This is a genomic window from Candidatus Roseilinea sp. NK_OTU-006, from assembly GCF_012931985.1.
GTDB lineage: Bacteria > Chloroflexota > Anaerolineae > J036 > Brachytrichaceae > JAAFGM01.
Window position 1 is genome coordinate 1 of sequence record NZ_JAAFGM010000024.1, and the last position, 56,899, is coordinate 56,899.

At 63.3% G+C, this 56,899-nt stretch carries 50 protein-coding genes and 1 tRNA gene; 28 read left to right on the forward strand and 23 right to left on the reverse strand.

The annotated features are described in order from the left end of the window. The coding region (locus tag GXH28_RS11665) for a DUF11 domain-containing protein (RefSeq protein ID WP_169239206.1) at nucleotides 1–3,266 on the forward strand (3,266 nt) is incomplete at its 5' end. 315 nt (nucleotides 3,267–3,581) lie between these two features. Here the strand turns inward: GXH28_RS11665 and GXH28_RS11670 are convergent. The 6 genes from GXH28_RS11670 to GXH28_RS11695 form a co-directional block, all read right to left on the reverse strand. Continuing rightward, nucleotides 3,582–4,727 carry a S1C family serine protease gene (locus tag GXH28_RS11670; RefSeq protein WP_240550366.1) on the reverse strand — a complete coding sequence of 382 codons (1,146 nt, stop codon included), beginning with the start codon at nucleotides 4,725–4,727 and terminating at the stop codon, nucleotides 3,582–3,584. A gap of 128 nt (nucleotides 4,728–4,855) precedes the next feature. Further along, nucleotides 4,856–7,240 (reverse strand): aldehyde dehydrogenase family protein, encoded by a 2,385-nt coding sequence (locus GXH28_RS11675; protein WP_206156832.1) that lies wholly within the window; start codon nucleotides 7,238–7,240, stop codon nucleotides 4,856–4,858. Between the two features lie 52 nt (nucleotides 7,241–7,292). Beyond that, nucleotides 7,293–8,600 (reverse strand): flavin-containing monooxygenase, encoded by a 1,308-nt coding sequence (locus GXH28_RS11680; protein WP_169239209.1) that lies wholly within the window; start codon nucleotides 8,598–8,600, stop codon nucleotides 7,293–7,295. A gap of 4 nt (nucleotides 8,601–8,604) precedes the next feature. Then, entirely contained in the window at nucleotides 8,605–9,282 is a 678-nt protein-coding gene (locus GXH28_RS11685) for a LutC/YkgG family protein (RefSeq protein WP_169239210.1), read from the reverse strand. Between the two features lie 9 nt (nucleotides 9,283–9,291). After that, entirely contained in the window at nucleotides 9,292–10,722 is a 1,431-nt protein-coding gene (locus GXH28_RS11690; RefSeq protein WP_169239211.1) for a LutB/LldF family L-lactate oxidation iron-sulfur protein, read from the reverse strand. 25 nt (nucleotides 10,723–10,747) lie between these two features. Beyond that, entirely contained in the window at nucleotides 10,748–11,476 is a 729-nt protein-coding gene (locus GXH28_RS11695) for a (Fe-S)-binding protein (protein WP_169239212.1), read from the reverse strand. Nucleotides 11,477–11,552: 76 nt separating this feature from the next. On the opposite strand from GXH28_RS11695, the gene GXH28_RS11700 reads away from it, so the two are divergent. Further along, nucleotides 11,553–12,572 (forward strand): ligase-associated DNA damage response exonuclease, encoded by a 1,020-nt coding sequence (locus tag GXH28_RS11700; protein WP_169239252.1) that lies wholly within the window; start codon nucleotides 11,553–11,555, stop codon nucleotides 12,570–12,572. 37 nt (nucleotides 12,573–12,609) lie between these two features. Here the strand turns inward: GXH28_RS11700 and GXH28_RS11705 are convergent, their stop codons facing one another. Further along, on the reverse strand, nucleotides 12,610–13,971 hold the full coding sequence (locus GXH28_RS11705) for a cytochrome P450 (protein ID WP_169239213.1): 1,362 nt from the start codon (nucleotides 13,969–13,971) through the stop codon (nucleotides 12,610–12,612). A 95-nt stretch (nucleotides 13,972–14,066) separates the two neighbouring features. Here GXH28_RS11705 and GXH28_RS11710 point away from each other — a divergent pair, with 95 nt between their 5' ends. The 4 genes from GXH28_RS11710 (at nucleotide 14,067) to GXH28_RS11725 (ending at nucleotide 19,532) form a co-directional block, all read left to right on the forward strand. Further along, complete coding sequence (locus GXH28_RS11710) at nucleotides 14,067–15,758, forward strand: ATP-dependent DNA ligase (protein WP_445082654.1); 1,692 nt, start codon at nucleotides 14,067–14,069, stop codon at nucleotides 15,756–15,758. A 2-nt stretch (nucleotides 15,759–15,760) separates the two neighbouring features. Beyond that, nucleotides 15,761–18,286, forward strand: a complete 2,526-nt coding sequence (locus GXH28_RS11715; protein ID WP_169239214.1) for a ligase-associated DNA damage response DEXH box helicase — start codon at nucleotides 15,761–15,763, stop codon at nucleotides 18,284–18,286. Nucleotides 18,287–18,290: 4 nt separating this feature from the next. Beyond that, a complete protein-coding gene (gene pdeM / locus GXH28_RS11720) occupies nucleotides 18,291–18,959 on the forward strand; it encodes a ligase-associated DNA damage response endonuclease PdeM (RefSeq protein ID WP_169239215.1) in 669 nt (222 codons plus the stop codon). Nucleotides 18,960–19,052: 93 nt separating this feature from the next. Continuing rightward, a complete protein-coding gene (locus tag GXH28_RS11725; RefSeq protein ID WP_169239216.1) occupies nucleotides 19,053–19,532 on the forward strand; it encodes a thermonuclease family protein in 480 nt (159 codons plus the stop codon). Between the two features lie 41 nt (nucleotides 19,533–19,573). Here GXH28_RS11725 and GXH28_RS11730 read toward each other — a convergent pair whose 3' ends face one another. Then, on the reverse strand, nucleotides 19,574–20,548 hold the full coding sequence (locus tag GXH28_RS11730; RefSeq protein ID WP_169239217.1) for a tyrosine-type recombinase/integrase: 975 nt from the start codon (nucleotides 20,546–20,548) through the stop codon (nucleotides 19,574–19,576). Nucleotides 20,549–20,644: 96 nt separating this feature from the next. Further along, nucleotides 20,645–21,121 carry a hypothetical protein gene (locus GXH28_RS11735; protein ID WP_169239218.1) on the reverse strand — a complete coding sequence of 159 codons (477 nt, stop codon included), beginning with the start codon at nucleotides 21,119–21,121 and terminating at the stop codon, nucleotides 20,645–20,647. Nucleotides 21,122–21,140: 19 nt separating this feature from the next. On the opposite strand from GXH28_RS11735, the gene GXH28_RS11740 reads away from it, so the two are divergent. Further along, nucleotides 21,141–21,422, forward strand: a complete 282-nt coding sequence (locus GXH28_RS11740; protein ID WP_169239219.1) for an acylphosphatase — start codon at nucleotides 21,141–21,143, stop codon at nucleotides 21,420–21,422. 132 nt (nucleotides 21,423–21,554) lie between these two features. Here the strand turns inward: GXH28_RS11740 and pulA are convergent, their stop codons facing one another. Then, nucleotides 21,555–24,887, reverse strand: coding sequence for a pullulanase-type alpha-1,6-glucosidase (gene pulA / locus GXH28_RS11745; protein ID WP_169239220.1), 3,333 nt, complete (start codon nucleotides 24,885–24,887; stop codon nucleotides 21,555–21,557). A gap of 204 nt (nucleotides 24,888–25,091) precedes the next feature. On the opposite strand from pulA, the gene GXH28_RS11750 reads away from it, so the two are divergent. The 16 genes from GXH28_RS11750 to GXH28_RS11825 all read left to right on the forward strand — a co-directional run bounded on the left by GXH28_RS11750 (nucleotide 25,092) and on the right by GXH28_RS11825 (nucleotide 42,198). Then, nucleotides 25,092–26,063 carry a sugar kinase gene (locus GXH28_RS11750; RefSeq protein WP_169239221.1) on the forward strand — a complete coding sequence of 324 codons (972 nt, stop codon included), beginning with the start codon at nucleotides 25,092–25,094 and terminating at the stop codon, nucleotides 26,061–26,063. A gap of 23 nt (nucleotides 26,064–26,086) precedes the next feature. Then, nucleotides 26,087–26,725, forward strand: coding sequence for an HAD family hydrolase (locus tag GXH28_RS11755; RefSeq protein WP_169239222.1), 639 nt, complete (start codon nucleotides 26,087–26,089; stop codon nucleotides 26,723–26,725). A 63-nt stretch (nucleotides 26,726–26,788) separates the two neighbouring features. Continuing rightward, nucleotides 26,789–27,790 carry a DUF368 domain-containing protein gene (locus GXH28_RS11760; protein ID WP_169239223.1) on the forward strand — a complete coding sequence of 334 codons (1,002 nt, stop codon included), beginning with the start codon at nucleotides 26,789–26,791 and terminating at the stop codon, nucleotides 27,788–27,790. A 349-nt stretch (nucleotides 27,791–28,139) separates the two neighbouring features. Beyond that, entirely contained in the window at nucleotides 28,140–29,243 is a 1,104-nt protein-coding gene (locus GXH28_RS11765; protein WP_169239224.1) for a calcium/sodium antiporter, read from the forward strand. A gap of 27 nt (nucleotides 29,244–29,270) precedes the next feature. Beyond that, a complete protein-coding gene (locus GXH28_RS11770; protein ID WP_169239225.1) occupies nucleotides 29,271–30,374 on the forward strand; it encodes a calcium/sodium antiporter in 1,104 nt (367 codons plus the stop codon). 32 nt (nucleotides 30,375–30,406) lie between these two features. After that, nucleotides 30,407–33,427 carry a hydrogen gas-evolving membrane-bound hydrogenase subunit E gene (mbhE, locus tag GXH28_RS11775; protein WP_169239226.1) on the forward strand — a complete coding sequence of 1,007 codons (3,021 nt, stop codon included), beginning with the start codon at nucleotides 30,407–30,409 and terminating at the stop codon, nucleotides 33,425–33,427. A 34-nt stretch (nucleotides 33,428–33,461) separates the two neighbouring features. Continuing rightward, on the forward strand, nucleotides 33,462–33,794 hold the full coding sequence (locus GXH28_RS11780) for a sodium:proton antiporter (protein ID WP_169239227.1): 333 nt from the start codon (nucleotides 33,462–33,464) through the stop codon (nucleotides 33,792–33,794). A gap of 61 nt (nucleotides 33,795–33,855) precedes the next feature. Beyond that, nucleotides 33,856–35,400, forward strand: a complete 1,545-nt coding sequence (locus GXH28_RS11785) for a complex I subunit 5 family protein (protein WP_169239228.1) — start codon at nucleotides 33,856–33,858, stop codon at nucleotides 35,398–35,400. Nucleotides 35,401–35,411: 11 nt separating this feature from the next. Beyond that, complete coding sequence (locus GXH28_RS11790; RefSeq protein WP_169239229.1) at nucleotides 35,412–35,894, forward strand: Na+/H+ antiporter subunit E; 483 nt, start codon at nucleotides 35,412–35,414, stop codon at nucleotides 35,892–35,894. Between the two features lie 21 nt (nucleotides 35,895–35,915). After that, nucleotides 35,916–36,191 (forward strand): monovalent cation/H+ antiporter complex subunit F, encoded by a 276-nt coding sequence (locus GXH28_RS11795; protein ID WP_169239230.1) that lies wholly within the window; start codon nucleotides 35,916–35,918, stop codon nucleotides 36,189–36,191. A gap of 26 nt (nucleotides 36,192–36,217) precedes the next feature. Then, nucleotides 36,218–36,592, forward strand: a complete 375-nt coding sequence (gene mnhG, locus GXH28_RS11800; RefSeq protein ID WP_169239231.1) for a monovalent cation/H(+) antiporter subunit G — start codon at nucleotides 36,218–36,220, stop codon at nucleotides 36,590–36,592. A gap of 42 nt (nucleotides 36,593–36,634) precedes the next feature. Next, the gene (locus tag GXH28_RS11805) at nucleotides 36,635–37,696 is read left to right on the forward strand and encodes an SIS domain-containing protein (RefSeq protein ID WP_169239232.1); all 1,062 of its coding nucleotides are present in this window, start codon (nucleotides 36,635–36,637) and stop codon (nucleotides 37,694–37,696) included. A 30-nt stretch (nucleotides 37,697–37,726) separates the two neighbouring features. Beyond that, a complete protein-coding gene (locus GXH28_RS11810; RefSeq protein ID WP_240550367.1) occupies nucleotides 37,727–38,476 on the forward strand; it encodes a PIG-L deacetylase family protein in 750 nt (249 codons plus the stop codon). A gap of 114 nt (nucleotides 38,477–38,590) precedes the next feature. Then, nucleotides 38,591–40,339, forward strand: a complete 1,749-nt coding sequence (locus GXH28_RS11815) for an SLC13 family permease (protein WP_169239233.1) — start codon at nucleotides 38,591–38,593, stop codon at nucleotides 40,337–40,339. A gap of 59 nt (nucleotides 40,340–40,398) precedes the next feature. Then, entirely contained in the window at nucleotides 40,399–41,718 is a 1,320-nt protein-coding gene (locus GXH28_RS11820) for a TolB family protein (protein WP_169239234.1), read from the forward strand. A gap of 12 nt (nucleotides 41,719–41,730) precedes the next feature. Next, nucleotides 41,731–42,198 carry an FHA domain-containing protein gene (locus tag GXH28_RS11825; RefSeq protein WP_169239235.1) on the forward strand — a complete coding sequence of 156 codons (468 nt, stop codon included), beginning with the start codon at nucleotides 41,731–41,733 and terminating at the stop codon, nucleotides 42,196–42,198. Here GXH28_RS11825 and GXH28_RS11830 read toward each other — a convergent pair. After that, complete coding sequence (locus GXH28_RS11830; protein WP_169239236.1) at nucleotides 42,195–43,070, reverse strand: isopentenyl phosphate kinase; 876 nt, start codon at nucleotides 43,068–43,070, stop codon at nucleotides 42,195–42,197. The two genes, GXH28_RS11825 and GXH28_RS11830, sit on opposite strands and share 4 nt — an antisense overlap. A gap of 117 nt (nucleotides 43,071–43,187) precedes the next feature. On the opposite strand from GXH28_RS11830, the gene GXH28_RS11835 reads away from it, so the two are divergent. The 5 genes from GXH28_RS11835 to GXH28_RS11855 all read left to right on the forward strand — a co-directional run bounded on the left by GXH28_RS11835 (nucleotide 43,188) and on the right by GXH28_RS11855 (nucleotide 49,026). Then, nucleotides 43,188–44,024: a class I SAM-dependent methyltransferase gene (locus GXH28_RS11835; protein WP_169239237.1), complete on the forward strand. Its 837-nt coding sequence runs from the start codon at nucleotides 43,188–43,190 to the stop codon at nucleotides 44,022–44,024. Between the two features lie 248 nt (nucleotides 44,025–44,272). Then, the gene (locus GXH28_RS11840; protein WP_169239238.1) at nucleotides 44,273–45,700 is read left to right on the forward strand and encodes an ABC transporter substrate-binding protein; all 1,428 of its coding nucleotides are present in this window, start codon (nucleotides 44,273–44,275) and stop codon (nucleotides 45,698–45,700) included. A 92-nt stretch (nucleotides 45,701–45,792) separates the two neighbouring features. Further along, nucleotides 45,793–47,952: an ABC transporter permease gene (locus GXH28_RS11845; RefSeq protein ID WP_169239239.1), complete on the forward strand. Its 2,160-nt coding sequence runs from the start codon at nucleotides 45,793–45,795 to the stop codon at nucleotides 47,950–47,952. 150 nt (nucleotides 47,953–48,102) lie between these two features. Then, the gene (gene rplI, locus GXH28_RS11850; RefSeq protein ID WP_169239240.1) at nucleotides 48,103–48,642 is read left to right on the forward strand and encodes a 50S ribosomal protein L9; all 540 of its coding nucleotides are present in this window, start codon (nucleotides 48,103–48,105) and stop codon (nucleotides 48,640–48,642) included. A gap of 21 nt (nucleotides 48,643–48,663) precedes the next feature. After that, nucleotides 48,664–49,026 carry a hypothetical protein gene (locus tag GXH28_RS11855; RefSeq protein WP_169239241.1) on the forward strand — a complete coding sequence of 121 codons (363 nt, stop codon included), beginning with the start codon at nucleotides 48,664–48,666 and terminating at the stop codon, nucleotides 49,024–49,026. Between the two features lie 4 nt (nucleotides 49,027–49,030). Here the strand turns inward: GXH28_RS11855 and GXH28_RS11860 are convergent, their stop codons facing one another. The 12 genes from GXH28_RS11860 to GXH28_RS11915 all read right to left on the reverse strand — a co-directional run. Beyond that, nucleotides 49,031–49,777 (reverse strand): hypothetical protein, encoded by a 747-nt coding sequence (locus GXH28_RS11860; protein WP_169239242.1) that lies wholly within the window; start codon nucleotides 49,775–49,777, stop codon nucleotides 49,031–49,033. Between the two features lie 71 nt (nucleotides 49,778–49,848). Next, complete coding sequence (locus GXH28_RS11865) at nucleotides 49,849–50,601, reverse strand: hypothetical protein (protein ID WP_169239243.1); 753 nt, start codon at nucleotides 50,599–50,601, stop codon at nucleotides 49,849–49,851. Nucleotides 50,602–50,677: 76 nt separating this feature from the next. After that, nucleotides 50,678–51,436, reverse strand: coding sequence for a triose-phosphate isomerase (gene tpiA / locus GXH28_RS11870; RefSeq protein ID WP_169239244.1), 759 nt, complete (start codon nucleotides 51,434–51,436; stop codon nucleotides 50,678–50,680). A 28-nt stretch (nucleotides 51,437–51,464) separates the two neighbouring features. Beyond that, nucleotides 51,465–52,490 (reverse strand): lipid II:glycine glycyltransferase FemX, encoded by a 1,026-nt coding sequence (locus GXH28_RS11875; RefSeq protein WP_169239245.1) that lies wholly within the window; start codon nucleotides 52,488–52,490, stop codon nucleotides 51,465–51,467. Nucleotides 52,491–52,570: 80 nt separating this feature from the next. Beyond that, the gene (gene rplL, locus GXH28_RS11880; RefSeq protein ID WP_169239246.1) at nucleotides 52,571–52,957 is read right to left on the reverse strand and encodes a 50S ribosomal protein L7/L12; all 387 of its coding nucleotides are present in this window, start codon (nucleotides 52,955–52,957) and stop codon (nucleotides 52,571–52,573) included. Nucleotides 52,958–53,006: 49 nt separating this feature from the next. Further along, nucleotides 53,007–53,540, reverse strand: coding sequence for a 50S ribosomal protein L10 (gene rplJ, locus GXH28_RS11885; protein ID WP_169239247.1), 534 nt, complete (start codon nucleotides 53,538–53,540; stop codon nucleotides 53,007–53,009). A gap of 246 nt (nucleotides 53,541–53,786) precedes the next feature. Beyond that, on the reverse strand, nucleotides 53,787–54,500 hold the full coding sequence (rplA, locus tag GXH28_RS11890) for a 50S ribosomal protein L1 (RefSeq protein WP_169239248.1): 714 nt from the start codon (nucleotides 54,498–54,500) through the stop codon (nucleotides 53,787–53,789). A gap of 79 nt (nucleotides 54,501–54,579) precedes the next feature. Then, nucleotides 54,580–55,005 carry a 50S ribosomal protein L11 gene (gene rplK / locus GXH28_RS11895; RefSeq protein ID WP_169239249.1) on the reverse strand — a complete coding sequence of 142 codons (426 nt, stop codon included), beginning with the start codon at nucleotides 55,003–55,005 and terminating at the stop codon, nucleotides 54,580–54,582. Nucleotides 55,006–55,083: 78 nt separating this feature from the next. Then, on the reverse strand, nucleotides 55,084–56,229 hold the full coding sequence (nusG, locus tag GXH28_RS16975; protein ID WP_445082655.1) for a transcription termination/antitermination protein NusG: 1,146 nt from the start codon (nucleotides 56,227–56,229) through the stop codon (nucleotides 55,084–55,086). Nucleotides 56,230–56,246: 17 nt separating this feature from the next. Next, nucleotides 56,247–56,564, reverse strand: coding sequence for a preprotein translocase subunit SecE (gene secE, locus GXH28_RS11905; protein ID WP_169239250.1), 318 nt, complete (start codon nucleotides 56,562–56,564; stop codon nucleotides 56,247–56,249). A gap of 63 nt (nucleotides 56,565–56,627) precedes the next feature. After that, nucleotides 56,628–56,700, reverse strand: a tRNA-Trp gene (locus GXH28_RS11910). A gap of 97 nt (nucleotides 56,701–56,797) precedes the next feature. Further along, nucleotides 56,798–56,899, reverse strand: a 102-nt coding sequence (locus tag GXH28_RS11915; RefSeq protein WP_169239251.1) for an EF-Tu C-terminal domain-related protein, incomplete at its 5' end; no start/stop codon positions are given.

Genomic DNA, 56,899 nt, shown 5'->3' on the forward strand with positions numbered 1-56,899 from the left:
ACGGCTCGCTGCGCTGGGCGTACAACTTCTACTATCCGGTGGACCGGGTGATCGCCGCCAACGTGGACACCGATCCGCAACTCGAGGTGCTGGTGAGCGTGGCGGACGGCTTTTTGTATGCGCTGGAGCAGCAGAGCTTTGCCAAGCCGCAGAGCGCGTGGGACGGCCCCAGCCCGGTGGTCAACGACGACGCCGACGTGCAGGTGTCGCAGGCGTGCTACACCGGCCACTGGCGGGCGACGAACGATCCGTTCTTGGGCCAGCCGGCGGGGTATCGGGTTGCGCTGCGCGACGAGGGCGGCGCGCTGATGACCGACGGCTACCTGGACGTGGCGCACACGCCGGGGGCGACGGTGATGGGGGTGACGCTGTGCGCAAACGACCCCAACCCGCAGCGGCGGCTGGTGACGAACTTGATTCCGGGGCGGCGGTATTTCCTGGAGGTGATCAGCTACAAAGGGGCAAACGCCTCTGGGCCGACGTTCACGGATAGCATTCTGGTGGCGAACTTTGGCAGCCTGGAGGGGAGCGTGAAGGCGGTGACGCCGGAGACGACGACGCCGGGCGGGACGCTGACGTGGCAGGTGGTGGTGCGGAACAGCACGGCGGCGGCGTCGGAGGCGCAGGTGTTCGACCCGATTCCGATGAACACGACGTATGTGCCCGGTTCGGCGAGCGCGACGTATGGCAGCGTGAGCTACAACGCGGGGCAGAACCGGGTTGAGTGGAGCGGGAACCTGGCGGCGGGGCAAGTGGCGACGATCACGTTCCAGACGCAGGTGGCGAATGGGTTCAGCGGGGGGCTGATCCAGAACACAGCGCAGCTTGTGAACCTGAGCAGTGGGTTGATCATCCAGCGCAGCGCGGCGGCGTCGGTTGGGGCGTCGAACCTGAGCAGCGCGGTGAAGGAAGTGAGCAAAGGGCAGGCGCTGCTGGGAGATGTGCTGACCTACACGCTGCGGGTGACGAACACCGGGACGCTGACGGCGAGCGGGGTGCTGGTGAACGACCCGTTGCCGGCGGGGGTGAGCTATGTGGCGGGCAGCCTGAGCGCCACCGGCGGCAGCGGCAGCGCCATCTATGACAATATCTTGAAGCGAGTGATCTGGAACGGCAGCTTGGGGCCTGGGCAGGCGCTGGAGGTGCGCTTCCGGGTCCAGGTGAATGTGGCGAACGGGATAGTGGACAACTGCGCGCGCTTCACGGATGTGGTGAACGGGACGTTCGAGCGGTGCGCGCGGACGGTGGTAGGCAGCGGCGGGCCGTCGCTGTTGGGGTCGGTGAAGACGTCGGATCGGGCGGTGTACAGCACGACGGACACGATCGTGTATACCGTGACGCTGGCGAACAGCGGGACGCAGGCGGCGACGGTGCAGATGCGGGACGACATGCCGGCAGGGGTGACGGTGCAGACGGCCGGTGCGCTGCCGAACGTGGGGACGCTGAGCTACACGAGCAACCGGGTGACATGGAGCGGCAGCCTTGCACCCGGAAGCGTGCTGCAGGTGCGGATAGTGGGGAACCTGAACCGCAGCGATGGGGTGATGGTGAACCGTGCGGTGGTGACGGACGTGACGAGCGCGCGGGTGTATACGCTGACGCGCGAGGTGGTGGTGGGCACGGCGCCCTCGCTGAACCTGGAGAAGTATGCGGAGCCGGCGAGCGTGGACGTTGGGGATGAGATCACGTATGTGCTGCGGCTGGAGAACACGGGGAACAGCGTGGCGACGAGCGCGGTGCTGACGGATGCGCTGCCGAGCGGGACGAGCTACGTGGCGGGGTCGGCTGCGGCGAATGTGGGGGCGGTGAGCTACAACGGCCTGGTGCAGCGGTTGGAGTGGAGCGGGCCGGTGTACATCACAGGGCCGACGTACATCACGTGGCGGGTGAAGGTGGAAGCGGGGGCGGAGGTCGGCGCGCCGGTGGTGAACGTGGCGTCGTCGTATGACGGGGTGAGCGACTACGACACGGACGTGGCGTTGACGGCGGTGAATGTGCCGGCTGGGAAGGCGCTGATCCGGGCATATGTGTATCTGGGGCCGAGCGGGGCGACGCAGATGAGCGGGGTGCAGGTGAGCGCGGCGGGCCTGACGACGGTCACGGCGAACACGAACGCGAGCGGGTATGCCAACCTGCTGGTGGACGCGCTGGCGACTCCGACAAACTACGCGGTGTTCCAGGTCGTGCCGTCCGGCTACGTCAACCTGACGCCGAACCCGGTTGGGGTGGTGGGTGTGACGAGCGGGGGCGTGTATGAGGTGGTGTTCCGGAACGCGGCGCAGGCGCCGGCGGGGTATGGTTGGGTGCGCGGCGTGGTGTTCAATGATGCCAACGGGGATGGATTGCGCAATCTGCTCAGCGAAGTCGGTGTGGGTGGCTTCCCGGTGTCGGCGAGCGATGGGCAGAGCATGGCGACGAACGGGGATGGGAGCTACTACTTCCTGCTGCCGGCCGGCGGGCGGACGCTGACGCAGACCAACCTGGCGGGCTGGGTGTCTACCACGCCGGATGTGGTGGCGCTGACGGTGGCGTCGCAAGGGGCGCACGAGGTGAACTTTGGCGACTGGCAGTGTCTGCCCGGCTCGCCGCTGTGCGACCCGGTGCCGGATGGGTATGCGCGCATCTACGGGTATGTGTATCGGGATGCGGATGCGACCCTGAACGCGCCGGACGGCCTGAAGGGCGTGGATGACCAGGGGCTGGCGATGGTTGAGGTGTGGGGGCTGAGCGGAATAATCACGGCCACCACGGATGCCGAAGGACGCTATATCTTCGATGCGCCCGCGGGGGCAGTGAGTGTAATCCTCCCCGCGACGCCTCCCGGAACGGTGTCGCTGACGCCCAACGCAGTCGGCGTGAATGTCCCTGCCGGTGCGCGAGTGCGAGTGGACTTTGGGGTGATTAGCGACACGCTTAGCCTCTGCGGTTCTGGGACGTTCGGCATAGTGAACGGGTATGTGTACTCGGACACCCTGCAGAATGGTCAGTTCTTGATCGGGGTGGATGGGCCGACGCTGACGCAGGCGGCGGTGACGCTGGGCAGCCAGACGCAGCACACGAACTGGATGTATGCGTTCGCGTGCGTGCCGACAGGCAGCCAGACGGTGGCCTCGACCAACCCGGCCGGCTACACCAACACCACGCCGAACAGCGTGGTTGCGACGGTGAGCGACGGGCAGGCGACGACGGTGAACTTCGGCAAGGCGTTCCAGAACGTGCCGATTGCGCTGAAGTATGCCTATGTGCCGATCGTGATGAAACCGTAGCGGCGCGCCTTGTGCGCGCTCACAAAACGGGGCGGATGTCTTTCATCCGCCCTGTTTTGTGTGTGCTGCAAAACCGATCTTCGCGATGTCCCACTTCTCATGTGCAGGGCGAGGTGGAGGCTGCGCGCCGGCTGGCGGAGGCGGCGCTGGCCCAGGTGCAACGCTCTGGGCACTATCGGGCGGGGGAGATTGTAGCCTGGGCAGCGGCGACGTTCGGGTGAGGTGGTGAGGCGTGCCGGCTGGGGACCTGGCGAACTGTGCGCGGGCAGCGCGTTTGGCGACTATCATTACGATTGGCGGCGCAGCCACGTGGGCTTATGGCCGAGCGGTTAGCGTCGCTGTGAGTGTGATCGGCTGACCGTCGCGGATAAGTGAGAGCGTTACCGCCTCGCCCACGCGCTTGTTGTTCTCCAGATAGATGGTCAATTGATCGCGTGTGGTGATTGGGCGGCCGTCCACGGCAGTGAGGATATCGCCGCCGATCAGCAAGTAGCCGCCGCGCACGCGCAGTTGCTGCGTTGCGCCGCGCACGCCGGCGCGGTCGGCAGCGGCGCCGGGCTGCACCTGGGCAATGAGCAAGCCACGATTCACCGGTAACCGCAACGCGCGCGCCAGATCAGGGGTGATCTCATAAGCAGTAAGACCCAGCCAGGGATGGTCATAGCGACCTTTAGCGATCAGCTCGGGGACGATGCGCGTGACGGTGTCGGCGGGTACGGCGAAGCCAATGCCGACTGATCCGCCGCTGGGGCTGCGGATCGCCGTGTTCACGCCGATCACTTCGCCGCGCAGGTTGAGCAGCGGGCCGCCGGAGTTGCCCGGGTTGATCGCCGCGTCGGTTTGGATCACTTCACCCAGCGCCGCCTGATCTTCACGCTCGATGGTGCGGCCCAGCGCACTGATCACGCCGGTCGTCATCGTGCGATCCAGGCCGAACGGGTTGCCGATGGCGATGACATGCATGCCCACCTTCAGATTTTTGGTTGTGCCCATCGGCAGCGGCTTAATCTGCTCGGGCGAAAGGCCATCTGCGCGCAGCACGGCGAGATCCGAATATGCGTCGGCGCCGATCACGCGGGCGCCGATGCGCGTGCCGTCGGCCAGCACCACCTCGATCTCGTCGGCGCCCTCCACTACATGGTAGTTGGTGACGATGTGGCCGAGGTCGTCGAAGAAGAAGCCGGAGCCGGTGCCCTCGTTCGGCACCACGCCGCGGAAGAAGTCGAACACTTGCGTGCGGCTAGTGATGTGCACGACCGATGGGCTGGCGCGCTCGTAGAGCGCGACGAAGAGCTGCTCGGCCAGCAACTCGCTTGCGCCCAGCTCAGAGCGCGGCGGAAGGACAACCGGTGTGGCTGTAGGCGATGGCTCAGGTGTCGCTGTCACCACAATCACCCGCGGCGGGGCGACACAACCCACCAACAACATCGCCGCCGTTATGCAACCGAAGAGGCGTCGCATGACCGGATTGTTCATCACTCACCTCACCGGCGCATCAGCTTAGCCGGTGAACGTTGGCGAGGAATTAGCGCTGTGCTAATCGCGCACTTGTGGCCTTCCAACTCTCCGCTCCTCACGAATCTGCGGGCTCACGCCCCGTAGGGCGCCCAGATGTTCTTCACCTGTGTTGCCTGGCGCAGCATCTCGACCTGCTGCGCGGCGGTGAGTGTGAACCAGTCGCGCGGTTGGCCGTAGTTCACCCACGTGCGCTTCAGGTTGTTCGCCGAGGCGCGCTCGATCATCGCGCTGCCCTCCGCACTCCCGAAGTACCACATCGCGTCCACATCGGCGTGTTTGGCCAGCACCTGAGCCAACTCATCGCGCGCGCCGGTGACGATATTGACCACCCCGCCTGGCACGTCGCTGGTGTCGAGCACCTGATACAAATCGGTCGCCGACAGCGGATGTCGTTCTGAGGGGATCAGCACGATCGTGTTGCCCACGCCGATCGCTGCCGCCATCAGCGTGACCGGAGCCAGCAGCGGTGCGTCGTCTGGACAGGCGATGCCGATCACGCCAATCGGCTCGTTGAAGGCTAATGTGAGCGCGCGGAAGGGGGTGTGATGTAGTGTGCCGTCGTGCTTATCCGCCCATGCCGCGAAGGTGAATAGCCGGTTCATCGCAGCGTCCACTTCACCTTCGGCGGCGCTTATGCTGCACCCCGTTTGGTGGGTCAGCCGCGCGGCAAATTCTGCTCGGCGCGCGCTCAGGTTCTCGGCGATGTAATACAAGACCTGCGCGCGGGCATGTGCTGTGTGCTCGCCCCAGCTCGAAGCAGCTCGCGCTGCCTCCACAGCGTTGCGAATGTCCTTGCGGTTGCCCTCGCCGACTTCGCCGATCGCGCTCCCATCTGCGCCGTAGATCGTGCGGCTGTAGCCGGAATCGGGCCGCGCTTGCTTGCCGCCGATGTAGAGTTTTGGCGTGCGGTCAATCCCATTCTGATTGAGCACTGAGGCAGGCATCGAGGATATGGAACGGACCTTGGCCTTAGCAGGTCGTCCCCGCTTTCTCGGTTGTGCGTTCTCCACCCTCGGCGGTTCTTTGACTTTGACGTATTCATAGAGCCCCTCTTTACCGCCTTCGCGTCCGAACCCACTCTCGCGGTAGCCGCCGAAGCCGGACGCTGCGTCGAACAGGTTAGTGCAGTTGATCCACACCACGCCGGCTTTGATCTTGCCGGCCACGTCGAGCGCCAGGCTGATGTCTTCGCTCCACACGCTGGCGGCCAGGCCGTAGCGCGTGTTGTTGGCCAAGGCCACAGCCTCTGCGGGCGTACGGAAGGTCATCGCCACCAACACCGGCCCGAAGATCTCCACCTGAGCGATGGTCGCCGCCGGCGATACGTCGGTGAACAGGGTGGGGGGATAAAAGTAACCCTCGGTCGGGCAGGCCCAGCTTGGCTGCCACATCGTCGCGCCTTCGGCTACGCCCTGTTCGACCAGTCGGGTGATCTTTTGTAACTGCGGCGGGGCGATGATCGCCCCGAGGTCTACCGCCTTGTCTAGCGGGTCGCCGACGCGCAGCCTTTCCATCCGCGCGCGCAACTTGTCGTACATCCGCGGCGCAATCCCTTCTTGCACCAGCAAGCGCGAGCCGGCGCAGCACACCTGGCCCTGGTTAAACCAGATCGCGTCCACCACGCCTTCGACGGCGCTGTCCAGGTCGGCGTCGTCGAAGACGATGAAGGGCGATTTGCCGCCCAGCTCGAGCGAGAGCCGCTTGCCGCTGCCGGCGGTTGCGATGCGGATTTGCCTGCCCACCTCGGTGGAACCGGTGAAGGCGACCTTATCCACGTCGGCGTGGTTGACGATCATCTGGCCCACCTGGCCGTCGCCGGTGACGATGTTGACTACGCCGGGCGGCAGGTGAATGGCCTCGCAGACTTCTGCGAAGCGCAGCGCGGTGAGTGGCGTCCACTCGGCCGGTTTGAGCACCACGGTGTTGCCCATCGCCAACGCCGGAGCGATCTTCCACGCCAGCATGAGCAGCGGGAAGTTCCACGGGATGATCTGCCCGATCACGCCTAGGGGGGCGTAATCGGCCAGCTCGGTGTCCATCAACTGCGCCCAGCCGGCGTGATGGTAGAAGTGGCGCGCAACCAGGGGGATGTCAATATCGCGCGTCTCGCGGATGGGCTTGCCGTTGTCCAGCGATTCGAGGACGGCGAACAGTCGGGCATGCTTCTGGATTTGGCGCGCCATTGCGTAGAGGTAGCGCGCCCGCACATGGCCAGGGGTGCGCGACCACGACGCGAACGCTTTGCGCGCTGCGGCAACCGCTGCGTCCACTTCTGCCTGGGTCGCCTGGGTGACGCGCGCGAGCGGCTGACCGGTCGCCGGGTTCACGCTGTCGAACAGGCGCTGCGGGTCGGGCTGCGTCCATCGGCTGGCGATAAATTGGCCGAAGGTGCGCCCGTGCTTGTCCAGCCAGGCGAGCGCCGGCTGAGCGCTCTCCGGCGCCGGGCCATAGGTCATGGTCTGGAAGATCTCTGCAACTGTAGTCACTGTAGTCATTGAATGGCGCGCCTCAGGCCAGCTTCTTGATCAACTTCTTGAGATGTTCGCGGTAGCCAAAATGCTCCACCTCGACGTAGTGCCGCGTGGAGTCCTTGTATTTGATGCCGCGATTGCGCGGTTGCTCGGCGGTGGCCTTCAGTCGGCGCATGATCTCCGCCTTGGCCGGGTTGTTCTTCTGTGCGCAGATGAACTTCGCCACGGCTTGCGCTTGGTAGTCCACGAGTCCCCATTGGCCGCTGTCCGGCTGGATCAGGCCGATGACGAACAAGTTGTCGTAGTGTGGATGGAAGACGTGCCAATACAGCACCGGCTTGCCGTCCTTCCAATTCAAGTAGCGTTTCTCGATGAAGGGGAAGGTGATCTTGAAGCCGGTGGCGTAGATGATCACGTCAATCTGCTCTTCGCTGCCGTCTTGGAACATCACGCGGTCGCCGCGCAGCTCGGCCACGTCCGGCTTGACCTTGATGTCTCCCTGGCCGACGTAGTAGAGGATCAACTGGTTGACGATGGGGTGCGTCTCGAAGAACTTGTGATCGGGCTTGGGCAAGCCGTAGTCCTGTGGTAGGCCGACGAGCAGCTTGAGGATGATCGAGTATAGCCAGCGTTGCAGCGTGAGGGGCACGCGCAGCCGGAGCAGGAATTCGTTCACCTGATCCGAGGGCTTACCGAAGGTGTATTTGGGGTTGTAGTAATAGCCACGCCGTGTGGAGTGGAAGGTGACCTTGGCGTTCTGCGCGCTCTCGACGGCGATGTCGCAGCCGCTGTTGCCGGCGCCGACGACCAGCACGCGCTTATCTATGAGCACGTCGGGCGTTTTGTATTGGCACGAGTGCAGTACCAGGCCGTCGAAGCGGCCGGGATAGTCCGGCCACTTCGGATCCCAATTGTGTCCGTTGCAGATGATCACCCCACCGTAGCGCCGCGTCTCGCCGGTGCTGAGCGTCACATCCCACAGCGGGCTGGCGGCGTGCTCGTCGGTCGGGACGATGCGCTCGACGCTGGTGTTGAAGGTGATCAGGTCATAGAGGCCGAAGTGGCGGGCGTAGCTCTTGATGTACTCGTGTGCTTGCCAGTGGCTGGGGTAGTCGGGATACTCCTTCGGCATCGGGAAGTCGGTGTATTCCGTGCCGGGCTTGGAAGAGATCAGGTGGGTGGATTTGTAAACGCTGCTGCCGGGCTTGCCGTAGTACCAGTTGCCGCCCACGTCATCGAGCTTCTCGAACACGTCGCAGGGGATGCCATGTTGCTTGAGGTTCTTTGCGGCGGCCAGGCCCGATGTGCCGGCGCCGACGATGCAATACCGATGTGCGTAGTCCATCTTGTCAACGCCTCTCTGACAAATTTTCGATCAAGATGATATACAGCGCTAATGGCCCGTGCACACCGAAGACTGGGTGCATCTCGATGTCGCTGGTGCGGCTGCTGCCGGTGATCAGTGTGATGTTGCTGCTGCGGCGGAATGCGCCGAGCTGCCGAGCGCGTTGCGCAGCGATGTAGTCCTCCAGGCGCGGCACGATGCGATCTTCGGTGAGCACGGCGATGTGCATCGGCGGCAACAGCGAGGCCATGCGCGGTTTGCCGGGGCCAGACGACAACACCAATGTGCCGGTCGCGGCGATCGCCCAATCGGCGCCGGTAATGCCGACGTCGGCAGTGGCGACCTCGGCATTGTCCCCTTGGATGCGCGCGATGCCCAGAGCTTGCAACAGCGTCGCAATGCCGGACAACGGGATGTGCGCCTCATCCCACAGGATGACGCGCCGGACGTTGCGGCCGGCCAATAGATCGCGCAGCGCATCCCGCGCGGCTGCCTCATCCGGCGCGCGGTGCACGATGCCCTTGACACGCTCGCACTCGGCGATGAAGCGCGCCTTCAGGTCTTCGTCGGGCGATAGCCGGGTGACCGGTAGATAGGATGCGCGCGGCTGATTGGGAAAGGGTGGCTGTTGGGCGAGCGCTCGGCGCAGCCGGCCAAGGATGTCTTCGCGGGCGGATGACATGTGAGCATTCTATCCGCTGACGCCTGGCCTTGCTTGGCTGCGTCTGCGCTGCTTCAGCCGCTCGCGGAAAGGTTGCTTGGCAAACGCCGGGAAGTCCCGGCTGTCCGTCCAAGCCTTCAGCGGAGGCGGCAGCGACTCGATCTTGCCCTCGGCGTTGGCCAGCATCTGCGTCGCAAGGCTGGCTAGCCAGCCTCCGCTGCGATACAGCGCCGGCGATAGCATCGCCTGCCGCCACAGGCGCATGCCTGCGCGCCAGGCAAGCGTCGCATCGCCGGCCTGCACCAAGTCGCGCCGCAGCTTGAGCAGCATGTCGGGGATGTTGATCTCCACCGGGCAGGCGGCCTGACACGCGCCGCACAGGCTGCTGGCATAGGGCAGCTCGGGCGCGTGGGTGGGGCCGAGCAGTAACGGCGAGATGATCGAGCCGATCGGCCCCGGATACACCCAACCGTAGGCATGTCCGCCGATGTTCTGATACACCGGGCAGGCGTTCAGACAGGCGCCGCAGCGAATGCACGCCAGGCTCTCGGTGTATTCGCTGCCCAGGATGTGCGAGCGGCCGTTGTCCATGATGATCAGGTAGAACACCTCCGGCCCGTCCGGCTCATCCGGTCGGCGCGGGCCGCTCATCAGGTTGTTGTAGACCGACAAGCGCTGACCGGTGGCGCTGCGGGCGAGCAGTTGCACCAGGATAGCGTAGTCCTCCCAGGTGGCGATCACCTTTTCGACGCCCATCACGGCGACGTGCACCCGTGGCGCGCTGGTGGAGAGGCGGTTGTTGCCTTCGTTCTCGACCGTGGCGATTGTGCCGGTCTCGGCAATGGCGAAGTTGACGCCGCTGATGCCCATGTCGGCCTCGAGATACTTCCGGCGCATCACGCCGCGCACGAAGCGCGTCATCTCCTCCGGCCGGTCGGTCATCGGCATACCCAGCTTATCGTGCAGGAGCTGCGCGGTTGCCTCCTTGGTCTTGTGCAGCATGGGGAAGACGATGTGGCTAGGCGTCTCGCCGGCCAGTTGAATGATGTACTCGCCCAAGTCGCTCTCCGTCACTTCGATGCCGTGCGCTTCGAGTGCGTGGTTCAGTTCACTTTCTTCGGTGACCATGCTCTTGCCCTTGGTTACGCACCGGACGCCGTGCTTTTGACAGAGGTCGAGGATGACCTGGTTCAGTTCGGCGGCGTCGCGCGCCCACAGCACGTGACCGCCGTTGGCGATCACATTCCGCTCAAGCTGCTCGAGCAGGTCGGGCAGATGGTTCAGGGCGTGTTCGCGGGCCAGTCGCGCTTGGCGGCGGAGCGCGTCGGCGTCGGTGGTTTCGACCATGGCCGCGATGCGGGCGTTCACCCCGCGCGTGGTGCCGCGGTCCAGCGCCGTTTGCAGTTGAATATCGCTCAGGGCAACGGTGACGGACTGAGAGAATTGCGTTGTCCTCGACATAGCCGGTCAACGATCCGTTTTCAGTTCACACCCTGCCTGCCAGCACCTCTGCCACGTGAACCACGCGCTTGGTGGAACGGTGGCGCGACAGGCCGCCGTTCATGTGCATTGCGCAACTGGCATCGCCGGTGATGATGATGTCGCAGTCGGCGGCGCGGATGTGTGCCAGCTTATCGTTCAGCATCGCCGCGCTGATCTCGCCCATCTTTATCGCGAACAATCCGCCGAAGCCACAGCATTGGTCGTGGCCGGCCATCTCGACGAGCGAGAGGTTGCCTACGTTGGCCAGCAGCGCGCGCGGCTGCCGGGCAATCCCCAGGCCGCGATAGCCGTGGCAGGCGTCATGAATGGCTGCGCGGGTGGGCTTGGCGAGCGATGTGCCTGGGTCGGTCACACCGAGCGCGTCCACCAAGTATTGCGTCAGCTCCCACGTTTTGGCCGCAATCGCTTCGGCTTCGGCGAAGCGGGCGCACCCTTTGAAAAGCTCCGGGTAGTAATGTCGAACCATGCTGGCGCAGCTCCCGCTCGGCGTCACGATGGCGTCGTAAGCGCCGAAGACGTCCAAAAAGTGCTCGGCCACCGGCCGCGCATCGGCGTGAAAGCCCGCGTTGAACGCCGGTTGACCGCAGCAGGTTTGCGCTTCGGGAAATTCGACTGTCAGCCCTTGCCGCTCCAGGATATCCAACGTGGCTTCCCCGATCTCAGGGAACAGCATATCCACGATGCACGTCACGAACAAGGCCACCTTTGGCATGTCGGCGATGCTAGCACGATTTGGCCGCATCGTCTTGTTAGGGAGGCGGTATCATCCGCCCTGGGTTGCCTTCGCCATGTCCGACCTCCTACGGCTCACCGATGATGGCCTGTATTGCGAAGCGGGCGACTTTTGGATTGACCCGTGGCGACCCGTGCGCCGGGCGGTGATTACCCATGCCCATGCCGACCATGCCCGCCCGGGCAGCGAGGCATATCTGACCAGCAGCGAAGGCCGCCACGTGTTGCGCTTACGCCTCGGCCCCGATGCCCTCATCGAAGCGGTGCCCTACGGTCAACCTGTCTTCATGAACGGCGTTCGCGTGAGCCTGCACCCGGCCGGGCACATTTTGGGGTCGGCGCAGATTCGCGTTGAGCACAAGGGGGAGGTATGGGTGGTTACCGGCGACTACAAGACGACCCCAGATCCAACTTGCGCCCTGTTCGAGTTGGTGCGATGTCACGTCTTCGTCAGCGAATGCACCTTCGGCTTGCCGATCTACCACTGGCCTGATCCGCGAACCGTCTTTGCGCAGATTCACGCGTGGTGGCAAGCGAACGCGGCCGCCGGTCGCGCCAGCGTGATCTACGGTTACGCGCTGGGCAAGGCGCAGCGCATCTTGGCCGGCGTGGATGCATCGGTCGGCCCTTTGCTCACGCATGGCGCGGTGGAACGCGTGAACGCGGCCTACCGTGAATCGGGCGTTGCCCTGCCGGCTACCGAATACGTGGGTGGGGTGGCTGATCGGGCGCGCTATCGCGGGGCGCTCATCATCGCGCCGCCGTCGGCCCACGGCGCGCCCTGGGTGCGCAGGTTCGGCGATTGCGCTACGGCGATCGCCAGCGGCTGGATGCAAGTGCGGGGCATGCGCCGGCGAAGGGCGGTGGATCGCGGCTTTGTATTGTCCGATCATGTGGATTGGGACGAGCTGATGCGCACGATCGAGGCTACCGGCGCCGAGCGCGTGCTGTTGACGCACGGCTACACGGCCGTCGTCGCCCGATACCTTCAGGAACGCGGTCTGCAAGCTGATGTGTTGTCCACGCGATTTGTCGGCGATGCAGATGACATTGACGCGATAGCCGAAAAGGCGTGATCCCAGCGCCGCGCTGGGTCGGGGCAACGGCAGCGCGTCAGCGCGCCCGGATGACCATGCGCATGCCGTGCTTCGGGCGCAGCGTTACCAGTGGGTCTATCGTCACGCGATGCCCCGGCGACAGCGTCAACCGGAAGCGCTGCGCGATCGTGGCCAGGATGAGCCGCGCTTCCATGAGCGCAAATGCGTTGCCGATGCAAATGCGTGGCCCGCCGCCGAATGGGAAGTAGGCGAACTTCGGCAGGCGTTTCTCCAAGTCGCCTAGCCAGCGCTCCGGTTTGAACTGCTCCGGCGCGTCGAACCAGCGCGGGTCACGCTGCGTGACGTAGGGTGAGATCAACACCGTGCTGCCCTTCGGCACCCGGTGGTCGCCGATGCGCACGTCTGCCTGCGGCTCGCGCGCAGTGACATAGGCCGCCGGATACAGGCGTAAGGTCTCTTTCACCACTGCCTCGGTGAACGGCAAGCGTGACAAGTCATCAAAGGAAGGCGCACGTCCGCCCAGGGCCGCATCCAGCTCGGCGTGCAGCGCCGCTTCGATCCGCGGATGTTGCGACAGCAGATACCATGCCCATGTGAGCGTGTTCGCCGTGGTCTCGTGGCCGGCCACGATCAGCGTGAACGCCTCGTCGCGCGCCAGTGCGTCGCTCATGCCGCCCGATTCGTCCACCGAGGCCAGCATCATCGAAAGCAGGTCGCCGCGGTCCTGGCCGGTTTGCCGGTAGCGGGCGATGAAACGCGCAATGACGGCGTGGATCGTCTGCGTCGCCCATTCGCTCCTGCGTCGGGCCGGCGTGGGCAGCCAGTCCGGCGCGCGGAAGATCGTCTTGAACGCCTGGCCGACCTGCTGCTGTCCGATGTCCACGGCGCGCCCGATGTCCTCGCGTTCCTGCGGCGTGAGCTGCTCGCCGAACAACGTCTTGATCACGATGTCGAGCGTGAGCGCCATCATGTCGTGGCCGATGTCGCGCGTCTGGCCGGGCTGCCATGCGGCGATCGCCTGTTGCGTGTAGGCGGTCATGGTATCGGCGTAGGCGGCGATGCGCGCGGCGTGAAAGGCCGGCTGGATCAGCTTGCGCTGGCGCTTCCACAAAGCGCCGTCGCTGATCAACAACCCGTCCCCCAGCGAGGGGCGCAGCAACTCTTTCGTCAGCTTTGTCTTGTAGTACTTGGCTGCGTCTTCGACCAGCACCTGATGGATGAGGTCAGGGTGATTGGCGAAGTAGATGCGCAACGGGCCGAAGCTGAACTGCGTGAAGTCGCCGTACTCGCGCGCGAGGCGCGTCAGAAAGCCGAGGATGTCCGTTTGAAAGGCGCGCAAGTTGCGTAAGCCGTTGATCAAGCCGACCGGCCCAGGCGCGGATTTCGATTGCGCTAAGGAAGATGGAAGCGTGGTCATTGCAACCCCAATTATGCCGTTGGGTTTTGAGGCATGAGTTTGGGATTACCTGCGACACCCGCGACACTACCGCTACCCTCTCTCGCGTATGATGCGTGCTGGAGCAGACCATGCGCGACTTTGCTGTGCTGTACGCCGATCTGGACGCGACCAACAAGACCAACGAGAAGGTCGCGGCGATGGTGCGCTATCTGCGCAGCGCGCCTCCGGCCGATGCTGCCTGGGCGATTTACTTCCTGATTGGTCGCCGGCCTCGTCAGGCCGTCTCCGCGACCCATCTGCGCGCCTGGGCGGCCGAAGCCGCCGGCATCGCCGATTGGCTGTTCGAGGAATGCTATGCTGCTGTGGGGGACCTCGCCGAGACCATGGCGCTGCTCGACGTGCGCGCGTCGTCTCGCGCCTCACATTCGCTGAGCGAATGGGTCGAGGGCGTGCTGTTGCCCTTGCGCGAGATGGATGAGCCGGATAAAAAGTGCGTCGTGCTTCGCGCCTGGGCCTCGCTCGATTCCCGCGAGCGCTTTGTTTGGAACAAGCTGATTACCGGCGCTTTTCGCGTGGGCGTCTCGCAAAAGCTCGTTGTGCGCGCGCTGGCCGAGGTGAGCGGGGTGGATGAGGCCACTTTGTCACACCGCCTGATGGGCGAGTGGCAACCCAGCGCCGACTTCTTCGCGCAGCTCATCGCGCCCGAGACGGCTGATGCAGACATCAGCCGCCCGTATCCATTCTGCCTGGCCTATGCGCTGGAGAGCAAACTCCCCACCGACGCGCGCGGACGCTTGTTCGACGCCGATCCGGTCGCCTTCGCCGGGACGTTGCAGGCCGCGCTGGGCGACCTGTCGGATTGGCAAGCAGAGTGGAAATGGGACGGCATCCGCGCTCAGCTCATCCGCCGGCGCGGACAGACCTTCCTCTGGTCGCGCGGCGAAGAGCTGATCACCGCGCGCTTCCCGGAGATCGCCGCAATCGGCGCGGCGCTGCCAGATGGCGTCGTGCTCGATGGGGAGATTCTGCCGTTCAAGGATGGGCGTGTCTTGCCGTTTGGCCGGCTGCAAACCCGAATCGGGCGCAAGACGCTCACCAAGAAGATCCTGGCCGAGGCGCCGGTCGTCCTATTCGCCTACGATTTGCTGGAGCTGGACGGTCAGGATGTGCGCAGCCGGCCGTTGCGCTGGCGTCGCGCACAGTTGGCGCAGTTGGTGGAAGCATGTCGCTTGCCCACGCTGAAACTCTCGCCGATTGTGGCCGCCGAATCCTGGGAAGCGCTAGAGCGGCGTCAGCAGTGCAGCCGCGCGCACGACGCTGAGGGGCTGATGCTCAAGCGGCTGGACAGCAGCTATGGGGTGGGGCGCATCGTCGGCGACTGGTGGAAGTGGAAGGTTGCCCCATACACGGCGGACGCTGTGTTGGTTTACGCACAGGCCGGGCACGGCCGTCGCGCCGGCCTGTTCACCGATTACACCTTCGCCGTCTGGGACGGCGACCCGCGCAACGGCGGCCGGCTGGTCCCGTTCGCCAAGGCCTATTCCGGCCTGACCGATGCCGAGATGCGCCGCGTGGATGCGTTCATCCGCGCCAACACGTTGGAGAAGTTCGGGCCGGTGCGCACCGTGAAACCTCAGCTTGTGTTCGAGTTGGGATTCGAAGGCATCCAGCGCTCCGCGCGCCACAAAAGCGGTATTGCTGTGCGCTTCCCACGCATCCTGCGCTTGCGCGATGACAAGCGCATCGAGGATGCCGACACGCTCGAAACGATCCGCGCCCTGTTGCCCATCGAACCCGAAGCGTGACCATGGCCGGTGATCAGGAAGGTGCGCTGAGCGCAGCGCGGGAAGCCGCCCTATCCCACGTCGAAAGCTGGTTTGCTGCGCAGGGCTGGCAGCCGTTCGACTTTCAACGCCAGGCCTGGCGCGCTTATCTACAGGGTCGCAGCGGCCTGATTCACGCTTCCACCGGCGCCGGCAAGACCTGTGCCGCATGGCTCGGCGTGTTGGCCGAGGCGCTGGCCGAACAAGCGGATGGGCGCCGTGAAGCCCACGCTGCATCATCGCGCCGGACGCGACGTGAGGATGCGCCGCCGCTGCGCGTGTTGTGGGTCACGCCGCTGCGGGCGCTGGCGGCCGATACCGAGCAATCGCTGCGCGAGCCGGTCGAGTGGCTGGGGCTGAACTGGACGGTCGAGCGCCGAACCGGCGACACCACGACATCGCTGCGCGCCAAACAAAAAGCGCGCTTGCCCACCGCGCTGATCACCACGCCGGAGAGCCTTTCGCTCATGCTGAGTTGGCCCGACGCGCGCGAACGCTTTCTCGGCTTGCGCTGCGTGATCGTGGATGAGTGGCACGAATTGCTTGGCACTAAACGCGGCGCGCAGGCCGAATTGGCGCTGGCGCGGCTGCGCCGCTGGCAGCCGAACCTGCGCGTGTGGGGGCTGAGCGCGACCTTGGGCAACCTCGACGTGGCGTTGCAGGCGCTGGTGGGGATGAATGCTGCCGACGCCACGCTCGTCCGCGCCGACTCGTCCAAAGCGATCGTCATCGAGTCGCTCTTGCCGGAGCGGATGGAACGCTTCCCCTGGGCCGGCCACCTGGGTTTGGTGATGTTGCCGCGCGTCCTTGAGACGATCGCGGCCAATGCGACGACGCTTATCTTCACCAACACCCGTTCGCAGACCGAGATATGGTATCAGGCCATCCTCGAGGCGCGGCCGGAGTGGGCCGGCCAGGTCGCGTTGCATCACGGCTCGTTGGACAGGGCCGAACGCGAGTTCGTGGAATGGGGGTTGAAGACGGGTCGGCTGCGCGCGGTAGTGTGTACGTCCTCGCTCGATCTCGGCGTGGACTTCTCGCCCGTGGATTGTGTGTTGCAAGTGGGCAGCCCCAAAGGCGTTGCGCGATTGTTGCAGCGCGCCGGCCGCAGCGGCCATGCCCCCGGCCGACCCAGCCGGGTGGTCTGCGTGCCGACCCACGCGCTGGAGCTGGTCGAATTTGCGGCCGCGCGCGATGCTATCCGCCGAGGGCATATCGAGGCGCGCTTACCGCTGAACAAGCCGTTGGATGTTTTGGCGCAGCACGTGGTCACGGTTGCAGCCGGCGGCGGCTTTCGCAGCGATGAGCTGCTCGCCGAGGTGCGGGCAGCATACGCCTATCGCAACCTCAGCGATGACGAATGGGGATGGCTGCTCGACTTCGTGACGCGCGGCGGGCGCGCATTGAACGCCTATCCAGAGTTCCGGCGCGTGGTGTGTGAGGATGGGGTGTACCGCGTGGCCGGCGACGACATCGCGCAGCGCCATCGTCTGTCCATCGGCACGATCGTCGGCGAGGCGGCCATCCACGTGCAATACCTGAAGGGCAAGCGGCTGGGCGCGGTGGAGGAAACGTTCGTGAGCTGGTTGAAGCCCGGCGAATGCTTCCTGTTTGCCGGCAGGCTGTTGGAGTTTGTGCGTTTGCAAGACAACACGGCATGGGTGCGCCGCGCGATCGGCAAGCGACCTATCGTGCCGCGCTGGATGGGCGGCCGCATGCCTCTCTCTACCGAACTGTCGCACATATTGCGCGAAAAGCTCGAACAGGCGCGCCTGGGGCAATACGACGATGAGGAGATGGCCGCTGTGCGCCCCCTGCTGGAGCTACAGGCGCGGCGTTCCAAGTTGCCCGAGCCAGACGAGCTGTTAATCGAGCGCGCTCAAACGCGCGAGGGCCATCACCTGTTCTTCTTCCCCTTCGACGGGCGAGCGGTGAATGAGGGGCTGGCGGCCCTGGTGGCTTATCGCCTATCGCGCCTGCGTCCAATTTCATTTTCGTTCGCGATTAACGACTATGGCTTCGAGCTGCTCTCGCCCGACCGCGTGGACTTGGATGCGGCGGATCTTTCGCGCCTCCGCGCGCTGTTCAGCCCAGACGATCTGGCGGCTGACCTGGCTGCCAGCTTGAATGCAGCGGAGCTGGCGCGGCGGCAGTTTCGCGAGATCGCGCGCATCGCCGGCCTGGTCTTCGAGGGGCTGCCTGGCCGGCGCAAGTCGGGCCGGCAGCTCCAGGCGTCCAGCTCGCTGTTCTACGATGTCTTCAGCAAGTATGATCCCGACAACCTTCTTCTGGCGCAGGCGCAGCGCGAGGTGCTGGAGCGTCAGCTCGAGGAGAGCCGGCTGTGGCGTGCTTTGCAGCGTATCTCGCGCGGGCGGATTACGCTGATTGATGTGGCCCATCCGACACCGCTGGCTTTCCCGCTGATGGTGGATCGGTTACGCGAGCAGCTCAGCAGCGAGGCGCTGCTCGATCGCGTGCGCAAGATGCAGGCACAGTTCGAGGAAGGATGAAGCGATGGTGACGATCATCGCGGCCGGCGAGGTGCTACAGCTTTGGCCGGAGCGGGCCGTTTTCTGGCCGCGGCGAGGCACGCTGTTTGTGGCTGATGTTCACTTTGGCAAGGCAGCGGCTTTTCGCAGCGCCGGTATTCCCGTGCCGGAGGGCGGACTGGCAGACGATCTGCAGCGTTTGTCGCAATTGATCGCGGCCACCGATGCCGCGCGCGTGGTTTTCCTGGGTGACGTGCTACATGCGCGTCGGGGTCGAACGTCTGCCGTGGTTGCAGGCGTGGCAGCTTGGCGCGCGCAATATTCGCATAGGCAGTTTTTGATTGTTAAGGGCAATCACGACAAACAAGCCGGAAATCCACCCACAGAATGGGAGATGAACTGTGCAGACGAACCCTTCATTGATCCACCCTTCGCGTTCCGACACACCCCCGCTAAATCCACGGCGCACTATGTGCTGGCCGGCCACGTACACCCAGCAATCAGACTGCGCGGCAGGGCAGGGCTACGCGAAAAGCTTGCTTGTTTTGTCGTGGGGTCGAAAAGCATGATCCTGCCGGCTTTCGGCAGCTTCACAGGCACAACAGCGATCCGGCCGGGCCCAGACGATGGCATCTATGCTATCGCCGGCAATACACTGATCCGATTGACTGGCCCTCACGCAAAGGGAGAGTGAAGCTGCTGTTAAGACGACGTCTTTAGATAAAAGTTGCCGCGAGGCAATAGTAAGCGCTAAATATCCTGCATGCATTCAGCCGTGTTTGTTACTGTGATTAAACGTGTTGTCCCTTGGCTATTCGCCCTGCTTGGCCTGGTGGGGGTACTGGCCTATTTCCTCTCTATGCCCACCACGAGGGGTGAAGAGGTGCGCGTCGTGCACGTTGTGGACGGCGACACCATCCATGTCGAGATCGGGGGCCAGACCTATCGCGTACGTTACATCGGCGTGGATGCACCCGAGAACACGCGCACGGTCGAGTGCTTTGGGCCTGAGGCAACCGAATTCAATCGTGCATTGGTGGCCGGCCAACACTTGCGGCTCGAGCGTGATGTCAACGAGACGGATCGGTATGGCCGATTGCTGCGCTATGCCTATCTGGCCGACGGGCGCATGGTGAACGAGGTGCTGGTGCGCGAGGGCTATGCCCTGGCGCGCTCATTTCCGCCGGATGTGAAGTATCAGGATCGTCTACGCGACGCCGAGCGCGATGCGCGCCGGGCTCGTAGAGGCTTGTGGGGGAAGTGTTGAGGCGTTTGGCGGCAGATATCCGGCGTCGATGTGCTCCACCGCTACTCCCGCCCGATGGCCTCCTTCGCGCTGAGGCCGTAAGTATCAAGCTGGTCGCGCAGTACGGCTGTTCGCGTGTGGGCATAAACGATGCGCGTAGTCTCCGGCGAGGCATGGCCGAGATACGCTTGCACGCTCTCAAGGGGCATGCCTTCGTTGAGCAGTTGAGTGGCCCGATAGTGTCGAAAGGCATGCGGTGACGCGGTCTTGCTTAGGCCAAGCGCCTTCGCTGCGCGCTTCACAATGCGCCAGATGCTCATGCGGGTTAACGGCTGGCCTTTGTTGCGGCGATGACTGATGAACAGGGCAGGGTAGGGATCGTCGCGTTCGTTGCAGTAAGCCTGAATCGCTGCCTGCGCCTCTGGGGTAAGGAAGAGCATACGTTGCTTGTTGCCCTTGCCGGTGATCAGCGCTTCGCTTGACCGGCCGTCGGCCAGTTGCGCGCGGGTCAGCGAGGCCACTTCGCTCACGCGGCCGGCCGAAGCGTAGAGCGTGTGCATGATCGCCCGATCGCGCAGTAGCTCAAGGCGTTTCGTCTTAGAACGTTTGTTCGACTGATTGTCTGCCTCAGGCAGCAGCTGTGCGTCGTAGTAGGCGATGATGCGCGGCAGGTCGGGATCAACAGCGCGGTGGCGGTAGCCGGCCCGCACGTCGCCGCGCGAGACGCGCAGCTTTGCCTCGGCCTTGGCGCGGTTGAAGCCGGCCGGCAGCATGTCGTTCGCGTCCATCCACTGCAACAGTCGGCGCAGCGACGAGAGATACAAGCGGCGCGTGGCCCGGGCAAACTTGCGCTTGGCCAGGAACGCGCTGAAGCGCTGCAATATTGCTTCGTTCAGTTCGAGCTTCGCCTCAACGGCCAGCGATAGGCCGGCTTTATATGCCGCGCGCGTGTTGTCACTGGCGTCGTGCAACGCAGCGAGGAAGGCTTCCGCCAGTGCGTCGCTCACGGTGGTGGGTGACGGGCTATCGGGCGTCATGCCCACATTCTATCACAAAGTGTTACTTAATCAACATTGTGTAACATCAAAGCAGGCACCCCTTCACCCGGCCCCCACCAGCACTCAAAGCACCGTTCATGCCGCTGTGTTGATCTGCAATCGCCAACTCAACCAGATCACAACGGCAACATAGGCCGCCAGCAGCGACCAGAGGCTTGGTCCGGCCAGGCCGGTGGCCAGCGTGACTTCGGACGACCGCGTGGACGTGAGAAAGACTGCTGCCATAGCAGCCAACGCACCCGCAATTCCGGCGATGGCTAGGCGGCTGATGAAACGGCGTAAGGCCAACACCAGCAGCGCGACGCCAACGCCGCTGGCCGCGCCAAACAGCGTCGTTACAATCAACCCACCCTCAAGCAGGCCGGTGAAGAATGCGCCGAACGGGATGACGATCAAGCTGGCGAGGATTTGCAGGATGTCGCTACCGTCGGTGAACTGCTGCAAGAACCGGCGTAGGCCAAAGAACAGCGAGACCCACACGGTCGGCAAGATCAGCCCACCCAATCCGCCGATCAGCGCACCCTTGATGAGAAAAGCAACCGCATCAATCATGCGTATAGTGTAAATCGGCATGGAAGATCAAATGCGTCTCCGCGCAATCGTGCGCGGCAGGGTGCAAGGCGTGAACTTTCGCTATGCTACCCGGCGTGAAGCGCAGCGGCTGCTCTTGACCGGCTGGGTGCGCAACCGGCTAGACGGCGCCGTCGAAGTCGTCGCCGAGGGGACACGTGCACAGCTCGAACGTTTGCTCGACTTCCTGCATTCCGGCCCGCCCATGGCACACGTCACTGGTGTCGAGGCAACCTGGCAGCCGGCTACCGGCGAGTTCACTGCGTTCGAGATCAGGGGTTGAGGCGAGCAGCTCGCGCCCTAGAAATGCCACGCCGTGCATCTGGCCGGTCACGCCGATCGTGTGCACTCGGCCGGCGTGCGACCTGAGATCCGCCACGACCTGTTTCAGCGAATGCACGATTCAGGTCCAGCGCTACTCTACAAAGACCACCGTCGTGCGTCCTGGAATGGTGAACGTGCCGGAGGCGGCGTCGTAACGCGCGCGTTTGACGAGCGGATCGCTACCGGCGGCTTGGATCGGGTGCAGCGCCAGCCTCAGCCCGCGCAGCGCCGGCTCGGTGAAGGTCACCTCGCCTGGCGCAGCATTGAACAGGACGATGACGCGGCTGAATTGTGCATCCAGTTCGTCGCTTGCCGGGTCGAAGATCTCCATCACGATCAAGCCGGGGATTTGGTCGAGTCCGGCATTGTAGAAGCCCACGCGGGCTTTGACCTGATCGGCAGTTCTCAGCCGGAAGAGCGGCGAGCTGCGGCGAATGCGCAGCATGTCGCGGAAGTAATCGCGGGCAAAGGCAATGTCGGCCGGAGAAGCGCGCAGGGCTGGATTAGCCAACAGCGGTCGCATGAGTGACCAGCGCTCTCGATTCGGCCCGGCCGGCGGCAGGCCGGCGCCCCAGTTGTTTGCTTGATAGGTGAAGTCGAGCCGGTTGAACCAGTCGCCGGAGTTGTAGCTATCACGGTCGAGCGATTTGGAGCGCAGCAGGTCATCGCCGGCATGGAAGAAAGGCATGCCCTGCCCTAGCATGACCAAGGCAATCCCGAGGTTGTTCATGCGCACGCGCTCGGCCATCGTGGCGCTGATGGGTGCGGCCCACTGAATCTTGTCGAACAGCGTCTCGTTGTCGTGCGCCGAGACGTAGAGCACGTTCTCCTGTGGGTCGGCGGTGTAGCCGGCCGGCTGGCCGTTGTAGATGACCGCATCGCCGCGGGTCTTGCGATTGCCTTCGACCAGTTCGTAGTCGCGCAGGTTGCCGGCCAACCCTAGACGGATCCAACGCGCTTGGCCGATCAACTTGCTGCGTTGGGTAGCCAGGTCGCCCTGTGCCAGGCCCGGCGCGTTGTTCGGCGCAGTGCCTAGGCCGGTGATGAAGCCTTGCAACCGGCGATCGTCGAACGGGTTGCCACCGCGCGCGGCGTCGCGCAGCCGGTCGTTGAACGAGCCGATGCCCGTGCCGGCCAGGTTGAGCTGGCTGGCGTTGATGCCGCGCCGGTTGTTGGCCACCTCGCCGAAGTCCCACCCCTCGCCATACACGATGATGGCTTTGCCATCCACGCCGTCGCGCTTGGGCGTCAGCGCATCTAGCATGGCGCGCACGGCCTGCATGTTGCGCAGCATGTGATGGCCCATTAGGTCGAAGCGGAAGCCATCCACCTTATAGGCTGTGGCCCACAGGCGTACCGAGTCGAGCATCAGCTTCTCCATCATGGCATGTTCGGTGGCCGTATTCTCGCAGCACGTGCTCCGCTCCACAGCGCCGTCGCGGTTGAGGCGGTGGTAATAGCCGGGCACCACTTTGTCCAGCACCGACTTTTCGCTTTGGCCGGATTGGCTGGTGTGGTTGAACACCACGTCCATGACCACGCGCAGACCGATGGTGTTTAGCGCCTGCACCATCTGCCGGAATTCGAGGATGCGCTGCGGACCGTTGGGGTCGGTTGCGTAGCTCCCCTCCGGGACGTTGTAGTGGAACGGGTCATAGCACCAGTTGAACGGGTCGGCGTCGGCGATAGAGGTGATGACAGCTTGCTGCCCTTCGGAGTCGGGGGGTAGCTTGGCCAGCGCGGTGAAGTCGGCTTGCTTCCACTGTGATTTGTCTTCGTTGATGGTAGCGCAATCGAAGGCCGGCAGCAGATGGATGTGGGTAAGCCCGGCCTGAGCGAGCGTGCGCAGGTGGCGTATGCCGTTCGAGTCGGCCAGCGTGAAGGCGGCGAATGTGCCGCGCAGTTGCTCCGGCGTGCTCGGATCGCGCGCGCTGAAGTCGCGCACGTGCAGCTCGTAGATCACGGCGTCTTCGGGCGCGTCTAATGAGGGCTTCTTCAGGCTGCCCCACCCTGCTGGCTGCAGCGCCGGGTCGTTCAGGTCCACGATCTGACTGCGCTTGCTGTTGGTCGAGAGGCTGACCGAGTATGGATCCGTGGCGAGGTTTTTCTCGATGCGACCGGTGGACGGCGCGAACACCTCAACTTCGTAGAGGTAGAAGCGATTCTTCCATGCAGGCGCGCCGGTGACCGTCCAGACGCCGCTGGCCGGATCGAGTGTCATGGGGATGATTTGCCTGGCGTCGCCGGTGGCGTCGGCGAAGAGGTGTAGTTTGACGCTGCGGGCAGTGGGCGCCCAGACGGACAGCGTGGGCCGTCCATTCTCGAAAGTTGGGCCGAGCGAGGCGGCACGGGCGCGCTCGGCGTAGAGATCGTCGAGCACGCCGGGGATTTGCAGGCCGGTGCTGTCAATCATGCGGCCGCTCCCGTCGCGCGCTTCGACCGCAACCTGGCCGCGCAGCATCTCGGCAATCTTCGGCAGATCGCTTGGCGCAATGCGCAGCGAGGTCAGGCCGATCAGGTGGGGGAAGCGCTCAAAGATGCGATCATCAGTCGCGGTGCTGCGGGTCAGCGTGATCGTTTGCGTTGCACCGGTGATGCCGCGCGGCGTTAGGCGCAAGCCGGCCCTGGCGCTGCTGTGCAACAAATACACGTTGTTTGGGGTGAAGGGCACGTCCCACAGGATGACGTCACGGCTCACCCAGTGCGCGCGCTGGCGGCTGATGTTACCCTTGGGCGCGCCTTCGGTGCTCACCGTGAGCTGCTTGGCCGCCGGATCGAAGCCGAAGAACACTTCTTCGCCTGCTGCGCGCACGACGAAGCGCACCGGCTTGCCCTGGGCGTCGCCGTAGAACTTGCCGGGGCGGCCATCAATGGCCACGCGCGCTTCGTAGCGCCCGGGCGGGAGCTTGCGCGTGATGAGGCTGTAGGCGCCGTCGAACTCTGGGTCGAGCATGAAGCCGGCCAGGCAGGTCGCATCGTCATCTTGGGCGCAGCCGAGCGCGCGCTGAAAGTTGCCTACAACGACGGGCAGCATACCGTTTACGCTATCCACGACCAAGTGCGTTGTGTGGTCATAGTAGAAGCGCACCTTGACCGGCTGAGATAGCCGCAGCAGCACGTTGGGGCCGTTGCGATCGGCCTTCCCGCCGTAGTTCTCGTCCCATGAACCGTCAATGGCGACCTTGTACTCGTAGTCGCCGGCGGGCAGCGCGAATTCGCCCACCCACAAGCCTGAGACGGGGTCTAGGGTGAGGAAGGTCTTCGAGCAGCTCGGTTGCCAGTCGCCCGGGCAGCCCAATTCGCTTTGGATAGTGCCGGGGATGGTGACGGTGCGGGGCTGTTTGGTCTGGGCAGCTATAGGCATTGTCGGCTGGTGTGCGATGCCCAGGGCTAGACAGAGGAGGAGGGGTAGGAGTTTCTTCATATGCTCATCGTCTGTGCGCTTCCAGTGCCGGACGAATGCGATCTCGACCGAACTGGTCGGACTGCTCCCAGCAGTGGCCAGGATTCTAACGGCTGGTGCAGCGATCACAGCCTACACAGCCTGGGTCAGACCGCTTCAAGCGGTCTGACCCAGGCTGTTCGACCCATTTTGCGCTCTCCCCTACCCTCCGCTTAAACTCAGTACATGCCGGAACAATTTGACTTCATCACGCTCGGCGAGACGATGGTGCGCCTATCGCCGCCGGGCTTTCAGCGCATTGCCCAGGCTCAATCGTTCGACTTTCAGATCGGCGGCGCGGAATCTAACGTGGCTATTAACTTGGCCTGGCTGGGCTTCAAGACCGCTTGGCTCTCGCGCATGCCGGATAACCCTCTAGGCCGCCGGGTTGTTTCACAGATCGCCTCGCATGGAGTGGACACATCGGGCGTGCGCTTTGTCCCCGGCGGACGCGTTGGGGTGTACTTCATCGAGCTGGCGACGCCGCCGCGGCCTAATCGGGTGATCTACGACCGCGCCGGCTCTGCTGCCAGCCAGATGACGAGCGCCGATGTGGACTTTGATCGCATCACGCAGGCGCGCTGGCTTCACATGACCGGCATCACGCCGGCGCTGAGCGCATCATGCCGAGCTATGACGGCCGATGTGATGCGCTTCGCGCGCGACCATGGCCTGATTGTCTCCTTCGATGTGAACTATCGAGCGTTGTTGTGGTCTGCGCAAGAGGCCGGGCGTGTACTGGAGCCGCTGATGCCTCTGTGTCACTACGTCTTTGTGGCGCACCGCGATGCTATGACCTTGTTCGCTGCGCCGGAAGCGCCGCGCCGGGCTGCTGAGGTGCTGCGCCTTCGCTTTGGATGTGATGTCTTGGTGATGACTCTCGCTGAGGCGGGCGCGATTGCTCAGACGGAGTCGCATCAGGTTGAGGTTCCTCAGCCTTTTAAGGTGCCGCAGATTGTGGATCGTATCGGTGCTGGCGATGCTTTTGATGCTGGCTTTATGGCTGCGCGTGTCTGGGGTCTCTCTCTAGAGGCATCTCTTCACTATGCCCATGCTATGAGTGCGCTTAAGCTTACTTTGCTCGGTGATCTTGCTCCATTTAGCAAAGATGAGCTGGATCAATTAGTTGCTGGCTGTTCTGCTGCTAGTATCCGATAAGTATACTGACAGAATAACTGCCTATGCGAAATATCTTGGTGGAACCCGCGTCGCTGCCGATCACCGCCATATTCTTCGATTTAGGCGGCGTGTTGATGCGCACGAGCGACCTCGCGCCACGCCGCAAGTGGGAACGGCGCTTCGGTATGCCCGACTGGGCGCTGCAGGACCTCTTCTTCAACAGCCCGGTCGGGCAAGCCGCCCAAATCGGCCGGGCAACAACGGACGACGCTTGGGCGCACGTCGCCGCAACGCTTGGCCTCGACGCCGACACACTGCGCCAACTTCAGGCAGACTTCTGGCGCGGCGACACGTTCGACGAGTCGCTATTGGCACTGATCCGATCGCTGCATCGGCGCTACAAGACCGGCTTGATCAGCAACGCCATGCCCGACGCCCGACAGATGTTCGCCGATAAGCTCAACCGCGACCTATTCGACGTGCTCGTGTTCAGCGGCGAAGAGGGCGTGAAGAAGCCCGACCCGGAGATATTCCGGCGCGCACTGGCACGGCTAGGCGCGCGTCCCGAGGAGAGTATCTTCGTGGACGATACGGCGGAAAATGTGGCCGCCGCGCAGGCGTTGGGCCTACGCAGCATACGCTTCACAACGAGTGAGGACTTGCGCCGCACGCTGGCACAGTTGACCGGATTCACAGAATGAACCGGGCCGTTGAGGTGGTATGCTGTAGCTCGAAATCATTTTGTCAACCGCAAAGCTCGCGCCATGCAAAAACCAAACACTCCGACGCGGCCATTTTCGGCGTTCCGGCTCTTCCTCACCGGCATTGTGATGGGCATCGCTGACCTGATCCCCGGCGTATCCGGCGGCACGATGGCCTTCATCATGGGCATCTATGAGCACCTGCTATCCGCCATCAAGGCATTCGACCTCAATATGCTACGCCTGGTCGGCCAGAGGCGCTGGGGCGCAGCGCTGAGTTCCATCCCGTGGGGCTTCCTCATCCCGCTGGGCGCCGGCATCGGCGCAGCCGTGATCAGCATGGCACAGGTGATGCGCTACCTGCTCGAGTATCAAACGGTCTATCTCTTTGCGTTCTTCTTCGGACTCATCGTCGCCTCGATCCTCACGGTAGGCGCGACCGTCAAATGGTCGCGCGGCACAACAGCGGCGCTGGTCGTCGGCGCAATCGCGGCCTACTTCATCGTGGGGCTAGTGCCGCTGAAAATGCCGCACGACCCGATCACGCTCTTCTTCAGCGGGGCGGTCGCGATAATGGCGATGATCCTTCCTGGCATCTCCGGGTCGTTCATCCTGCTTATCCTGGGGCAATACGCTTACGTGCTGGACGCTGTGGCCGAGTTGAACCCCCTGCCCATCTTTCCGGTCGCGCTGGGCGCAGCGGTAGGCCTGGCCGGCTTTGTGCGCCTGTTGAGCTGGGTGATGCGAAACTATCACGACATCGCTGTAGCTGCGCTGATGGGATTCATGGTCGGCTCGCTGCGCAAAATTTGGCCGTGGAAGGAAGTAGTCGAGACAGCGCTGGATCGCCACGGCAAAGCCATCCCCATCGTTGAGCAGAACGTCCTTCCCAACATCGCAGCGCCGGAGTTTTGGCTGGCGTTGATTATTGCAACGATTGGCTTCTTCTTGCTCAACGCAATTGACCAACTGCAAACCGGGGCGAACCCAGTGATGCGGCGGTTGAGATGGAGACGAGGCCGCCCCCAGCAACCTCAGCGGCAAGACTGGCAAGCGACGAGCTGATCTGGACTGCCCTGCTCTGACCGACCGGCTATCCGGCGAGCTGCTGAGCCTTTTGCACTCCATTGGTTGTAATCCATGCCGCCGGTTGCTTCAGCACGCTGCCCGGCTGCACAGCAGCGCCACCGGAGCGCAAAGATCCATCGGTCTAATTCATCGGAAGCGGAAGCGCGTATCCCTTGACAGCCGCGGCGCCTTTTAGTATGTTTCGCGCTCGGTTGAGAGCAAGCGGTCAATACGAGTCCATCAGCCCCTGATGGTTGTCAGCGCCTTCGACGCGGGAAATCACCACCGATGAACGACACCAGGGCGGTCTCGTTGTGTTTTGGTTGCGTTTGACAGGAGTGACACCTTGAACTTTTTCACTTTGATCCTGTTCGTCGCCGGTTTGGCCCTGCTGATCGCCGGCGCCGAGTTGCTGGTGCGCGGCGCATCCCGCCTGGCAGCGGCGATCGGCATCTCGCCGCTCGTTATCGGCTTGACGGTCGTGGCGTTCGGCACCAGCGCACCGGAGATGGCGGTCAGCACTATCTCGGCGTTGAACGGCAGCGCCGACATCTCCGTAGGCAACGTGGTGGGCAGCAACATCTTCAACGTGCTGTTCATCCTCGGCGCGTCGGCGTTGATCGCGCCGCTCGTCGTCTCGCAGCAACTGGTGCGCCTGGACGTGCCGATCATGATCGGCACGTCGGTGCTGACGCTGGTTTTCATCGCCGATGGGGTGCTCAACCGGCTGGAAGGCGCTGTGTTGTTTGCCGGCATCGTCGCATACACCACCTTTCTCGTCATTCAAAGTCGCAAAGAGAGAAACGAGCAAGTGCAGGCGGAGTACGAGCAAGAGTTCGGTGAAAAGCCCAAGGGCGTTGGCGGCGTGTTGCTCAACCTGGGCTTCGTCGTGGTTGGCCTGGCTGCGTTGGTGGTTGGCTCACGCTGGCTGGTAGATGGCGCGGTGACCATCGCTCGCGCCGTCGGCGTTGGCGAAGTAGTCATCGGCCTGACGATTGTAGCGGCCGGCACGTCGCTTCCCGAAGTAGCGACCTCAATCATCGCTGCCATCAAGGGGGAGCGTGACATTGCCGTGGGCAACGTGGTGGGCAGCAACATCTTCAACCTCCTGGCGGTGTTGGGGATGGCCGGCCTCGTCGCGCCGCAGGGTCTGTCGGTATCCCCTTCGGTGCTCCGCTTCGACATCTGGGTGATGATCGCAGTCGCCATCGCTTGCCTGCCGATCTTTTTCACCGGCCTGAAGATCGCCCGTTGGGAAGGCGCGCTCTTTCTGTTGTATTACGCGGCCTACACGGCATACCTGATACTTGATGCGACCGGAAACGCAGCGCTGTCTATCTTGAGCGACGCGATGTTGCTGTTCGTAGCGCCGCTCACCGTGCTGACGCTGATCGTCACCGTGTTTCAGGAGATTCGCGCACGCCGGCGGCTGCCTGCCACGCCGGTTTGAATCCAGTTGGACTGAGGAGTGAAGTAAGTGGACTTATTGACTTTGATCCTGTTCGTCGCCGGATTGGGATTGCTAATCGTCGGCGCCGAGTTGCTGGTGCGCGGTGCGGCGCGGCTGGCGGCCGCGGCCGGCGTCTCACCGTTGGTGATCGGCCTCACGGTGGTCGCGTTCGGCACCAGCTCGCCGGAGCTGGCCGTGAGCGTTCAGTCGGCGCTGGCCGGACAAGCCGACATCGCCTTCGGCAACGTCGTCGGCAGCAACATCTTCAACATCCTGGTCATCATTGGGCTTTCGGCGCTGATCACGCCGTTGGTCGTGTCGCAGCAACTGGTGCGGCTCGACGTGCCGGTCATGATCGGCGTGACGGTGCTGGCCACGCTGCTTGCACAAGACCTGAAAATCGGTCGCCTGGAGGGAGTCTTGCTGTTCGCCGGACTGGTGATCTACACGGCGTTCCTGTTTGTGCAGAGCCGGCGCGAGACCAACGTTGCGGTTCAACAAGAGTATGAGCAAGAGTTCGGCGAACGTCCCCGCGGGCCGGCGCAGGTCGTGCTCAACCTCACATTCGTCGGGATTGGCTTGGTCATGCTCGTGATCGGCTCGCGCTGGCTGGTGAACGGCGCGGTGGCCATCGCGCGCGCGGTCGGCGTGAGCGAGTTGGTGATCGGGTTGACGATCGTCTCGGCCGGCACATCGCTGCCGGAGGTCGCCACGTCGCTCGTCGCTGCGATCAAGGGCGAGCGCGACATCGCCGTCGGCAACGCCGTCGGCAGCAACATTTTCAACCTGTTGTCCGTGCTGGCGCTGACCGGCATCGTGTCGCCATCCGGCATCTCCGTTGCGCCGGCGGCGCTCAACTTCGACGTATGGGTGATGCTGGCCGTCGCCCTCGCGTGCCTGCCGGTGTTCTTCACGGGCTACGAAATCTCGCGTTGGGAGGGGGCGATGTTCGTCGCCTACTACGCGGCCTACCTCGCCTATCTCATCCTCGCCGCCACACAGCATGACGCCCTGCCGGCGTTCAGCAACGTGATGCTGCTGTTCGTCATTCCGCTCACGGTGATCACGCTGGCGGTCACAGTCTATCGGGAATTCCGGGCGCGCCGGCGAAGGGTGGCGACACAGCCTTGAAGGTCGCCCGTTCTCTTGCCCAGTTCCCGCCGATGAACGATGCGCTTGTGATCTCACTCATCGCCTGTGCCGTTGGTGCGTCGGTCGCCGGAGTGTTCACGGCATCGGCGCTCGGGCATCGCATTCCCACCCGCGTGATGGGCTGGCTGTTGGCGATTGCGCCGGCGATTGTGTTCGTTGCGCTGCTTGCACAGTCGCCGGCGGTGTTGGCCGGCCAAACGCTGAGTTGGTCTGTGGTGTGGATTCCATCGTTGGGCCTGCACTTTTCGCTGTTGTTGGACGGCCTCAGCCTGTTGTTCGCGCTATTGGTGTCGGGCATCGGTGCGCTAGTGGTGGTGTATGCGGGCTACTACTTCGCGCCGAAGCACGGAGACGAAAAGCCGGGAGGGGAGAATGGGGGGCCGCAATCGCGCACAACGCCCCACTCCCGGTTCTCGAATACCGACGCGCGCTTCTTCCTCTACGTCCTCTTGTTCATGACCAGCATGTTGGGGCTGGTGCTGGCCGGCGATGTGATCACGCTGTTCGTGTTCTGGGAGGGCACCAGCATCACGTCGTTTTTGCTGATCGCCTACAAGACCAAGGATGAAGAAGCGCGCAGCGGCGCGTTTAAGGCGCTGTTTGTCACCGGCGGCGGCGGCATCGCCCTGCTGGCCGGGCTGCTGTTTGCCTCGGCTATCAGCGGCAGCACCGACCTGGCGACGATTCTGCGCAGCGGCGACGCCTTGCGCAACGATGCGTGGTATCCCGTCATGCTGGGGCTGATCGCCTTCGGCGCGTTCACCAAGAGCGTGCAGGCACCCTTCCACTTCTGGCTGCCCAAGGCGATGACGGCGCCGACGCCGGCCAGCGCCTACTTGCACTCGGCCACGATGGTCAAGGCTGGCATCTACCTGATGGCGCGCCTGTACCCGGCGCTGGGGAACACGCCGATGTGGTTCTGGCTGCTGATCGTGACCGGCGGTGCCACCATGCTGCTGGGCGCGATCAGCGGCCTGCGCCAGAGCGATCTGAAGAGCATGCTGGCCTACTCCACCGTCAGCCAGCTCGGCGTGCTGATGATGTTGATCGGCAAAGAATCGCCATCGGCCTTCAAGGCATTGGCAATCGGCGTCTTGGCGCACGCGCTCTACAAGGGCGCGCTGTTCATGATCGCCGGCATCGTGGATCACGGGACCGGCGTGCGCGACCTGCGCCGGCTGGGGCATCTCTGGCGCGTCATGCCCTGGACGTTCGTCGTTTGCAGCATCGCCGCGCTCTCCATGGCCGGGCTGCCGCCGCTGTTCGGTTTCCTGGCCAAAGAGACGCTCCTGGCTGCGGAGCTGGAAGACGTGCTGCCGCGCCTGATACGCATCGTGCTGCCCGGAATCACCGTGCTCACCGGCGCGCTGATGCTGGCGCAGGCCGCCAGTTTGACGCTGGATGCATTCGTGACCAAGCCGGGGACAGGGTGGCCGGCTTCGCGCCTCGGCTCTGATGACACGCGCGACATGCCCAACTTGCACGCGCACGAAGCGCCGGCCGGCATGTTGCTCGGCCCGGCGATCCTGGCCGGGCTATCGCTGGTCATCGGCGTGCTGCAGCCGGAAACAATCGCCAGTCTGCTGGCCAGCACAGCGACAGCGGCCTATGGCGCGAAGGTCAAGGTATCGCTGGAGTTGTTCCACGGCGTCAACCTGCCGCTGATCCTGAGCGGCATCGCGATTGCGCTGGGCGTCGTCCTGTTCACCCTGCGCAGCCCGATCCGCGGCATCCCAAGCGTGCCGGCGCTGAATATGAATCTGATCTATGACGGGGTGCTACGTGGTCTGGATCGTGCAGCCGAGGTCGTCACGCGCACGCAGGGCGGGCGCATCCGCATCTATTTGGCAGTGATCCTCACGACGTTGTTCGCGCTGGTGATCGTCTTCGGCGAGCTATGGCGCGTGTTCGATGGCGTGGCGCTGCCCGATCTGAGCCGACGCCTGTTCGACGAGCCGCTCAGCGTCCAGACCGCGCTGCGCGCCTTCAGCTTGTTGCTGGCCGTGGCCGCGTCGTTCGTATCCATCATCATCCGGCGCGACTTGTTGGCCATCATCGCGCTCGGTTCGTCGGGGTTGGCCGTCGCCGTGGTCATTGCGCTGGAACCGTCGCCGGATGTGGCGCTGGTGCAGGCTGTGGTGGATGTGCTGACGCTGGTGGTGCTGGTGCTAGCGCTCTCGCGGCTGCCGCGTGCGCAGCGCAAGCGGGCCGAGGGGCTGAACGGCGCTGGTGCCCAGACGCGCAACGTGCTGCTTGCCGTCGCCGGCGGCGCGATGGTGACGGTGCTGTGCCTCTACGCCTTCGCTTCGCGCCCGCGCACGTCGCTGGTCACGCCCTACTACGAGCAAAACGCCAAGCCACTCACCGGCGCCGCCGACATCGTCGGCGCAATTGTGGTGGACTTCCGCGGCTTCGACACGATGATCGAGATCACCGTATTCAGCATGGCCGGCATCGGCGTGTTCTCGCTGCTGCGCTACGCGATGAAGAAGCGCGAAACGGCGGGCCTACCGACGGAAGGCGAAATCGAGCCGGATCTCGCCGCTTTGTTGCAACGGCCGCTGCCGCCCACGATCACCGGCATTGATGGTGTGCGCACGTCGCCCTTCATCCATGCGCTCGCCTACATCGCGCTGCCGCTGTCATTCGTGCTAGCAATCGTGCAGACAATCTACGGCCACGATCAGCCAGGCGATGGCTTCACCGCCGGTGTCACGCTCAGTCTGGGCGTGGGCTTCTGGTACGTCGTCTTCGGCTATGACGAGACCAGGAGTCGCCTGCGCTTCCTTCGGCCCGGGCTGCTGATCGGCGCCGGCATCCTCACGGTGATGGCCGGCTCGATCGCGCCGGTGTTCCTAGGCGGCGGATTCTTCTCACCCTTCGACTTCGGCGCGGCGCTGGGGTTGCCTTTACCCAAGGGCTTCTACGTTAGCACGTCGTTCCTGTTCGAAGTCGCCATCTGTCTGGTTGTTCTCGGCGCGGCCATCTTCATCATTGACACGCTAGGCCATCCGGAGCGTGATCTGGAGTGAGCCTGTGACCAGATTACCAATCACCTGTTGAGCTATGGAAATCATCAAAGCGCTTTCGATCGGCGCGCTGTTCGGCATCGGGCTGTATCAGTTGTTGCGCCGCAACGTCATTCGTTCGGCCATCGGCTTGGTCATCATCTCGAATGCGGTGAACTTGTTTTTGCTTTCTATCGGCGCCTACGACGGTGTGGTCGAGGCATATGCGAAGGCGGTCGGCCAGCGCAGCGACGCACTGCCACAGGCGCTTATCCTCACGGCCATTGTCATCAGCCTCGGTGGCTTCGCCTTCGTGCTCGCCCTGCTATATGTCATCGCGGCGCGCTACCGCACAGGAGACAGCGATGAGGTGAAGGGGCTAAGCCATTGATCGGTCTCTTCCGGGAGAGCAGCGCGATCGAGATGAGAGCATGTGAGATGAATGATCCACTATGATGCCGTCCTTACTGGCCATCTTGCCCATCATCATCCCGCTCACCGCTGCGGCAATTGCGTTGCTGTTGCGGCGCAACTTTCGGCTACAAGCAGCCTGGGCCTTCGGCGCGATGCTCACCGCGTTTGGGGCGAGCGCTTATCTGTTGTGGACGGTGTGGTCCACCGGCCGGCCGGTCGTGTATCAAATGGGGCGCTGGCCGGCGCCGTTCGGCATCAGCATCACGGCCGACTTGCTCTCGGCCACTATGGCTGTGATGGTTCAGCTCGTGTTCGTGTTCGGCTTCATCTACGCGCTCGGGGCTAAGGACAAGGCGGTGCACCATTCCACGTTCTACCCGCTCTTCCTGTGCCTGGTCACCGGTCTCACCGGCGGCATGCTCACCGGCGACGTCTTCAACCTGTTCGTCATGGTCGAGCTGATCGTGATCAGCGGCACGGTGCTCACCGCCATGAGCGACGACCGCTACGGCCCCGAGGCGGCCTATAAGTACTTCCTGATCAGCACCGTGGCCTCGTTCTGTCTGCTGTTCGGCGTCGGCTGCCTATATATGAGCTACGGCACGCTGAACATGGCCGACTTGGCAGCGCGCATCGCCGCCGACCAGACGCCGGCGCTGTTGCCGGCCGCCATCGTCTTCCTGGCCGTCACGTTCATGATCAAAAGCGCGGTGGTGCCCTTTCACTTTTGGCAACCCGATTTCCATACGGCCTCACCCACGCCGGTCTCGGCCATGCTATCGTCGGTCGTAGTGAAGATCGGCGTGTATGGCTTCCTGCGCCTGACCACGTTGCTGATGCCGCATGCCGATTGGCTTCGCACGTTGCTCATCGCGCTGGGCATTGTGGGCATTGTGTTCGGCGGGTTAGGCGCAGCCGGCACACACAATGCTAAGCGCATGTTCGCCTATTCGACGCTGGCGCAGATCGGCTTCATCCACGTCGGCGTGGGCTGGGGCACGCCGCTTTCGCTGACCGCAGCGATCGTGTTCACCTTCAACCATGCGCTGATCAAGAGCACCCTGCTGATGCTGAGCGGCTATCTGGCCAGCCGCGCACCGGTGAAGACGGCGTCGTTCGGCGTCCTGCGTGGCACGGGCAAATATGCACCGCTGGCCGGCGTGCTGTTCTTCGTCGGCGGCATGGCGTTGGCCGGCATCCCGCCGACCAACGGCTTCATCAGCAAACTGACGCTTTTTCAGAGCGGCATACAAGCCGCGCAAAGCGGCAGCGTGAATGGGACACTCACTTACTGGGTCCCCCTCCTGCTGCTTGGTCTCTCCAGCATCATCACGCTGGTCTATGTCTTCCGCGCGTTGATGAAGATTTGGTGGGAACCTTTCAAGCCCGATGTGCCGGTGGGTAAAGTGAAGTCCTCGGGCGATAGCCTGCTGGCACCGAGCTTAATGATTGCTACGTGCATCGCGTTAGGCGTTTGGGCGCAGCCGCTATTGCAGCTATCCCAGGACACCAGCGAGTGGATTCGCCAACCCCAGGCCTACGTGCAGGCCGTGCTGGGTGAGCGGACAGGCTGGCTGAAGTGAAAGGAGAACACATGCTTGCGTATTGGAGACTGACCCTCATTTGCTGGTTGATCTACCTGGCCGTCACGGCGAACTTCGAGCTGGCGAACCTTGTCGTAGGGTTGCTCATCGGCTGGGTCATCGCGGCAATCCTGAAGCCGGCGAGCCAGTCGCTGTCGTTGCGTCGGTTGCCGGCGGCGCTATTCAACCTGGCCAAATACACGGCCTGGCTGGCCGTAGACATTATTCGCAACGGCATTCGCGTGGCGCGCATTGTGCTCGATCCCAAGCTGCCCATCCGCCCCGGCATCATCGCCATTCCAGCGGGCATGAAGAGCGAACTCGGCGTTGCGCTCAGCGCACATGCCATCACGGTCACGCCCGGAGAACAGGTCGTTGAGATCGGCGACGATGGGGTGATGTATGTGCATTGTCTCGATGTCGTGACGAGCGCCGCAGGCGCCGAGGAGGCGCAGCGCAAGCGCCGAGCGATGTTGCAGCGCATCTTCGAGTAACCCCGAGCTGGAGGATGGAATATGCGAGAGACCTTCATGCTCGTCGCCGTTGTGTCGCTGGTGATTCATGTGGCGATGATCTTCATCGCCGTGCAGCGCGTTTGGCGCGGCGAGACGGTGATGGATCGCATCGTGGCCGCCGACGTCATTGCAACGTTAGTGCTGGCCATCTTCGTGCTGCTGGCCCTGCTCAACGATAATCCGCGTTACATGGATCTAGCGCTCGGCGCATCGGCCATCAGCTACGTCGGCACAATTGCCTTGGCGCGCTACATCGCCAACCGGCAAATGTTCTAGCGCGGATAGCTAATCAGCACTCCCATATGAAAGACCTCGGCTATCTCATTGCGATCGTCGCCATTCTGATCGGCACGTTCTTTTCGATCATCGGCATCATTGGTTTGGTTCGGCTGCCAGACGTATATTCGCGCATGCACGCCACCGGCAAAGTCTCGACATTTGGCGTGGTGTTGCTCACCGTGGCTGCTGTGTTCGCCACGCCACTGGCCGGGAGCAAGGCGCTGGTGTTGATCGCGTTACTGATCCTGGCCGGGCCGGTGGTCTCGCACGCCATCAGCTCAGCGTCCTATCGGCTAGGTATCCCGATGAAAAGCGCGGCGCGCGATGACCTGGCCGGCAAACGCATTCAGCCGCCGGCCAACCAAGCCCAGCCTGCGCGCGCCGAGCCGGCAGAATGACCCTCGGCAACCTCTTCACACCACCATTGCCGAGTTGACCGCATGACGCAACCCTACGCGCCCGGCGCGCACATGCGCGCCGAGATCTTCGAGCAGCCCGAGGCGCTCGCGCGCTTGCTCGAACGCGCCAGCGCTGTGCTGTCGCCTGTGGCGCGCGCAGCGCGCAACTGTGCGTTTGCCGTGTTGGCGGCCCGCGGCAGCAGCGATAATGCCTCGATCTACGGCAAGTATCTGCTGGAAGGGCAGGCCCGCATCCCGACAGCGCTGGCGGCCCCTTCGCTCTTCACCCTTTACGACACGCCGCCCCGCCTGGCCGGCGCGCTCGTCGTCGGCGTGTCGCAAAGTGGCGCTGCCGCGGATGTGATCGCCGTGCTGGAGGCCGGCCAGCGGCAAGGCGCCCTCACTCTCGCCATCACCAACACGCCTGGCTCCCCCATCACCGCGGCTGCCGAGCATGTGCTCCTCCTCGACGTCGGCCCCGAGCGCGCGTTGGCCGCCACCAAGACCGTCACGGCACAGTGCGCTGCCTACGCCGGATTGGTTGCTGCGATGCAAGACAACGCAGCGCTAAAACAACACCTGCACCACCTGCCCCACTACGTGCGCAACGCGCTATCGCGGGAACCGCTGCTCACCGCCTGGGTCCCCTCCCTCTTCAAAGAGAAGCGCTTGGCGGTCATCGGGCGCGGCTACGCATACGGCGCTGCGCACGAGATCGCCCTTAAACTGAAAGAAACTTGCTTCATCAGCGCGCACGCATACTCCGCTGCCGACTTCCTGCACGGCCCGCTGGCGTTGATCGAGCCAGGGTATCCGGTCATCATCCTGCTCAATCACGACGAGACACAAGCGACGACGATCCAGGTCATCGCGCGCATCCTCGAACGGGGCGGACGGATCTTCTGCTTGGCCACTTCGCCCGCCGCAGCGGCGCTTCCCGCTCATCCCAGGCTCAACGCGCTGGTGGTGGATGCGCCATCCAGCTTGCTCAGCCCAATCGCCTTTATCGCCGTTGGGCAGTTGCTGGCCTTAAACCTCTCCTTGCAACTGGGCCACAACCCGGATCAGTCGCGCGGAGTCAGCAAGGTGACCGTGACGAAGTAGAGCAGCAAGTTGTAGAATCGCCGCTGCGGTATGCGCGACGAGTTCATCCCGACCTCGGCGATGGCCATCGCGGCTCATCCCGACGACATCGAATTCGGCTGCGCCGGCACCTGTGCTAAGTGGGCAAAGCGCGGCGCGCGAATCATCTACGTCCTGGTCACCAGCGGCAACGGCGGCTCGCACGATGCCACGCACACCCGCGAGACGATCGCCGAGATACGCGAGCGCGAGCAGCGCGCCGCCGCTGAGATCTGTGGCGTGCACGAAGTCGAGTTCCTGCGCTACAACGACGGCGAGGTGATGCCCACGCTTGAGCTGCGCAAAGACCTCGTGCGCATGATTCGCAAGCACAAGCCTGAGGTGGTGATTGCCATGGACCCCACGCGCATGTACAGCGGCAAGGAGTACATCAACCATCCCGATCATCGCGCGGTCGGCATCGCCACGTTAGATGCTATCGCGCCGATAGCGGCCATGCCGCTGATGTATCCCGAACTCGGCCCGGCGCACAGCGTGCGCGAAGTGTGGATTCAATGGGTTGACGACCCGGACACATGGGTGGACATCAGCGATACGCTCGAGCTAAAGGTACGCGCACTGCTGCAACACAAGAGCCAGGTCGGCGACGAGATGGCGCAGCGCATCCGCGACTGGGCGCTTCAGGAAGGCAAGGGCTTAGCGCCGGCAGAAGCGTTCAAAGTCATCTTCCTGAAGCAACGCGATCAGCCGGAGGACAAAGCACCCGATGGCCAGGCAGCAACCATGACCCAGGGCGCCTGAGCGGGGAAACCAACGATGGCGGTCAATTGGACAAATAGCCTCAGTTTGCCTGTATTAACGTCCATCTCGCCGGTTGTGGCGCTGACCCTGATTCTTGCGATTGCGTTCGCGCTCATGCTAACCGATCGCCTGCGACCGGACCTGGTCGCCATCGGCGTCGCGTTGTCGCTCGGCCTGACCGGCATCATCGAACCGAACGAAGTCTTCATCGGCTTCAGCAGTTCAGCGGTCGTTACCATCATCGGCATCTTCATCCTGGCGCAAGGGTTGCAGCGCACCGGCGTCACGCGCGCATTTGGGCGCGTGTTAGCCCAGGCCAATCGGGGCGGCGAACGCGGCATGATTGCGCTGGTGATGAGCAGCGGCGCATGTCTCTCGCTGTTCATGAACAACATCGCCGCCGCCGCCGTGCTATTGCCGGGCGCAGTGGACGCCGTCAAACGTCGCAAGTTGATCCCTTCAAAGATCATGATGCCGATGGCGTTCGCGACAGCGCTCGGCGGCATGGCGACCCTGCTCACCACAGCCAACATCGTCGTTTCCGAGGCGCTCACGGTCAGTGGACAGCGCGGCTACGGTCTGCTCGACTTCGTACTGGTCGGTGTGCCGGTGACGTTAGCCGGCATACTCTTCATGCTCACGCTAGGCCGGCGGCTGCTGCCGACGCGCGACCCGACGGCGCTCGATCCGGCGCGCGCCAACAGCCATGTGCTGACCGAGTCGTATGAACTCTTTCAGCGCCTGAACCGGATACGCATTCCGCCCACCTCAAGTTTGGTCAACCAGCGCATCGTGGACAGCGGCATCGGCAAGCAATACGGCATGAGCGTCATGGCCGTGTTGCGCAACGGCCAGACTGTGCTCGCCCCTTCGCCGGATGAAATCATCCGCGCCCACGACACGTTGCTGGTCATCGGCCGCCGCGAACGCGCCGAACAACTCAGGCAATACGGCGCAATCGTCGAGCCGGATAGCCAGTTCGAGGGTGAGATCACCTCCGACGACGTTTCGCTGGTCGAAGTGATACCGGCGCCGCGTTCACGCGCCATCGGCCAGACGCTGCGTCAGTTACGCTTCCGAGAGAAGTTCGGCGCCAGCGTGCTGGCGCTCTGGCATGGTGGCCGCTCGGTGCGCACCGACCTGGCGACCCTCCCCTTGGAATTCGGCGATGCCATGCTGGTGCACGGCTCGCGCGAAGCCATCTCGTTGCTGCAAAGCGACTCCGACTTCCTCGTGCTGCGGCCGCCGGCGGCCGAAGAGTCCCCGGTGCGCGCCGACCGCGCCGTAGTTGCGGTCGTCATCCTGATCGCCGCGCTGACCACAGCCGCGCTGGACATCGTGCCCATCGCGCTGGCGACGATGCTGGGCGCACTGGCCATGGTCTTGGTCGGCTGCCTTTCAATGGATGAAGCCTATCGCGCAATCGATTGGCGCGCCGTGTTCCTGATCGCCGGCATGCTGCCCGTCAGCATTGCCATGCAGCGTACCGGCGCCGCAGATGAGCTGGGACGCGTCATCACTGCGTTGCTCTCCGGCTTTGGGCCGGTCGCAGTCGGCGCGGGGCTGCTGACGCTGACGATGTTGCTCACACAGGTGATGTCCGGCCAGGTCACCGCAGTCGTGCTCGCGCCGATCGCAATCAGCACAGCGCAAGCGATCGGCAGCGACCCGCGCGCGATGGCGATGTTCGTCGCATTGGGCTGCTCGCTCACATTCATCACACCGAGCGCCCACCCCGTGAACACGTTCGTGATGGGCGCAGGCGGCTACCAAGCCAGCGACTACCCGCGCGTGGGCGTGCCGCTCACCCTGATCTGCGTCATACTCATCATCGCGCTGGTCACATTCGTCTGGCGGCCTTGAGGACGCCGGGCGTGCCCCCAAGGGGACTGCGCTAGGATTGCATTCATTCCGAGTCAGCCATGTCTCAGCGTGTGAACCGTATTGCGTTCATCAACCCGAACGGCGAGTTGGAGACCATTTCGCCGGATGGCAGCGATCGCCGCTTGCTCACCGTCGGCAATCGCTACTTTCAATTCCCGGCATGGTCACCCGACGGCCGACGCATCGCCGCGGTCGGCGGCGCACCTGATCGCGCCGGCGTGTTCGTGTTCGAGGATCAAGCCGGCGATGCCCCCCACCCTTCCCCGCCCCATGCGATCTACGAAAGCGATCATGAAGCGCCAGTTTACGTGTTCTGGTCGCCTGATGGCCATCACCTGAGCTTTATCACCAACCGCCCGGATGAACAATCACTCGGGCTACACATCGCACCGGTGACGGATGCGCCGTTCTCTCCTTTCGCCCCAACGTCCAGCCGCCTGGTCGCAACCGGCCGACCGTGCTTCTGGGACTGGAGCGCCGACGGCAAACGCATCTTGCTGCACACCGGCACGGCCAGCGAAGAAGGCGCACAGCTCAAGTTCATCGATCCGTTCAACCCCGCCAGCGGCAATGCCAGCCTCGCCCGTCCCGGGTTGTTTCAGGCGCCGGGCATCGCCCGCAGCGGACGCTTCTGGGCTTTTGGTCAAGTCAGCCAAGCTGGGGAACGACATCTCGTCGTGGATGGTCGCAACGCGGACAATCGCCTGCTCGTGCCGCACCACGGCATCGCCGCGATGAGCTGGAGCCCAACGCGCGACCAGCTCGCCTACATCAGCCCTGCCGCACCGGCGCGCACATATTACGGCCCACTGCGTGTGTTGGATGCAACAACCGGCAAGGCGACCCTGATCGCCGACGACATCGTGCTGGCTTTCTTCTGGTCGCCAAACGGCCGCCACATCGCTTACTTCACCCTGGCGCACATCGCCGAACACGTCCGACACCATATCCTGCCGAATGCAGACGCAGCCGCACGCCATGGCGGGTTTCGGGATGGCGCAGCAATCGAGTCCGAGCACGCAGTCCGTGAAGCCGAATCCGAACCCGAAGAGATCGCCGAAGTCCGCGCGTTGTGGTTCAACCTCTGGGTGGTAGACATCGAGCAAGACGAGCATTGGCTCATCACCACATTCGAGCCGGTCGAGGCATTCGTCAACTATTTTCTGCCCTTCTTCGACCAGTATGCCCTCAGCCACCGCATCTGGTCGCCCGACAGCGACGCCGTCGTGCTGCCGATGGCCAAGCGCGACGAGTCGGGCGACGAACGCCCGCTCATCTATGTTGTGCCAACGCCTCGCCGACGCGGCCCGCCCAAGCCAATCGCCGAAGGCGACATGGCTTTCTGGAGTCAATGCTGAAAAGAGCCGCATATGGACGGCGTATTGTTCGCCCTGCGCATCCTGATCGTCGTCGCGTTGTACGCCTTCCTCGGCGCGTTACTATGGACGCTGCTGCAAGAACGCAATTCGGCGCCTGCGCCTCCCGTCCCCACATCCTGGCTGCAACGGCTAACAGGTAACGAAGCGGACTCCGCTTCGGGACACTGCTATGCCATCCGCTGGGCGGCATGGATCGGACGCGATCCGAACTGTTTGGTGCACACTGACGACGAATTTGCCAGCGCGCGACACGCTCAGGTGCTCTGGCGTGCCGAAGATCAGGCTTGGTGGATCGAGGATAACCTCAGTCGCAACGGCACGTTCGTCAACGACCGGCCGGTGATGCGCAGCCGGCTGAAGGATGGCGACGTAATTCGCGTGGGCCACATGCAGTTCAAATTCTTCGAATCAGCCGGCGCAGCCACCTCAGCGCGAACGACTGCACCGTGCGCAGGCTAAACGTTCACCGGCGCACCCGGCCCGACCAGCCGGGCATCATCCGTTGCGATGATTTCTGTGCCGATGGGCTCGCCGCGTAGCGCGCGCGCGACGTTGCCTTCGATCAAGCCGGAGAAGATGCGCACCGTCACCGTCGGATGCGCCGTAACGAGCGCGAGCATATCGTGCACCTTGCTTGCCATGCCGCCGGTCACGTCTGCCCCGTGCGAGCCACCCACGCCACCGCGAATCTCATCCCAGTTCAGCGGTGTGATGCGCGGAATGATGTCAAACCGATTCATATCTCCGCGACTCTGCGGCTCAAAACCTCGATACACGCCTGCGGTTTCACCGGCCAACAGCACCTGCGTCACCGATAGAACATGGGCGAGATAGGCAAATACTTCCTCGGTCGAGACGATCGTCCCGCCGCGCCTATCGTCGAACGCCACGTCCCCCATCACCAGCGGGACGATACCGTGATCGAGCGCCGCCCGGATCGGCGCAACGTCGAGGTAGACCAGCCGTCCGTCCACGCAGCGCGCGCTGGCCGAGGGACAAAAGCTGATCACCGGCACGCCGGCTTCGTGCAACGCGTCGGCCACGATGCGGTTCAAGCGGGCTGCGGCCACCGACACCTCGGCGAAGCCACGCCAGCCCTCTGCATCGCGCACACCGGCGCGCGTGCCATATCGCTTCGCCGCCGCATGACCGAACGACCCGCTGCCATGACCCAGAAGCAGTGAGAGAGCGGAGATCGGAGATTGGCGGTGCATCATCTCCAATCTCCAATCTCCAATCTCTTTAGCCAAGCGGCGAATCACATCCAGGCGAGGAGTGTTGGCCTGAGTCTTGTCGGTGATCAGGGAACCGCCGAGTTTGAGGAAAATCATTTCGATTTGCGATCGTGGATTTCGGATTGCCAACCTTTCGATCCGTTCTGCCCAATCCTAATCCAATTTGGCAACTAGCAATCTCCAATCTCAAGTCTCAAACCTATAATCCCCCCAATGCCCGACACCCTATACGTCCATCGTGACAGGGATTTCCTCTCCCACCTCCTACGACGCTATTGGTTTGCGCCGCCGGTTGCCCTGTGGCGCGCCATCGAGGCCCGGGCGCTGAGCGCGCTCGACTTTCCGGCGCCCATGCTCGACTTCGGCTGCGGCGACGGCCTTTTCACCGAAGCGATCTTCGGCAAGCAAGACGGCATCTACGGCTGCGACATCGCCAAAGGGGAATTGCCGGCCGCGCGCGACAGCGGCGTGTATTGCCATGGCGTGCAGTTCGCCGATGGGCATCACTTACCCTATCGCGATGGCGCCTTCGGCACGGTGTATAGCAACTCGGTGATCGAACACATCCCCGATCCACAACAGGTGTTGCCGGAGCTGGCGCGTGTGCTGCGGCCCGGCGGCCTGCTGGTGTTGACTGTGCCGAGCGACCGCTTTCGTGAGTTGCTGGACGGCGTGCGCACCGCGCCGACAAAGGAAGCCGCCGCGCGCTATGCCCGGGATGTGGATCAACGCTTCGCGCACTACCATTACCATACCGCCGACGAGTGGCGCGTGCTCCTCGCCACGGTGAACGTCAAACTCATCGAGGTGCGCTACTACGTCTCGCCGGAAGCTGAGCAACAGTGGGATCGCATGAACCGCGCCTACGGCATCGGGCGACGCTCGCTCTTCAACCTGCTGGCTTCCCCGCGCCTACGACCACTGGGCTATCAGCCATTGATGGCTCGGCTTGTATACAACCAGCTTATCGCCAAACTCCGCCCATATTACGATGCCCGTGTTGCCGACTGCGGCGGTGGCCTGCTGGTCCTCGGACGCAAGTCGAACTAAACCGCCGAATGGTCAGACCGATGAGACGCGCATTTGCACGATTGGGCTTATCCTTCTACACTACATTCATCCTTCAAGGTCTAAGGAGGTGATCGCTTCATCTTAACTCGCCGAGCATATCCAGACGGAGAAGCTATCGCATTTCAACCTCACCAGGGTCATCAGTGCGCAATAGAACCAGACGTGGATGCACTCGACGAGACCTTCAAAGCGCAAAGCTCATCATCTAGTTTCAGGAGGATATCAAAGTGAAGAAGGAGACCAAACTCACCCGACGCCAATTACTTCGCCTGTCCGCACTCGCCGGAGCCGGCGCAGCCCTTGCTGCCTGCGCTGCGCCAGTCGCTCCAGCCCAGCCAGCAGCGCCGAGTGCGACTGAAGCCCCCGCGCCCACTGAAGCGCCAGCAGCTCCGGCCGGCGGCACGATTCAAGTACTGCATCGCCAGGAATACTTTAAGGCGCTGGAAGAAGCGCTGAAGAAGCAGACTGAGGAATTCATCACCAGCCTGGGCTACACGCCGGATGTCTCCACCGTCAACCCCGAAGTGTTCGGCGACTTCATCGCCAAGATGCAGGCGGCGGTAGCCGCGGGCAACCCGCCTGACCTTGCTTACCACGGCAACAGCGTGTCCGTGATGTACGACTCGGACATCGTCGAGGACGTTACAGACATCGTGGATGAACTGGTCGGCAAGTACGGCGAAATCGTGCCGGCCAGCGTGCCGCGCAACGCGCGCTTCGACGAGAAGTGGTGGTCGGTGCCATTCATCACGACCGCCGGCGCGTGGTTTGTGCGACGCGACGTCGCCGAAGCGGTCGGCGTGGACGTAAAGCAACTGCCGAAGTTGCAGGACCGTCTCGATGCAGCCGTGAAGATGTCCGATCCGGCCAAAGAAATGTATGGCTGGGGATTGACGGTGAATAAGAGCGGTGACGGCCACGGCTTGATCCAGACGGCGTTCCAGGCCTTCGGCGGCCGCGCGGTAGACGAGACCGGCACCAAGATCACCTTCAACTCGCCGGAGACCATCGCCGGCGTGGAGTGGCTGGCTACCATCTACACCGACGAGAAATACAAGCCCATCCTGCCACCTGGCGTGGAGAGCTGGACCGATCCGAGCAACAACGAGGCATATCTGGCCGGCAAGATCGCCATGACTCAGAACGCCTTCAGCGTCTATGCTGCAGCCAAGCGCGACAACAACCCGGTTTATCCGAACACTGCGGTGGTGCGCTTCCCGCTGACCAACGACGGCTCAATCGAGCTCGGCACCGGCGGCGCACAGTGGTACACCATCTTCAAAGGTGTCAAGAACCGCGATGTCGCTAAACAAATCATTTTGCACTTCATTGACCCAGCGCAGTTCACGCCGCTGTCGGGATTGGGCGGTGGGTTGTTCATGCCGGCCTACAAGAACAATTGGACCGACGATCTGCTTAAGCTCGAGCCGGCCTTCCCCACGCTCAAGGAGATCATGTTCAACCCGACCGACTACACCGGCTTCTCGTATCCGGCGCAGCCGAACGCCGCGACCGACGCCTGGTTCGCCACCGGCTTCCTGAGCGAGATGATGGCCAATGTCATCACCGGCAAGATGACCGCCGCCGAAGCCGTCAAAGACGCCACCGAGAAGGGCATCGCCATCTTCGAAGAAAAGGGTCTGCCACAGAGTTAGTGCATCCCATCCCACTCCCGACTTACCACTCCCTCGTTCCGACTCCTGAGGGAAGTGGTGAGTCGGGAGTCGGACCAGGAGCGGAGGAAGACATGGCTCAACAGATGACCGCGCCGACCCGGCTGGCGCAACCCCTAGCGATCAGCCTGAATAAGCGGCTGGAGCGGTGGCTGGGCAAGGATTGGAAGATCGCCGCGTTGTTCGTCGCGCCGATGATCATCCTGATGGCAGGGTTGATCCTCTATCCATTCCTCAACGCGGTCTACATGAGCATGTTCGTCCGCACAATCAACCGCCAAGAAGTATTCGTCGGGCTGGAAAACTATCGGCGCTTGCTGACCGACGCCCAATTCACCGGTTCGATCAGCAACACAATCCGCTTCACGGTGATTTCGGTGGCCGCCAAATTGGTGGTGGGCCTGATCATCGCCTCGCTGCTGAACAGCAAGCTGCCGTTCCGCAACGTGCTCTCCGGCATCATGCTCCTGCCCTGGATCGTGCCGGAGGTCGTGACCGCGCTCACCTGGCGCGGTATCTTCGATCCGCTATTCGGCACATTGAATCCTCTGCTCAGGAGCTTAGGCATCATCAACCGCGACATCGGCTGGCTGTCCGAGCCGGGTTTAGCGCTCGCCAGCGTGATCGCGGTCAACATTTGGAAGGGCATCCCGTTCTTCACCATGTTGCTGCTCGCCGGCCTGAAAGCGATTGACAGAGAGCTCTACGAAGCCTCAGAAGTGGACGGCGCGAACGGCGTGCAGCGCTTCTTCAACATTACGCTGCCCGGCCTGCGCTACGTGATCGCCGTGACGGTACTGCTCTCGACCATCAGCACGTTTAACACCTTCGGGTTGATCTACCTGATGACCGGCGGCGGCCCCGGCGGCGAGACGCGCGTGTATTCCATCCTGGCCTACGAGCGGGCGCTGTTGCAAAACCGCTTCGGCCCGGGCGCAGCCGTGTCGCTCATGACGGCGCCGTTCTTGGCGATCTTCATCTTCTTGCTGGCGCGCTTCATGCGTCAAGGCGTGGATCGCAGCGCGCCGCGCGAGACAAGCAACCCTGGGCTGAAGGCAGTTGGGCGCGCGCTGCCTTGGGCCATCGCCGGCGCAGCGATCGTCGTCGCTGCCGCAGCGACGCTGAGCACCGCCGGGATCGCCGGCCTGCTTATTTGCGGTTTGATCACCGCCGTAATCTGCGCCGTGCTGTTTGCGTTCGGCCGGTTTGCGGCCTTTCTCTCCACGCGCGCGATACCCTGGCTGATCCTTGCCGGTGTGACGCCGCTCATCATCCTCGCCGCGCTCAGCAGCGGCGATCCGGTGGAGGGGATGGTGCGCGTGCTGGCAGCGGTGGCCGCAGCTGTCGTGATCGGCATCGCAGGATATGGGCTGAGTCTGCTGACCAATCGCAACCTATCGTCCGCGACGCGCGCGCAGCTCGGCGTCGCATTTCGGCTGCTCGCGCTCTCGCCGTTCCTGTGCTTCGTCCTGTTCCCGTTCTACTTCGTCATCATCACCGCGTTCAAGAGCGATCTACAGATCCAGCAGCGCGTATCACTCTTCTGGCCCGACCCGTGGGTGCTGACCCAGTTCGATACGCTGTTGAACAGGACGCAGTATGTGCTCTGGTTCCGCAACACGGTCACGATCGCGCTCGTCACCACGGTGCTATCGGTGTTCTTCGCCGCCCTAGGCGGCTACGCGCTGGCGAGGTTGAAGTTCCGCAGCGCCGGCGCACTGACCACCGTGCTGTTGATCACCTATCTGCTGCCCGGCTCGCTGATGTTCATCCCGATGTATCGCATCCTAACCGGCCTGGGCGCGATCAACACGCACATGGCCCTGATCCTCACGTATCCGACCTTCCTGATGCCGTTCGCCACGTGGGTGATGATGGGCTACTACCGCTCGATCCCCGAAGACTTGGAGGAGGCGGCGATGATTGACGGGGCGAACCGCTTCGGCGCATTCTGGCGCATCACGCTGCCGCTGGCGGTGCCGGCGCTGCTCGCCGTCACGCTGATCGCCTTCACCAACGCGTGGAACGAGTTCCTGTACGCCTTCATCTTCCTGACCAGCGAAAAGCTGATCACGCTGCCGGTCGGTTTGCAAAAGCTGGTCTTCGCCGATCTGTATCCATACGGTCAATTGATGGCCGCCTCGCTCATCATGTCCATCCCGGTCGTCGGCTTCTACATCTTCGCCCAACGCTTCCTAGTCGAGGGGTTGACGGCGGGCAGCGTGAAGGGATGAGATGGGGGTGTCATAGGCGGCAGGGTTTGGCAACACCGGCGCCCCCCTTGCCCGCCCATGCAGAAAGACGCCCCGCCGGGAATGAAATGCGGTTATAATCGCGCCGTTTGTCATTCAGAGCTAGATGTAACCGGCAAACCCAGAAACGAGATGAAAGTCTTACTTCTGCAGGATGTGTATAACCTCGGCCTAGCCGGCGAAGTGAAAACCGTCGCCGACGGCTACGGTCGCAACTACTTGCTGCCGCGCAGATTAGCCGTGCTGGCAACGCCGACGGCGGTCAAGCGCGCCGAGCGCATCAAGCAAGCCGCCATCGAGAAGCGCGCGCGCGAAAAGGCGGATGTCGAAGCGCTCGCCCAGGTGCTCTCCAAGATGACGCTCACCTTCAACGTCCGCGTCGGCGAGAAAGGCAAGCTCTATGGCTCGATCACATCGGCGCAGATCGCCGATGCGATCGCAACGAACCTCGGCACCCCCTTCGACAAGCGCAAGGTCATGCTGCGCGAGCCGATCCGCGAAGTCGGCACCTATACCGTGCCGGTGCGCTTGAGCGCGGAAGCCGCGCCAGCCGTCACCGTCGTTGTGCAACAAGAGGGCATCGCCGACGCAGCAACGAACCCATCTGCGCCGACCGAACCAGCAACACCGGAAGTGACGCCGGAGGCCGAAAAGGCAGAGCCGGCCGGCTGAGAACCTAAAAGGAGGGGATAGGTGGACTACAACCGCGACGAGTGGCTCGATCTGGAACTCGAAACGGACAGCGATGCTCAAATCATCGAACTACTCGCGGGAGACCTGACCTGTCCCCTTTGTGGCTCACCCTACGAACCATCCGCCATCCATCTGGTCCGCCAACGCTGCGAGCGGATCACGCTCGCCGTACAGTGCCATCGGTGTGGCACAGGCAGCCTGATCACAGCGCCGCATGTATTCAGGCTGGCGTCCCCCCCTTCCGAACTGACTCCCATCGAGCGTGCGTTCTTCGCTTGCTTGCCGCCCATCAGCGACGCCGACGTGGCGCGCCTCCGACGATTACTGCGAGCGCATACCGGCGGCCTTCGCGATTTACTCTAACCGTTCACCAACGTCGGGGCGGGGCAAGCCTGAGCACATCCTCAACCCGATCAGGCGAGTGCTGAAGCGGATTAAGCTGCACCACGCCGGCCGACCGCGAGAACACGCGCCACCCATCGCACACATACATCAAGGCGGGATCGGTTGTCTTGCGGCGCTGGCGTAGCGCCGCCTTGAGCGAGACGCCGCGCGCCACGTCCATCGCCAACGATTCAACGAACGGTTGCGCATCCGCCGGCAGATCGAGCGCCATCAGCGCCAGCGCCGCCTCGTCCGGTGGGAGCAATTGCGCCTCGACCGCGCGATGCGACGTAGCGATCGCCGCACCAACCACGCGCACCCAGCCCATCGGCCGAGGCGCCTGTAACCACACCTCCACCGGCCGGTCCATGTCGAAGTCGCGCATGAACAACACCGGCTGCTCGCCGAACGGCGTCAGGCCGAACACCTCGGCGCGCGGCTGCTCGATGTAGTTATCCTCGATCCACGCGAAGGCCGACATCTGATCAAGCAGCGTATTGCGTTCGGTCATCACCGCGCCCACGAAGAGCGGAAACGGCGCTGTCAGAATGGGCAGTCCAAACAACATGCGCACCTTCGCCGGGGTGCAAACGATCGCTTGGTGCAACGTCAATTGTTGGGCCAGCGCATCAGCGCAATCGCCAAAGATGAGCAGCGCAGCCCCCTGCGCCGTCGCCAACACGCCGTGCGCATCCAGGCGGAGCAATTGATCGAACGACGTGAAGTTCACGCCCCTATGCTACTCCACGGGAGGAGGCAGCGCAGCGCGTGGTGTCCATCTGCGCGCAGCCCGGCGCATCGTCACTTGAACTCCACCCGGCGGCCGGTGAACAAGCCGATGCTCCGGGCCAGGATCGCGAGGGCCGCAATCACCACCAGGTCAATAAACGCCGTGAGGGTGAATACGGCCGTCAACCAACGAGCCGCATCCTGGGCAAACGGCGCGATCGCCGAGACGACACCGACGCCGCCTATCAGCAACAGCCCCGCGCCGCAGGCGGCCATGAACCCAATCACCGGCGGCCATGACTGCGTGTCTGAAGACGACGGCATCATGCTGTTGGCAATGGCAAAGACCATGTAGGTCCATAGCCACGAATCGGTCGCGTCCGGCAGGGCCAGCAGCGGGTCCAAGATGCTGCGGGCGCTGCCGACCCTCAATGCTGACTGCATCGCGCCGAGGTCGAACACCAGCGCACCAATCAAGAGGAGCGCGCCCAGCCCGGCGAACAACGGCGCAGCGCCGATCAGGCTGGTGCGCAAAGCATCGCTGCGCAACACCTCCACGTAACCCAAGCGCACCACGCCGTTGCGCTGCCGCTCTGGCCGCAGCGAGAGGCGTCGCACGCGCACGCCCAGCAGGACCGCCATCAACGCATGGCTGATCTCGTGCAGCGCCACGCCCGGCAGCAGCACCAGCGAGTAGAGCAACGTCGCCGCCTCGACATGCCCTGTGAGCAGCAAAAAGACTTCCTGCAAGCGCCGATGCACGAACCGCTCCAGCACCAGCACTGCGCCAAAAGCAATCAGGAAGAGGAGCAAGGCGGAGAGCATGACGTGCAGTGCGCCAGGCCGGGCGTCCCCGGCGCTGCGCCTCTTGGGGAGGGATGCGGGGGCGCCCACTTCACATTCACAAGTTTCCCTTAGCGGCCCGGACGATGGCGATGAAGTCATCGGCCTTCAGGCTCGCACCGCCCACCAGGGCGCCGTCCACATCGGGCTGGCGCAAGATTTCAGGCGCGTTCGCCGGCGTAACGCTGCCGCCGTACTGGATGCGCATCTCCTCGGCCAGCGCCCCGAACAAGTCGCGAAGCTGGGCACGCACAAAGGCGCAGCGCTGCTGGGCGTCGTCGGCTGTGGCCGCCCGGCCGGTGCCGATAGCCCACACCGGCTCGTAAGCGATGACGACGTTCGTTGCATCTTCAGCGGCGACGCCGGTCAGGGCAGCGTGCAACTGCTGTGCCAGCACCGCCTCGGTCTCGCCGCGCTCGTTTTGCTCCAGCGTTTCGCCGATGCACAGGATGGGCCGCAGGCCGTGTCGCAGCGCAGCGAGCACTTTGCGGTTGATGAAAGCGTCGCTTTCGCCGAAATGTTGGCGCCGTTCGGAATGGCCGAGGATGACGTAGTCGGCCAGGCCGGCCAGCATCACCGGCGAGATTTCGCCGGTGAACGCGCCTCGGTCTTGATCGTGCATGTTCTGTGCGCCGAGCCGAATCATCGTGTTGGCAATGGCTGACTTGACCGCCGTCAACGCCACGAAAGGCGGACACAACGCCACCTCGGTCTCGCGCACAGCGCGCAGGCCGGTGATCAGCTCGATGGCGAGATCGTAGGCCTCGTGCACCGTTTTATTCATCTTCCAATTGCCAGCAACAAACTGTTTTCGCATCGTTGAACCTGTGACGATCGGCGTCGCCCTATTGTCTCATCGGCCGTGAAGTGATGCGTAGCAGCATCTCCAGGAGACGTCCCGCATGCGACGGCATGTAGTCCCACGCGCCGAGGCCCTCGACGAAGCGCGCCCCGAAGCCTTCCTTGAAGCGATACACGCCCCAGAGTGGATCACGCGCGTCGCGCACGTCCGGCGCACCCCACCAGTCGTAGACGACGCAGCCCTGGTCGCGCGCCCAGCGCATCGCTACCCACTGCAACAAATAGTTTGGCATATGCTCACGCCCCACCGCGCGCGACATGCCGTAGAAATACCACGCGCGGTCGCCGAAGCGGAGCAGCACCAGGCCGGCCAGCGCCTGCCCTGCGCGCTCGGCAACGAACGCCGCGCTGTTCATCGTCCGCCACACATCGGCGTAGTAGGCTGCTTCGCGGATAGCAAATCCATCCCGACGGGCGGTCTCGGCATACATCGCGTAGAGCAGGCGTGCGTCGGCGTCGCCGATCGGCGCAACAAGGCGCACCTGCACGCCGCGCTTCTCCGCCAGACGCACGTTATAGCGCGTCTTCGGCTTCATTGCCGCAAGCAACGCCTCATCGCTGCGGCGCAGGTCGGTGTGCATCGTGTTGCGAAACTGGACCTGCGTAGACGAGTAGCGCCAGCCGCGCGCGGCGAGCAAGGCCCGGCAACGGTCGAGCGCATCGCCCTCGCCGGCCGAGGGCGGATCGCCGTCAGCCTTCACCCAGATCGCGCGCTTCGCTCGCGCCCGCTGCTCGAGCAGCGCCAGCGCTGCGTCGAACGCTTCGTCATCGGCGACGACCGGCCCGCGGGGCGCATAGAGCACGCAGACAGGCAGCCGGCTCATGCGGCGGGTCAACACTTGTACGGCCGCACGAGGAACGCCGGCCGCGCTGCGCAGCAGCCAACGCTCCGCCGTCCATCCCCAGCGCGACTTGAGTTCGCCCCAGGCCCACGATTGGAGCAGATGCGGCGCGGGCAGCGCGCGCAACGCTGCGTCCCATGCGCTTGCGTCTGTCACTTGCGACCACATCGCGGCAAATCGAAGGGGCGAAGCACTCGTCGATCGGTGCTTCGCCCCAGACGCAAACGGCGCGCTGCGCTTGGCAGCACTCACCGGATGATGACCTTGGCGCCGACTTCCTCGAGCTTCTTCTTGGTCTCTTCGGCCACCTCTTTTGAAACGCCGGTCTGAATCACCGACTTGGGAGCTTCGACCAGGTCCTTGGCCTCCTTCAGACCGAGGTTGGTGATGGCACGCACGACCTTGATCACTTCGATCTTCTTGGGGCCGACGTCCTCAAACACCACATCGAACTCGGTCTTCTCCTCAGCCGGGGCGGGCGCGGCGCCGGCGGCTGCCGGCACGGCGCCGGCGACCATGACGGGTGCAGCCGCAGCCGTCACGCCCCACTTTTCTTCCAGCATCTTCTTCAACTGAGCTGCTTCCAGCAGCGTCAGGCTGTTTAATTGTTCGACGATCGCGTTCAAATCTGCCATTTCTGTTTCTCCTCGAATCTCTCTAATCGCTAAAATCTCTAATCTCTACTCACGCCTCTTTGGGCGTTTCCTTGTCAATCCGCGCCTGCAAGGCGTACATCACACCGCCGATCGCTGCGTTCAGCACACCGACGAGGTTCGACGCCGGCGCCGAGAGGGCGCCGATGATCTGCGCGCGCAGCGTGTCCAGCGAAGGGAGCGACGCCAAGGCTTCGACTTCTTCTTTTGTGATGGCCTTGCCGCTCAACACGCCGCCGATGACCTCGAGCTTCTCAAACTCCTTGGTCAGCTCGTTCAGGGCTTTGGCCACGGCCGCCGGATCCTTGAAGCAAAAGCTCATAGCGGTAGCGCCGGTCAACCATTCGGCGGGCACGTCGTATCCGGCGCTTTTCAACGCGCGCTTCAACAGCGTATTCTTCGTGACGTGGAACTCGGCCTGCGCGCTGCGCATCTGGCTGCGCACCTTATCGAGTTCGGGCATCTTCAAGCCGCCGTAATGCGTGATGATCATCGCTTGGCTCTTGCCGATCAGCTCGGCATAGTTGGCGACGATGCGCTCCTTTTTCTCTCTTGAGATCGCCAAGTTTTCACCTCCTTCTTGAGTCCTTCACAGCGAAGGAAAATGAACTGCGCCTCGACCGGTGACAGGCCGAGGCGCACAACGCTCCGTTCGGGCGCTTCAGGCAGACGCCTGCGCGCTCACTCGTTCGTTTATGCCTCTTGCCTATACGGGCGCCGTTTATATCCCTCATCGCGAGGGAGGCCCGTAGTCACCGGCAGTCGCAGGGGTCAGATTATACCACACAACCTCATCCGTGCTCTGCGCGCATTATGCGGATGCGCGCGCGGCAAGGTTGGGATCCACGCGCACGCCCGGCCCCATCGTTGAAGTCAGCGTGATGCGCTTCATGAAAACGCCTTTGGCTGCTGCGGGCTTCGCCTTGTTCACCGCGTCAAGGAAGGCGTTGAGATTTTCGTTGAGCGCCTGAGGCGAGAAGCTCACTTTGCCCACCGGTACGTGGAGGTTCCCCGTCTTGTCCAGGCGGAACTCAACGCGGCCGGCGCGCGCTTCTTTGATCACGCGCGGAAGGTCGTCGGGGGGCACCACAGTGCCGGCTTTGGGGTTGGGCATGAGGCCGCGCGGGCCGAGCACTTTACCTAAGCGGCCAACTTTGCCCATCATGTCAGGCGTGGCGATCGCCACATCAAAATCGGTGAAGCCATCCTGAATCTTCTTAATCCACTCGTCGGTGTCGGCCACGATGTCGGCGCCGGCTTCTTGCGCAATGCGCGCGCCTTCCCCTTGCGCAAAGACGAGTATGCGCACCGTTTTGCCCAGGCCGTGGGGCAGCACAACCACACCGCGCACCTGCTGATCCGCTTGGCGCGGGTCCACGCCCAAACGGATGTGGCACTCCACAGTCGCATCAAACGTAGTGAAGCTGGTGTCCTTGACGAGTTGCACCGCTTCGCTGATTGAATACAACTTATTCCGATCGACTTTCGCTGCTGCCGCGAGATACTTCTTACCTGCTTTTGCCATCGAGATCACTCCTTGTGGTTCCAACGAGCTGGCGCTCTCCCACGCGACCGAGGCGCATGCGCCAAAACATGCCGCCCCCTCAGTCCACAACCTCCACGCCCATGCTGCGCGCCGTGCCGATCACCTGCTTCATCGCGCCTTCCAGGTCAATCGCGTTCAGGTCCTTCATCTTCATTTCAGCGATTTCCTTGACCTGCGCCCGGGTGATCTTGCCGACTTTGTTGCGGTTCGGCATCGCTGAACCTTTTTCGATGCCGGCCGCCTTGCGAATGAGCTGCGCAGTTGGCGGCGTGCCCAGCGTGAAGGTGAACGAGTTGTCCGTATAAACGGTGATTTTGGCCGGGATGATGTAGCCGGCCATCGAGGCCGTGCGCGCGTTGTATTCCTTGCAGAACATCATCAGGTTGATGCCATGCGGCGCGAGCGACGGGCCGATAGGAGGCGCAGGGCTGGCCTTGCCCGCCTCGATCTGAATGCTGACAACTGACTTGACTTTCTTTGCCATGATTCACTCCTTGTGGTCAAACGAGCGCGTGCTCTCCCACCCGTATCGCCCTCACCCAATGCGGAGCGGGTGAAAGCGCTACATCTTTTCCACTTGCAAAAAGTCCAGCTCGACCGGTGTGTCGCGTCCGAAGAAGGAGACCAGCACGGTCACTTTGGCGCGCTCGGTGTCTATCTTATCCACCAAGCCCACAAAATCGGCGAACGGGCCGTCAATGATGCGCACTTTCTGGCCCACGCGAAAGTTGACCTTGATCTTGGGCGCCTCCGCTTCCATACGGTGCAAGATCTGGTCAACCTCTTGTGGGCTGAGCGGTTGAGGCCGGTTGCCCATCCCGATGAAGCGCGTCACGCCAGGGGTGTTGCGCACCACATGCCACGAATCCTCGCTCATCTTCATACGCACCATGACGTAACCGGGGAAGATGCGGCGCTCAACCGTGCGACGCTTGCCATCGCGCACCTCGATTTCGTCTTCGGTGGGCACGACGACTTCAAAGATCTTGTCGGCCATGCCCATCGTTTCAATGCGCTGCTCCAGGTTGTGCTTGACCTTATTTTCGTAACCGGAGTAGCAATGGATGGCGTACCAATGCGGCTCGTCGGGCGACTCAACGCCTTCGGGCATGTAGGGGGCCTCATAACCGGTGCCGTCGCCTGGATCGGGCAGCTTTTCGGCTTTTTTCGCCGATTTACGCGGCGGCTTCGGCTTATCGGACTTGGCAGTTTTGCTACGCCGCTTCGGCGGCCGAATGACGATTTCTTCTTCTTCGGCTTCACTATGGGCCGCGACGTCAACAAGGGTTGCCCGCGATTGAGACGTATCTTCCGCGGGCGATTGTTCGGTGCTTAGCTCGGTCAACGCCGCCTGGGGTTGGCCCAGCGGCGCTGCGAATGTAGGCGATTCAACCAGCGGCCTATCGGACGCTGTATCCGGTTGCTCGGCCTGAGCACCGCCATCCATCCCCGGCGCCGCCGATGATTCCGAATCGGTCGGCGCTTCCGTGGTCACGATGGGCCGCAGCTCTGCCTGAGAGGTGATCGGCGCAGCTTCTGCCTCAGAAACGCTTGGGGCATCCTCGATTGGCTCGATCAGATGCTCGGTGTCCGCCGTATCAGGCTGCGGCGATGCCTGACCGGCCAGAGGCGCATTGGGGGTTGCGCCGCCTTCGCTCTGCGATGCGCCAGCGGGCTGTTCGGCCTGGTTCACATTCTCAAAACTCATCTCGTATTACGCCTCATTCACCGACGATCTCGGCTGGCGAATACGACCAGCACGATGATCGAAAGCACGATGACTATGGCAATCGCAATAGCGATGATGTTGGATAGCAAAATCGCTTCGACCAAGCGGCCAAAAAGGAAGTCAAACAGGCCGAGGAAGACGGCCATGGCGAAGGTCACCGCCAGCACCACGGTGGTCAGGTTGCGTGCTTCTGTGCGCGTCGGCCAGTGCACCTTGCGCAGCTCGCCCAGCGTCTCGCGCATATAGTCACGGATCGGTTCAATCAAGCTGGAGCCGCCGGACGACTTCTTTTCAGCAACGTCTTGATTCGCCATAGGTCATCACACTCTTAGGGGTGTCTGCCCACAGCAGGCCCCCCTAGTCGCTCATCGTTGTTACAGGGCAGGCAGGACTTGAACCCACAACCGCTCGATTTGGAGTCGAGTGCTCTACCTCTTGAGCTACTGCCCTTCAAGCAAGGATTATCCACCCTTTTCCACTCCCGACTCCCCCTTCGATTGCGCCAGACAGTTTCGCGGGGGCGAGGGAGTCGGGAGCGGCCCGGGTGCTAATCAAACACCTTGGTGATCGTGCCGGCTCCCACCGTCAATCCACCCTCGCGGATCGCAAACCGCGACCCTTGCTCCAACGCCACCGGCGCGATCAGCTT

Coding starts and splice junctions, on each gene's coding strand:
- pdeM (WP_169239215.1), top strand. CDS start 18,291: ATGGTGACGATCATCGCGGCCGGCGAGGTGCTACAGCTTTGGCCGGAG.
- GXH28_RS11805 (WP_169239232.1), top strand. CDS start 36,635: ATGACGCAACCCTACGCGCCCGGCGCGCACATGCGCGCCGAGATCTTC.
- tpiA (WP_169239244.1), bottom strand. CDS start 51,436: ATGCGAAAACAGTTTGTTGCTGGCAATTGGAAGATGAATAAAACGGTG.
- GXH28_RS11735 (WP_169239218.1), bottom strand. CDS start 21,121: ATGATTGATGCGGTTGCTTTTCTCATCAAGGGTGCGCTGATCGGCGGA.
- GXH28_RS11755 (WP_169239222.1), top strand. CDS start 26,087: ATGCGAAATATCTTGGTGGAACCCGCGTCGCTGCCGATCACCGCCATA.
- GXH28_RS11780 (WP_169239227.1), top strand. CDS start 33,462: ATGGAAATCATCAAAGCGCTTTCGATCGGCGCGCTGTTCGGCATCGGG.
- pulA (WP_169239220.1), bottom strand. CDS start 24,887: ATGAAGAAACTCCTACCCCTCCTCCTCTGTCTAGCCCTGGGCATCGCA.
- GXH28_RS11820 (WP_169239234.1), top strand. CDS start 40,399: ATGTCTCAGCGTGTGAACCGTATTGCGTTCATCAACCCGAACGGCGAG.
- GXH28_RS11830 (WP_169239236.1), bottom strand. CDS start 43,070: ATGATTTTCCTCAAACTCGGCGGTTCCCTGATCACCGACAAGACTCAG.
- GXH28_RS11695 (WP_169239212.1), bottom strand. CDS start 11,476: ATGCCAAAGGTGGCCTTGTTCGTGACGTGCATCGTGGATATGCTGTTC.
- GXH28_RS11690 (WP_169239211.1), bottom strand. CDS start 10,722: ATGTCGAGGACAACGCAATTCTCTCAGTCCGTCACCGTTGCCCTGAGC.
- GXH28_RS11680 (WP_169239209.1), bottom strand. CDS start 8,600: ATGGACTACGCACATCGGTATTGCATCGTCGGCGCCGGCACATCGGGC.
- GXH28_RS11740 (WP_169239219.1), top strand. CDS start 21,141: ATGGAAGATCAAATGCGTCTCCGCGCAATCGTGCGCGGCAGGGTGCAA.
- GXH28_RS11875 (WP_169239245.1), bottom strand. CDS start 52,490: ATGTGGTCGCAAGTGACAGACGCAAGCGCATGGGACGCAGCGTTGCGC.
- GXH28_RS11685 (WP_169239210.1), bottom strand. CDS start 9,282: ATGTCATCCGCCCGCGAAGACATCCTTGGCCGGCTGCGCCGAGCGCTC.
- GXH28_RS11750 (WP_169239221.1), top strand. CDS start 25,092: ATGCCGGAACAATTTGACTTCATCACGCTCGGCGAGACGATGGTGCGC.
- GXH28_RS11730 (WP_169239217.1), bottom strand. CDS start 20,548: ATGACGCCCGATAGCCCGTCACCCACCACCGTGAGCGACGCACTGGCG.
- secE (WP_169239250.1), bottom strand. CDS start 56,564: ATGGCGAATCAAGACGTTGCTGAAAAGAAGTCGTCCGGCGGCTCCAGC.
- GXH28_RS11810 (WP_240550367.1), top strand. CDS start 37,727: ATGCGCGACGAGTTCATCCCGACCTCGGCGATGGCCATCGCGGCTCAT.
- GXH28_RS11790 (WP_169239229.1), top strand. CDS start 35,412: ATGCTTGCGTATTGGAGACTGACCCTCATTTGCTGGTTGATCTACCTG.
- GXH28_RS11845 (WP_169239239.1), top strand. CDS start 45,793: ATGGCTCAACAGATGACCGCGCCGACCCGGCTGGCGCAACCCCTAGCG.
- rplA (WP_169239248.1), bottom strand. CDS start 54,500: ATGGCAAAAGCAGGTAAGAAGTATCTCGCGGCAGCAGCGAAAGTCGAT.
- GXH28_RS11675 (WP_206156832.1), bottom strand. CDS start 7,240: ATGACCTATGGCCCGGCGCCGGAGAGCGCTCAGCCGGCGCTCGCCTGG.
- rplL (WP_169239246.1), bottom strand. CDS start 52,957: ATGGCAGATTTGAACGCGATCGTCGAACAATTAAACAGCCTGACGCTG.
- rplI (WP_169239240.1), top strand. CDS start 48,103: ATGAAAGTCTTACTTCTGCAGGATGTGTATAACCTCGGCCTAGCCGGC.
- mnhG (WP_169239231.1), top strand. CDS start 36,218: ATGAAAGACCTCGGCTATCTCATTGCGATCGTCGCCATTCTGATCGGC.
- rplK (WP_169239249.1), bottom strand. CDS start 55,005: ATGGCAAAGAAAGTCAAGTCAGTTGTCAGCATTCAGATCGAGGCGGGC.
- GXH28_RS11835 (WP_169239237.1), top strand. CDS start 43,188: ATGCCCGACACCCTATACGTCCATCGTGACAGGGATTTCCTCTCCCAC.
- GXH28_RS11700 (WP_169239252.1), top strand. CDS start 11,553: ATGTCCGACCTCCTACGGCTCACCGATGATGGCCTGTATTGCGAAGCG.
- GXH28_RS11785 (WP_169239228.1), top strand. CDS start 33,856: ATGATGCCGTCCTTACTGGCCATCTTGCCCATCATCATCCCGCTCACC.
- GXH28_RS11795 (WP_169239230.1), top strand. CDS start 35,916: ATGCGAGAGACCTTCATGCTCGTCGCCGTTGTGTCGCTGGTGATTCAT.
- GXH28_RS11670 (WP_240550366.1), bottom strand. CDS start 4,727: ATGCGACGCCTCTTCGGTTGCATAACGGCGGCGATGTTGTTGGTGGGT.
- GXH28_RS11705 (WP_169239213.1), bottom strand. CDS start 13,971: ATGACCACGCTTCCATCTTCCTTAGCGCAATCGAAATCCGCGCCTGGG.
- nusG (WP_445082655.1), bottom strand. CDS start 56,229: ATGAGTTTTGAGAATGTGAACCAGGCCGAACAGCCCGCTGGCGCATCG.
- mbhE (WP_169239226.1), top strand. CDS start 30,407: ATGAACGATGCGCTTGTGATCTCACTCATCGCCTGTGCCGTTGGTGCG.
- GXH28_RS11715 (WP_169239214.1), top strand. CDS start 15,761: ATGGCCGGTGATCAGGAAGGTGCGCTGAGCGCAGCGCGGGAAGCCGCC.
- GXH28_RS11760 (WP_169239223.1), top strand. CDS start 26,789: ATGCAAAAACCAAACACTCCGACGCGGCCATTTTCGGCGTTCCGGCTC.
- GXH28_RS11825 (WP_169239235.1), top strand. CDS start 41,731: ATGGACGGCGTATTGTTCGCCCTGCGCATCCTGATCGTCGTCGCGTTG.
- GXH28_RS11865 (WP_169239243.1), bottom strand. CDS start 50,601: ATGCTCTCCGCCTTGCTCCTCTTCCTGATTGCTTTTGGCGCAGTGCTG.
- GXH28_RS11815 (WP_169239233.1), top strand. CDS start 38,591: ATGCTAACCGATCGCCTGCGACCGGACCTGGTCGCCATCGGCGTCGCG.